This window comes from Clostridium sp. ZBS2, assembly GCF_023845855.1.
GTDB lineage: Bacteria > Bacillota > Clostridia > Clostridiales > Clostridiaceae > Clostridium > Clostridium aquiflavi.
Genome location: NZ_JAMQIF010000007.1, coordinates 93,932 through 139,278 on the forward strand (window position 1 = coordinate 93,932; position 45,347 = coordinate 139,278).

General features: G+C 27.8%; 43 protein-coding genes. 1 reads left to right on the forward strand and 42 read right to left on the reverse strand.

All coding sequences use genetic code 11. The features are described 5' to 3' along the window. Positions 1-87: 87 nt before the first annotated feature. From NG918_RS05020 to NG918_RS05050, 7 genes are all read right to left on the reverse strand, one after another. Entirely contained in the window at positions 88-1,431 is a 1,344-nt protein-coding gene (locus NG918_RS05020; RefSeq protein ID WP_252215164.1) for an MATE family efflux transporter, read from the reverse strand. A gap of 252 nt (positions 1,432-1,683) precedes the next feature. Then, complete coding sequence (locus tag NG918_RS05025; protein ID WP_252224992.1) at positions 1,684-2,358, reverse strand: Crp/Fnr family transcriptional regulator; 675 nt, start codon at positions 2,356-2,358, stop codon at positions 1,684-1,686. A gap of 90 nt (positions 2,359-2,448) precedes the next feature. Next, a complete protein-coding gene (glmS, locus tag NG918_RS05030) occupies positions 2,449-4,275 on the reverse strand; it encodes a glutamine--fructose-6-phosphate transaminase (isomerizing) (protein WP_252215158.1) in 1,827 nt (608 codons plus the stop codon). A 610-nt stretch (positions 4,276-4,885) separates the two neighbouring features. Further along, the gene (locus NG918_RS05035) at positions 4,886-5,932 is read right to left on the reverse strand and encodes a transglutaminase domain-containing protein (RefSeq protein ID WP_252215156.1); all 1,047 of its coding nucleotides are present in this window, start codon (positions 5,930-5,932) and stop codon (positions 4,886-4,888) included. A 348-nt stretch (positions 5,933-6,280) separates the two neighbouring features. Continuing rightward, positions 6,281-7,438: a TolC family protein gene (locus NG918_RS05040; RefSeq protein ID WP_252215154.1), complete on the reverse strand. Its 1,158-nt coding sequence runs from the start codon at positions 7,436-7,438 to the stop codon at positions 6,281-6,283. Between the two features lie 26 nt (positions 7,439-7,464). Continuing rightward, positions 7,465-10,671: an efflux RND transporter permease subunit gene (locus tag NG918_RS05045; RefSeq protein WP_252224995.1), complete on the reverse strand. Its 3,207-nt coding sequence runs from the start codon at positions 10,669-10,671 to the stop codon at positions 7,465-7,467. A 4-nt stretch (positions 10,672-10,675) separates the two neighbouring features. Then, entirely contained in the window at positions 10,676-11,902 is a 1,227-nt protein-coding gene (locus tag NG918_RS05050) for an efflux RND transporter periplasmic adaptor subunit (protein WP_252224998.1), read from the reverse strand. 344 nt (positions 11,903-12,246) lie between these two features. Between NG918_RS05050 and NG918_RS05055 the strand changes: the two genes are divergently transcribed. Then, positions 12,247-12,738 (forward strand): MarR family winged helix-turn-helix transcriptional regulator, encoded by a 492-nt coding sequence (locus tag NG918_RS05055; RefSeq protein ID WP_252215148.1) that lies wholly within the window; start codon positions 12,247-12,249, stop codon positions 12,736-12,738. A gap of 41 nt (positions 12,739-12,779) precedes the next feature. Here NG918_RS05055 and NG918_RS05060 read toward each other — a convergent pair whose 3' ends face one another. From NG918_RS05060 to NG918_RS05230, 35 genes are all read right to left on the reverse strand, one after another. After that, positions 12,780-13,568 (reverse strand): endonuclease/exonuclease/phosphatase family protein, encoded by a 789-nt coding sequence (locus NG918_RS05060; RefSeq protein ID WP_252225002.1) that lies wholly within the window; start codon positions 13,566-13,568, stop codon positions 12,780-12,782. A 4-nt stretch (positions 13,569-13,572) separates the two neighbouring features. Continuing rightward, complete coding sequence (locus NG918_RS05065; RefSeq protein ID WP_252225005.1) at positions 13,573-15,231, reverse strand: PTS transporter subunit IIBC; 1,659 nt, start codon at positions 15,229-15,231, stop codon at positions 13,573-13,575. A gap of 66 nt (positions 15,232-15,297) precedes the next feature. Then, positions 15,298-16,962: a glycoside hydrolase family 13 protein gene (locus NG918_RS05070; protein WP_252225008.1), complete on the reverse strand. Its 1,665-nt coding sequence runs from the start codon at positions 16,960-16,962 to the stop codon at positions 15,298-15,300. A 311-nt stretch (positions 16,963-17,273) separates the two neighbouring features. Continuing rightward, on the reverse strand, positions 17,274-18,275 hold the full coding sequence (locus NG918_RS05075; RefSeq protein ID WP_252215137.1) for a LacI family DNA-binding transcriptional regulator: 1,002 nt from the start codon (positions 18,273-18,275) through the stop codon (positions 17,274-17,276). Positions 18,276-18,308: 33 nt separating this feature from the next. Beyond that, positions 18,309-18,551, reverse strand: coding sequence for a GIY-YIG nuclease family protein (locus NG918_RS05080; protein WP_252215135.1), 243 nt, complete (start codon positions 18,549-18,551; stop codon positions 18,309-18,311). 317 nt (positions 18,552-18,868) lie between these two features. Beyond that, on the reverse strand, positions 18,869-19,885 hold the full coding sequence (gene ilvC, locus NG918_RS05085) for a ketol-acid reductoisomerase (RefSeq protein WP_252225015.1): 1,017 nt from the start codon (positions 19,883-19,885) through the stop codon (positions 18,869-18,871). Positions 19,886-19,905: 20 nt separating this feature from the next. Further along, on the reverse strand, positions 19,906-21,579 hold the full coding sequence (gene ilvB / locus NG918_RS05090) for a biosynthetic-type acetolactate synthase large subunit (RefSeq protein ID WP_252225018.1): 1,674 nt from the start codon (positions 21,577-21,579) through the stop codon (positions 19,906-19,908). A gap of 129 nt (positions 21,580-21,708) precedes the next feature. Next, a complete protein-coding gene (gene ilvD, locus NG918_RS05095) occupies positions 21,709-23,367 on the reverse strand; it encodes a dihydroxy-acid dehydratase (protein WP_252225021.1) in 1,659 nt (552 codons plus the stop codon). A gap of 6 nt (positions 23,368-23,373) precedes the next feature. Further along, positions 23,374-24,456: a 3-isopropylmalate dehydrogenase gene (gene leuB, locus NG918_RS05100; protein WP_252225024.1), complete on the reverse strand. Its 1,083-nt coding sequence runs from the start codon at positions 24,454-24,456 to the stop codon at positions 23,374-23,376. Between the two features lie 47 nt (positions 24,457-24,503). Beyond that, positions 24,504-24,989 (reverse strand): 3-isopropylmalate dehydratase small subunit, encoded by a 486-nt coding sequence (gene leuD / locus NG918_RS05105; RefSeq protein WP_252225027.1) that lies wholly within the window; start codon positions 24,987-24,989, stop codon positions 24,504-24,506. A 14-nt stretch (positions 24,990-25,003) separates the two neighbouring features. Continuing rightward, the gene (gene leuC / locus NG918_RS05110) at positions 25,004-26,263 is read right to left on the reverse strand and encodes a 3-isopropylmalate dehydratase large subunit (protein WP_252225030.1); all 1,260 of its coding nucleotides are present in this window, start codon (positions 26,261-26,263) and stop codon (positions 25,004-25,006) included. A gap of 44 nt (positions 26,264-26,307) precedes the next feature. Beyond that, positions 26,308-26,817, reverse strand: a complete 510-nt coding sequence (gene ilvN, locus NG918_RS05115; RefSeq protein WP_252225033.1) for an acetolactate synthase small subunit — start codon at positions 26,815-26,817, stop codon at positions 26,308-26,310. 366 nt (positions 26,818-27,183) lie between these two features. Further along, complete coding sequence (locus tag NG918_RS05120) at positions 27,184-27,597, reverse strand: hypothetical protein (RefSeq protein ID WP_252225038.1); 414 nt, start codon at positions 27,595-27,597, stop codon at positions 27,184-27,186. A gap of 304 nt (positions 27,598-27,901) precedes the next feature. After that, positions 27,902-29,263, reverse strand: coding sequence for an AAA family ATPase (locus NG918_RS05125; protein ID WP_252225042.1), 1,362 nt, complete (start codon positions 29,261-29,263; stop codon positions 27,902-27,904). 342 nt (positions 29,264-29,605) lie between these two features. Next, on the reverse strand, positions 29,606-29,794 hold the full coding sequence (locus NG918_RS05130) for a hypothetical protein (protein WP_252225045.1): 189 nt from the start codon (positions 29,792-29,794) through the stop codon (positions 29,606-29,608). Positions 29,795-29,844: 50 nt separating this feature from the next. After that, complete coding sequence (locus NG918_RS05135) at positions 29,845-30,906, reverse strand: leucine-rich repeat domain-containing protein (RefSeq protein WP_252225048.1); 1,062 nt, start codon at positions 30,904-30,906, stop codon at positions 29,845-29,847. A gap of 132 nt (positions 30,907-31,038) precedes the next feature. After that, positions 31,039-31,398 carry a hypothetical protein gene (locus tag NG918_RS05140; RefSeq protein WP_252225051.1) on the reverse strand — a complete coding sequence of 120 codons (360 nt, stop codon included), beginning with the start codon at positions 31,396-31,398 and terminating at the stop codon, positions 31,039-31,041. 265 nt (positions 31,399-31,663) lie between these two features. Continuing rightward, on the reverse strand, positions 31,664-31,993 hold the full coding sequence (locus NG918_RS05145; protein ID WP_252216790.1) for a hypothetical protein: 330 nt from the start codon (positions 31,991-31,993) through the stop codon (positions 31,664-31,666). Between the two features lie 254 nt (positions 31,994-32,247). Further along, positions 32,248-32,589, reverse strand: a complete 342-nt coding sequence (locus NG918_RS05150; RefSeq protein ID WP_252225054.1) for a hypothetical protein — start codon at positions 32,587-32,589, stop codon at positions 32,248-32,250. Between the two features lie 17 nt (positions 32,590-32,606). Next, positions 32,607-33,110 (reverse strand): hypothetical protein, encoded by a 504-nt coding sequence (locus NG918_RS05155; RefSeq protein ID WP_252225058.1) that lies wholly within the window; start codon positions 33,108-33,110, stop codon positions 32,607-32,609. A 9-nt stretch (positions 33,111-33,119) separates the two neighbouring features. Beyond that, on the reverse strand, positions 33,120-33,551 hold the full coding sequence (locus NG918_RS05160; RefSeq protein ID WP_252225061.1) for an SMI1/KNR4 family protein: 432 nt from the start codon (positions 33,549-33,551) through the stop codon (positions 33,120-33,122). Continuing rightward, entirely contained in the window at positions 33,548-33,946 is a 399-nt protein-coding gene (locus NG918_RS05165; protein ID WP_252225064.1) for a hypothetical protein, read from the reverse strand. Before NG918_RS05165 ends, NG918_RS05160 begins: the two co-directional genes overlap by 4 nt. 239 nt (positions 33,947-34,185) lie before the next feature. Beyond that, the gene (locus NG918_RS05170) at positions 34,186-34,737 is read right to left on the reverse strand and encodes a hypothetical protein (protein ID WP_252225067.1); all 552 of its coding nucleotides are present in this window, start codon (positions 34,735-34,737) and stop codon (positions 34,186-34,188) included. Positions 34,738-34,747: 10 nt separating this feature from the next. After that, a complete protein-coding gene (locus NG918_RS05175; RefSeq protein WP_252225070.1) occupies positions 34,748-35,113 on the reverse strand; it encodes a hypothetical protein in 366 nt (121 codons plus the stop codon). A gap of 563 nt (positions 35,114-35,676) precedes the next feature. Beyond that, the gene (locus NG918_RS05180) at positions 35,677-35,925 is read right to left on the reverse strand and encodes a hypothetical protein (RefSeq protein WP_252225074.1); all 249 of its coding nucleotides are present in this window, start codon (positions 35,923-35,925) and stop codon (positions 35,677-35,679) included. Between the two features lie 3 nt (positions 35,926-35,928). Further along, positions 35,929-36,726 carry a hypothetical protein gene (locus NG918_RS05185; RefSeq protein WP_252225078.1) on the reverse strand — a complete coding sequence of 266 codons (798 nt, stop codon included), beginning with the start codon at positions 36,724-36,726 and terminating at the stop codon, positions 35,929-35,931. A 44-nt stretch (positions 36,727-36,770) separates the two neighbouring features. Then, positions 36,771-37,721 carry a pentapeptide repeat-containing protein gene (locus NG918_RS05190; protein WP_252225082.1) on the reverse strand — a complete coding sequence of 317 codons (951 nt, stop codon included), beginning with the start codon at positions 37,719-37,721 and terminating at the stop codon, positions 36,771-36,773. A 4-nt stretch (positions 37,722-37,725) separates the two neighbouring features. Continuing rightward, positions 37,726-38,352: a hypothetical protein gene (locus tag NG918_RS05195; protein WP_252225087.1), complete on the reverse strand. Its 627-nt coding sequence runs from the start codon at positions 38,350-38,352 to the stop codon at positions 37,726-37,728. A 2-nt stretch (positions 38,353-38,354) separates the two neighbouring features. Next, positions 38,355-38,879 (reverse strand): hypothetical protein, encoded by a 525-nt coding sequence (locus NG918_RS05200; protein ID WP_252225090.1) that lies wholly within the window; start codon positions 38,877-38,879, stop codon positions 38,355-38,357. Between the two features lie 30 nt (positions 38,880-38,909). After that, positions 38,910-40,361 (reverse strand): hypothetical protein, encoded by a 1,452-nt coding sequence (locus NG918_RS05205; RefSeq protein WP_252225093.1) that lies wholly within the window; start codon positions 40,359-40,361, stop codon positions 38,910-38,912. 17 nt (positions 40,362-40,378) lie between these two features. Continuing rightward, the gene (locus NG918_RS05210; RefSeq protein WP_252225096.1) at positions 40,379-40,744 is read right to left on the reverse strand and encodes a DUF4280 domain-containing protein; all 366 of its coding nucleotides are present in this window, start codon (positions 40,742-40,744) and stop codon (positions 40,379-40,381) included. A 13-nt stretch (positions 40,745-40,757) separates the two neighbouring features. Beyond that, complete coding sequence (locus NG918_RS05215; protein ID WP_252225099.1) at positions 40,758-42,146, reverse strand: phage baseplate assembly protein V; 1,389 nt, start codon at positions 42,144-42,146, stop codon at positions 40,758-40,760. A 310-nt stretch (positions 42,147-42,456) separates the two neighbouring features. Continuing rightward, positions 42,457-43,800 (reverse strand): phosphoglucosamine mutase, encoded by a 1,344-nt coding sequence (gene glmM, locus NG918_RS05220; RefSeq protein ID WP_252225101.1) that lies wholly within the window; start codon positions 43,798-43,800, stop codon positions 42,457-42,459. A gap of 190 nt (positions 43,801-43,990) precedes the next feature. Then, on the reverse strand, positions 43,991-44,287 hold the full coding sequence (locus tag NG918_RS05225) for a YerC/YecD family TrpR-related protein (RefSeq protein ID WP_252215116.1): 297 nt from the start codon (positions 44,285-44,287) through the stop codon (positions 43,991-43,993). Between the two features lie 82 nt (positions 44,288-44,369). Further along, positions 44,370-45,203 (reverse strand): AIM24 family protein, encoded by an 834-nt coding sequence (locus tag NG918_RS05230; RefSeq protein ID WP_252225105.1) that lies wholly within the window; start codon positions 45,201-45,203, stop codon positions 44,370-44,372. Positions 45,204-45,347 lie beyond the last annotated feature (144 nt).

A 45,347-nucleotide genomic window follows, 5' to 3' on the forward strand; every position in this document is an offset into this window, starting at 1 on the left:
AATTACTCAGTCCATTTTACTTATGTATATATCAACACACTACTAAAACATAGCCAAATATTAAACAAAATTTTAAAATAAAAATTATTAACTTTCTATACTTAATGATAACTGATTGTGTTTATATTTTATAAATAAAGTAATTCCAATGAATAACGTACAAACTTCTGTAACTGGAACTGTCATCCATATTCCTACGCTTCCAAAAACATGTGAAAGAATAAATAACATGCTTAAAACAATAATTAATGCTCTTGATAAAGATATACTAACTGCGAATTTAGGTTTTTCAACTGAATAAAAGAATGCATCAAATAATAAATTTATTCCCATTATAAGATATGCTAGTCCATATATTTTAATTGCTGATGCAGTCACTTTTATAATTTTTGGATCAGTTACAAATAAAGAGCTTAATTGATAAGAGAAAAATATCGATGCAAAAGTAAATATTACTCCAACTCCCATAGCAAACGTAACTCCTAGTTTGAAAAAGTTAAAAGTTCTTTTATATTCATTAGCTCCATAGTTAATACTAACTAAAGGTTGCATTGCTTGAGCATTTCCCATAAAAATTGAGAAAAATATTAGATTTATATTAGCTATAATTCCATAAGCTGATACTCCAATTTCACCTATCTGGCTTAAAATTACTCTGTTAAAAGCAATAGTAACTACCCCTACTGACATTTCGCTAATAAAACTGCTTACTCCATTGGTTACTATTCTTAAAAAATCATTTAATCTTGGTATAAATCTTTTTAACTTAAGTCCTGATTTTTTACTTAATGAATAAGAAAATGTTATTGTAAAACTCACTACTGTTGAAATAGCTGTAGCTATTGCTGCTCCAAACATACCTAAGTGGAATCCAAAAACAAATAATACATCTAATACAATATTAAGTGAACAACAAGCAATAGTTGCTAACATTGATATATGAGGTGCTTTATCATTTCTTGCAAAAACATTCATAAAAATATCTAAAACAAAAAATGGAGCAAAACTCAAAATTGTTAACATATACTGTTTAGTCATTTTAATTGTATTGTCAGTTGCACCAAGGAAATATGCTATTTTATCAATAAATACAATACCTAAAATACAATAAATAATTCCCATAATTAATGCACTGATAAATCCAAAAGTATACATCTTCCTAGCATTTTCATCTTCGTTTTTACCCTTAAAAATAGAATATATAGTTGCAGAACCTGTTGCAAAAAGAAATCCTGTTGCATACATCAATGATATCGTTGGAGTACTTACATTCAAAGCAGCTAGTCCAATGCCACCTAATGCTCTACCAACACACAATGCATCTACAAATACATATCCTGATAGCATAATCATACCAAATATACTTGGTGCTAAGTACTTTAAGTATAATTTACTTTCGCTATCCTTTACTAAATTAAAACTTCTTGCCATTTTTACCATCCTAACTTTTTAATAATATTACTTAAGACCTCAAATATCTTTTTGAGTTTTATCCTTTAGCTAACTAACCATAAAACACCCTCTTAGATAATTTTCTTTATAAAAAAAGTACCTTGGTACAAACTAATGTATCCAACATACTATTTTTTAACATCATTTAATTTATACAGGATACTTAACTTTACGTCCTGTTGATGATAACACATTTAATATAAAAGTTATGTACTTTTAAATACACAAGAATTATATTTTATATAATTCATTGGAGCATTGCTTCAAAAGATTTTTTTCATCTAATATAGTTATATTATTTCTAGATGTTTTAATAATATTTTTTTCACGAAGAAGTTTTAAATATTTAGCTGTGTTAGTTCTATTCATACCAATAATTGCAGATAAATCCTTTTGAGATATTCTAATTACACCATCTTTAAATTCTGATGACATTAAACACGAATATAAAAAATTACATATCTTAACTAGTCCATCATTAAAAAGAATATTTGTAGTATCATACATTAATAAATTAACCATTTTTACAAAGCCTTCTAACATAGTTTCATATAGCTCAGGATTGTCTTTAATAATATTTGCAAAGTTATCTTTCTTGAAAGCTAAAACCTCTACATCACATATTGCTAAAAGTAATACTGAATGCTCAAGGCTACAATCAGATGGATAATAAAAAGGTTGTATGGTTCCCTTACCATGAAAAGAAAAATTCTTTTCATTACCACTTGGATGTAACATAGATAATTTCACTGTGCCAGATACAATATAAAATATTGTATTCATACTATCATCTATATCACATAGATATTCTCCCTTTTTGTAATATTTTACTTCATGTTCCTTGGTACGAAATAATTCTTCATATTTTTTAAAATTATTACTGAAATAATATCGTGGAGTATACATAAACTCATCCCCCTTTACATAAATATAAGACTAGTCATTTTAATTCTATTAAAATGACTAGCCTTATATAACTTTTATAAATTTTAATTATTATTCTACAGTAACAGATTTAGCTAAATTTCTTGGTTTATCTATATCGCAACCTTTAGCTTTAGCTACATAATATGATAATAATTGAAGTGCAGCAACACTCAATACCGGTGCAAACATATCCATAGTTCTTGGAATGTAAATTACTTCATCTAGAACTTCTTCTAATCCTTTAGTTCCTTGATAACAAACTCCAATGACTTTTGCTCCTCTTGCTTTAATTTCTACAATATTACTTACCATTTTTTCTTTTAAAGCTTCTTGAGTTAATAAAGCAATTACATTTGTTCCCTCTTCAATTAAAGCTATAGGACCATGTTTTAATTCTCCACCAGCATATGCTTCAGCATGAATATATGATATTTCTTTAAGTTTAAGTGATCCTTCTAATGCAACTGCATAATCAAGACCTCTACCTAAATAAAATACATCTTTTTCTTCATACATTTTTTCAGCTATTGCTTTTATTTTTTCTCTATCTTCTAAAACTAGTTCTACCTTTTCTGGTAAATCTAATAACTCTTCTTTTAATTTTTCTAATCTATCACTCTTTAATCTTCCTAATATTTTGGCAAATGTCATAGCCATCATATACATTCCGATTATTTGAGTTGTATAAGCCTTAGTAGATGCAACTGAAATTTCAGGTCCTGCTAATGTATATAATACATGATCAGCTTCTCTTGATACTGAACTTCCAACTACATTAGTTAATGCTATTATAGTAGCTCCAATATTTTTACTATTTCTTAAAGCTGCTAATGTATCTGCTGTTTCTCCAGATTGACTTATAACAATAACTAAAGATTTATCAGTTACTAATGGATTTCTATATCTGAATTCAGATGCTATATCAACTTCTACTGGGATTTTTGCAAATGATTCAATTAAGTTTTTACCTACAAGTCCAGCATGATATGCAGTACCACAAGCTACTATAAATACTCTATCTGTATTTTCTAAATCTTCTTTAGTTATTTTTAAATCATCTAAAAGCATACTCTTTTCCATTGAAATTCTTCCAGCCATAGTATCTCTTATAGCTCTTGGTTGTTCATGAATTTCTTTTAACATGAAATCTTCAAATCCACCTTTTTCAGCAGCATCTTCACTCCATGTAACATGGTAGATATCCTTTTGTATTTCTTTTCCATCTGTTGAATAAAGCTTAACTCCATCATTTGAAAGAACAGCTATTTCATGATCTTCTAAAAGATATACATCTCTTGTATAGCTTAATACAGCTGGAATATCTGATGCGATGAATGATTCATCTTTTCCTAATCCTACAATTAAAGGACATTCTTTTCTTACTGCTATTAATTTATCTGGCTCGTCTTTACAAACAACACCTAAAGCATAACTTCCTTCAAGTCTCTTAAGTGTTTTAATTATAGCTTCAAATAAATTTCCTTCATAATAATAATCAATTAAATTAGGAATTACTTCTGTATCTGTTTCTGATTTAAAAGTATATCCTTCTCCTTTAAGCCATGTTCTTAATGTTAAGTAATTTTCAATTATTCCATTTTGAACTACAGCAATTGTTTCTTTACTATTTAAATGTGGATGTGAATTAACATCTGATGGAGCTCCATGTGTTGCCCATCTTGTATGTCCTATTCCCATGTTTCCTTCAACAGGATTTTCCTTTATATTATCTGCTAAATTAGCTAATCTTCCTTTGAATTTTCTTACTTCAATTTCTCCATTATTAACAACAGCTACTCCTGCTGAGTCGTAACCTCTGTATTCTAACTTTGATAATCCATTAATTAAAAATGAAGTAGCTTTCCCACTTCCTAAATATCCAACTATTCCGCACATATTAATCTTCCTTTCTTAATTCATAATATTAAAATTACAACCTCTTTTAGATTCCTCTAATTATAAATTTAAAAATAGGCATAATAATACTCATAAATACAAAATCTAAATTAAGAAGGTTTTAACACCTAACTGGATTTGTACTATAAATTGCTTTATAGCTTTGCCAGTTGTTAACGGTAGTGCAAATACCGTGGGGCACCCGCCGAAGTTTCGATACTCCCCAACCTCGTCAACTTAAAATTAATTTCATTTTAGTTATTTGATATTTACTATTAATTATTCTTAATAATAAACAATAACAAAAAATTATTTTAAGTCCTGGCGCTTTAATCTATATTACTAACTAAATTATCCCTCCAATCAACTGATTTCATGCCTATGGATTTATTTTATCATATAATTTGAGTTTGTCTACAATATAATATATATCTTTTGGCATAAAATTCTACAAAATTTAATACTTTTATTCAAAAAAAACACTTATATTTTTTTCTTGCATAAAAATATAAGTGTTTTTTAAATGTATATTAAGTTTTTACTATATATTTAATTTTTTTATTGATAATTTAATACAAATTACACCAAATTAGACTCATTTTCTGAAATATCAATTTACTAAAGCTCCACTACCATCTAATTTATATTTTCCTATCATTGTATTATAAGCCATTTGTCCATTTGAATAACAATAATACCATGTTCCATTATCTAATATCCAACCAACTTTCATTTTTCCATCATTATCAAAGTAATACCAATTTCCATCGTTTTTAAGCCATCCTCTTGCATCTCTTCCACTAAATCTAAAATAGTGCCAATAGCCTTTTTCACTGTACCAATATCCACCATTATAATAACTCGATACATCCTTCTCATTATCATTATTGTAATCTGTAAAAGTCTTTGGAATATTATAATAGTTATAATATGCAGTTGGATACTTAGACTTATTCCAATAAAATCCATTGTTTATCAAAAAATCATCACTGACAAGTAAATATTTATCTCTAATTATATTATCATTATTAGTTATATCTAAATTGTACCAATTTCCATTGATATTAACTAAATTCCAAGCATGTCCTGTCCCATTCATAGTACCACTAACTATTCTAGATTCTATTCCTAATATCTTAAACATTTTATATGCTGTCATAGCATAACCTTGGCAAATAGTTTCTTTTGTTGTTAATGCAGAATATACATTATCAGACTTTATACTATAATCATATTTGTATATCTTAACCAAATAATTATTTATAGCTATAACTTTATCTATTGTGCTCATATTAGGATCTATTAAATTATTTACTATTCTTTTTAATTCGCTATCTATAAAATCTTCTTGAGATTTAGTTGTTCTATATTGTATTGTAAATTTATTTTTTGCTCCATTAATTTTAATATTATATGAAGACACTGATCTTTCTAAGTAATCCTCACTATCTATTGCACTATCTAATACAGATTGAATATTATCACCAAAATAATTAAGAGTAAATTCTGTTTCCCAATCTTTTAAATTATCATAAATTTCATTTTTTAATTTATTAGAATCATAAAACGTTTCTGATGCATAAACATTTATGTTTGTAGAAGCTATTATAATTATTCCTATTAATATTACTTTTAATGTGTTTTTTAATCGGTTCATTCTACTCCCCCTAAATATTTTACTTAATTAATATAAATTAATTAATTGTTATATTGTATTTTTAAATTCTTAAAATACACTCCTATATCCACGAATTTTTACTATAATATCAAAACATTATTAAAATAGAGTGTATTACTAAGATGTATTCATAATTTATTAGTAATTATACTATATATTTCAACTTAATGAAAATTCCAAATTATACATATCTATTTATCAATACAGGAGGTAATATGAAATTGAACTTATAAACACTAAAAGAGTATAGTATTTATAAGTTCAATTACTCTGTCCACTTTACTTATGCATATATAAATACAAAGCTAAAACATAGCTAAATTTATGTTACATTCCTGAAGAAAGTGTCCAAGGCTTATCTATTTTTTCTTTTAAATCATTGTAACTGTTAATTAAAGAATTATAACTAACTTCTAATTGTTCAGTAGTCAAAAGTTGCTTATAATAATCTTGCTTTGTAGCTAGTCCAAGATCATATTGAAGCTTAGTTATCTTAGTTTTGTTATACAATACATCAAGCTGTGATTTCATTGAAACTATATTACCTTCTAATGTCACAAGTTTTGTATAAGTAGTAAGCAATGTTTGTTTCATTGTTCTCTTTGCATCACTTACCGAATTCATTGCTGTATTTGCATTATATTCACTTTCTATATCTTTTAAAGAAGCCGATATCCAATTATAATAATTAGTTGACCAATTCTTTAACGCATCTTTATATTCAGGTTTAGTATTTCCCTCTTCATCCTTATAATCATTTTCATTTGGAGGTACTGGTTTAGAGCCTGCTGTACTTGAATAGTTATCTTCAACCCAATCAGCTAATTTTTTATTATATCTAAAATAAGTATCGATTCTCTCATCAAGGTAAGAATCTAAAGATTCATCTAATTTTAATTGTTTGAATTTAACATCGTCCTCTAAATCATAATCTTCAACATCTATATCTGTTATTATTTCAAAAACTTTTTTACTATTCTTTAGTTCCTGTTTTTTTGATTTTCTATCAGCTTTAAGTTTTTCTAATTCAGCTTTAGCATTTTGCATTTCAATTGTACTAACTAATCCTATTTTTTTCTTTAGCTCCATGTTTTCATATTCTTTAGTTTTAATGTCTATATCTATCCCTATGTTTTCTAATTCTTTTTCAAGTATTACTATTGAATTATATTTACTAGTTACATCTACAGATATCTGATCTTCTAAAAATTTTCTTTTTTGTTCATTTTGACTCATTTGTATATCATTATATCCATTATCATCCATATCAACATCTTCATAAAAATCATCTTTTTCCTCAAGCATATCCTGTTTTTCTTCATTCAATACTATCTGATAGCTATTATCTATTGCCGAATCTATAGCCTTCTCTAAACTTAATATTGGCTTAGAGGTATTTGCATTTACTGGCATTTGAATTAGCGAGGCTGAAGTTATTAAACCAGCAATAGTTAATGCAACTAATCTTTTTAAACTATTATTCATTATATAATCTCCTCTCTAAAAGCTTATTATTTATTTTCATCGTTATTATTTAGTATTTCTTCAGTTTTTTCTTCTATTTGTTTTAAATTTATATCATAGTTTGCCTCTTCATTATTAGTATCTATTTTTTCTTTATTTCTAAAAGATAAATTATTTACTTTTTTAGTTATTTTATCTTTTAATTTATTAAATTTATTAAAGAATTTCTTTTCTAATTTATCAAATATCATATAAATAGTAGGTATTAATATAAGTGTTACTAATGTAGATACTGAAAGTCCTCCTATTATTACTACTGCAAGAGGTTGCATTGTTTCTCCACCACTACCAAAAGATAATGCAGTTGGTATCATTCCTACAACAGTTGTCATTGTAGTCATAAGAACTGGTCTAAGTCTAGTTGCCGATCCAATAGCAACTACATCTGTTAAATTATCATTTGGTTTAGCCTTTCTAAGTTGTTCAATATAATCTATTAAAATTATACCATTATTAACAACTATACCGACTAATAATATAGAACCGAGCATTCCTACAACATTAAGATTTGCCCTTGTTATTACTAATGCAAAAACAACTCCAACAAATGCAAATGGTATACAAAACATTATAATAAATGGTTTGCTAAATGACTCAAATTGAGCAACCATTACCATATAAACAAGTATTATTGCTATAACCATAGCAAATATCAATCCACTCATTGATTCATTCATCATTTCTGTTGCTCCACCAAAAGAAATACTATAATCTCTTGGTAAATCTAATTCGTTTATAGCATTCATAGCTTGTTTTGATGCAGTACCTATATCTAAATCATCTACTGTTGCTGAAATAGTTATAGTATAATCTCCATCACTTTTAGAAATAGATTTCAAACTATCTTCCATAGTTATCTCTGCAAATACTCCAATTGGAACTTCTTGACCACTTTGAGATAAAATTTTAATTTGTTTTATATCATCTAAACTATCAATACTTGATTCTTGAAATTTTAAATTAACATCAACTTTATAATCATCTATTGTAGCTGTTGTCACAGAATCCCCATTTATTGCTGTACGTAACAAACCAGCTATTCCTGATGTATTTATACCGTATTGTTGAGCTTTATCCTTATCTATTTTAAATTGTGCTTCTTTTGTTGTATCAGCTAAAGACGTTGTTACATTTCTAAATCCATTTAATGAATTTAATTTTACTTCTGCTTGTTTTGCTATTTCTTCTAAAACATCTATATCTGGTCCTTTTAGTTCAAGTGAAACTCCATCTGAACCACCAACCATACTACTACTCATATTAACTTTTACTTCGCAATCAGGCACAGTGGCCATTCTTTCAACAATTTCTTTTTCTATATCCTCTGTAGATTTCTTTCTTTCCTTTTCAGGAACTAACTCTACAGCTATATTAGCACTTGTACCACTACTAGATTTTGATCCTGAAGACAAAGTTGTCATAGTAGTTTTTATTTCCTGAATATCTGCAATTTTATTTTCTGCCATAGATACATAATAGTCACTAGCATTTAATTCAAGACCTTCTGGCAAACTTATAGATATACTTAATTTTCCTTCATCTGTTGATGCCATAAAATCAACACCTATAAATGCTGCTCCAAATATAGACCCAATAAATAATAAAATACTTATAAATACAACTATCTTTTTATGATTTAAAGAGATTTTCAATATACTTCTATATCTTTTACTAATTTTATCAAAAATAGGTGATTGTTTTTCAACAAGTTTTTTAGCATTTTCACCTTTACTTAATTTGGCAAAAATACTAGGAACCAATGTTATTGCTACTATTAAAGATAATGACAATGCATATATAAGTGTCTTCGCTAAAGCACCAAACATTATCTTAGTAAATCCTTCAGTAAATAAAATTGGTAAAAATATAGCTACTGTTGTTAATGTTGATGCTACAATTGCATTTGTTACAGTTTGAGCACCTTTTATAGAACAATCATCAATATCCAATACAGTGTCTCTCCTATATTGAAATATATTTTCTATAATAACCGTTGCATTATCAACAACCATACCTACGGCTATTACAAGTGAACCTAGTGTTACCATATTAAGAGTTTCACCTGTAAAATAAAGTAATGCAATAGCACCTATTATTGATGTAGGAATTGCAATAGCAACAACTAATGATGCCCTCATATTTTTTAAGAAAAGAAAAATTACTAAAAACGCAATAACAGCACTTATAGCAAGATTTTGCATTACACTTTTAATTGAATCATTTATATATTCACTAGAGTCATTAACTACTTCAATTTTATATTCAGGATTTTCTGAATTAAGTTTTTCTACTGTTTTATGAACATCCTTCATAACTTGTACAGTATTTGCATCTTGCTGTTTCTGTATATCTATTACTAAACTATTTTGACCATTATACCTATATATAGCTTGTTTCTCAGCAAATCCATAATCAACATCACAGATCTTATCTAACCTAACAGTTTTTCCACCACTTACTGGTATTTGAACTTGTTTTACATCTTCTAACGAATTTAATTCATCAATACCTCTTAAGACTATTTTATCTTCACCTTGAATTATTGAACCATATGGAAAAGTTTTATTAGTAGCTGATAAAGTATTTTTTATAGTCTGCAAACTAACTCCATAATTTGATAAAATAGCAGGATCAGCAGTTATATTTACTTGTGATTTATCTCCACCATTAATTCCTGCTTCAGTAACTCCAGCTACTGATTCAATTTTAGATTGAATAGTATCTTCTGCATATTTCATTAATGCTTCCGAGCTGTGTCCACCAGAGATAACTAATTGAGATATTGCTTGCGCATTCATATCCATTTTAAGAACAGTAGACTTTGTAACATCATCAGGTAAAGTTGATTGCACAGAATCTACCTTTGATCTTACATCATTCAATATTTCATTTAAATCTGTTCCATATTCAAATTGTGCCACAACCATTGAAACACTTTCTTGAGACATAGAAACAGTCTTTTTAACATTAGATATTGCCGATAATTTTTCTTCAATTTTTTCACTTATTTGTTCATCTATATCTTCAGGACCCGCTCCTGCCCATTGCGTTGTTACCATTACTACTGGTATTTCTATATCCGGCATTAAGTTAGCTGGCATCTTCAAATAGCCTATATAACCAAACATAATAACAACCAAAAATACCATTATTATTGTAAGAGGACGTTTAACTGAAGTTTTAGTTAAATTCATAATCTTAGTCCTCCTTTTCTACAGGAAATACTTTACTTCCATCAGTTATAAGTGTTATTCCTCCAACAACTACTGTATCATCAGAATTAATTCCAGATTTAATTTCAACATCTATTGATGTCTCTATCCCTGTTTCTACTGCTGTTTTTATAGCTCTAGTTTCATCATTTACTATGTATAAATATTTCTTACCATCCTCTTCAAATAAAGCTTTTTTAGGAATAGTTATTATGTTTTCATTCTTTTCTAGACTCAAATTAACTTCTGCTGACATTCCTGCTTTTAAAGCATTTGATGAATTATCTATTAATATTTTTATTTGGTATAAAGAAGTCTGTGAATCCACAACTAAAGGCACATATTCAACTTTACCATTAATAGTTTGTCCATCTATTATAACTTCTACATCTTGCCCTGCTGAAAATTTATTTATATCAGCTTGAGCTACATTTATATTCACTTCTAAGGTATTTGGACTAGAAACAATAAATGCTGGTTGTTGTTGACTAATCATTTCATTTGAATCACAATTTTTAGCTGTAATTACACCATCAACTGGTGATACTAATGTAAGTTTATTTAAATTACTTGCTGCTACATCATATGATACTTTAGCTTGTTCTAATTGCTTCTCTGCTAATTCTTGTAACTCAGGAATATTTTTTTCAGTTGTTGTTGTATATGATTTTTCAGCTATATCTAATTGTTGTTTAGCTTGATTTAAGCTAAGCTCTATTTTTTTATATTGATCTTCACTTATTGCATCTCCTTGATACAATGCAGTATACATATCATAATTTCTTTTTGCTTCATCATATTGTAATTGAGCAAGTTTCACCGAATTTTCTAATTGATTTGTTTGGCTTTCTATACTTCCACTTGTAGTATTATTATAATTTGCTTGTGCTAAATCCAATGCTGCTTTTGCTTGACTAACACTATTATTAACATCATCACCTTTTAAAGTCAAAAGTATATCCCCCTTTTTAACTTCTTGTCCAAGTGACACATATGTTTTTTCTATTGTTCCAGCCATTTCTGTTGTAATAGAGGTTTCAGTTGCTACTTTAGTAGTACCTGTAAATACATTTTTATTTTCTATCTCGCTATTTTTTGATTTTTTAACCGATACCGCTATGGATTTTTCTTGTTCTTTTGGTACATCTTTGTTTCCACATCCAACTAGCCACATCATATTAAATATTAATAATAATGCTAAATATTTTTTCATACTTATTGCCTCCAACCCTTCTAATGTAATATTAAAATTAATCTATATTTTAAATTAATGTTGATATTATAGTCCAAAAGAAAAATGGCATTCTGTCCATAAACTTTGTACTAAAATATCAACATTGTTTTAACTATCTGTCATACTTAAAATATCATTCAGTTGTAAAAAACACCATTAATAGTCAAGTTTTATTAATATTAGTATTAATTGATAAAATATAATTAATTATAAATTTATAATTATTCTAAGTCAATAACTTTTCTATCTTGTATATAAATAGTTATTAGTTTATAATTTATTTTATACTATAACGTATGAACGCATATTAAGGAGTTAAATTAATGCATAAACAAGATTTAGATAAAATTTCCGATTCTTTATTAACTTTTTTATTTTTAGTTAAAAATAATATATTTAGTGAAAATGAGTTTATAAAAAATTTTCCTAAACCACCAAAAGAAGTTGAAGATTATATGAATGAATTTCCTATGCCACCATCTCATACAAAAGTAATTCTATATCTTCATAAATCAAATTCTTCACCAATATCTCAAATAGCTAGTAATTTAGGTATATCTAAATCTAATATGACGCCCATAATAGATAAGCTTATAGAATACGGTCTAGTTAATAGATATCCAGATTCTAAAGATAGAAGAATACTTAGAGTTGAATTAACTGCAAAGGCATTAGATATATTTGAAAAATTCAGAAATGCTGCAAAAGCTAAATTGGCAAGTAAAATTGAAATTTTAGATGATGATGATTTATACGCATTAAGTGATTGTGTATCAAAGCTATACGATATAATGCAAAAAATAGAAAAAAAATAAGACGGATGAAATCATTCGTCTTATTTTTCATTTATTTTAATTTATAAGTTTAGGCTAATTTCAACACCGTAATGATCAGATATTACATCTTTGTTTATTCCATTAAATATTACTTTAGATGTTATAACATCTAACTTTTTATTACTTAAAATCAGATCTAATCTTAATTTATCTTTATTTTCATCCCAACCATCTATTTTCCCTTTGACTGTAATTCCACTATCAGCTTCTTTTGATATATTAAATGTATCAATTAGACCTTTATTAAGTAAATAATCATATCCTTCATTTCTTATAAACGCATTATTATTAAAATCACCCATAAAGAATGTTATATTATTAGAAACATTTTCTTCTAATAATTTTTTCACTTGATGTTTAAATGGCTCTTCTTCATCTTCCCACCATCCTAGATGACAAGAATAAAGATCTATATTTTCATTATTATACTTAAATGTGACTTTTACAATTTTTCTAGTATTCCAATACTCTCTATCTGTTCCTTTACTTATAAAAAATGATTTTTCATTAATTATATTATGTTTAGTAAATATAGCTAAACCTTCTTCATATTTTTCATAACCTATATGGGAAAAATCCCAAAAAAAATTATAATTAGCATTATTTTTAGCTAATTCTTTTTGTAATAATACTGCAAAGTTATCCACTTTTAGATTACCATCAATACTTTTTGCATCAATAGATTGACTTACTTCTTGAAATGCCATTGCATCATAATCTTTTTCCCTTATTATTTTAGCTAAATACTTTATTTTATCTATTTGATTCTCTTCTTGCCAAGAATGACAATTTAAAGTTAATAACTTCACTTTACTACACTCCTAATATATCTTGAATATTTGACTTTAAAACATCAGCTTTTGGTCCATATATTGCTTGTATCCCTTTATCTTTTATTACTAAACCAAGAGCTCCATTTTTCTTCCAATCTTTTTCATCAGAAACTAAAGCTTTGTCTTTTACTGTTACCCTTAAACGAGTCATACAAGCATCAACATCTACAATATTTTCTCTTTCACCTAATAATGAAATTATTTTTACTGCTAATTCATCACCTGATGTATTTGAATTTGATGAGTTTTTTGAAGATTCATCTTCTTCTGAATCTATATAATTTCCTCTTCTTCCTGGAGTAGCAATCTTAAATTTCTTTATTAAGAAATTAAATGTAAAGTAATTTAAGAAGAAGAATGCAATCCCACTAATTACAAAGTTAACTAAATCCATTGATAAACCTGCTCTTACGAACATAGGTACACGAGTTAAAAATTCAACAAATCCGAAAGCTTGTATTCTTACGCTAATAATATCTGCTAAAGCAAATCCTATACCTGTTATAACTGCATATACTCCATAAAGAATTGGTGATACAAACATAAACATAAATTCTATTGGTTCTGTAACCCCTGTTAAAAATACTGCAAGTCCTGCTGATAAAAACATTGATTTATATTTATGCTTCTTATCTTCATCAACATTCTTATACATTGCAAGTGCAACCCCTATTAATGAAGCACTTGAAAGAACTACTTGACCATACTTAAATCTTGCTGGTGTAACTGTTGTTAATAAATTATTATATGAAGACATATCTCCTGCACCTTTTAAATTTATTAAATCTGATATCCATGCAAACCATAATGGATCTTGACCAGCTATAACATGTCCAGCATTAGCTCCAGTAAAAATAGTATAAACCCCACCTAATTCAGTATAGTTTACTGGTATTGTAAGCATATGATGTAATCCAAATGGTAATAGTAAACGTTCTAAACATCCATATACAAATGGTGATAATATTGGGGCTGTGTCTTTAGATGCTGCAAGCCATACACCAAAGGCATTCAATCCTGATTGAGCAAATGGCCATATAATTGAAAGTGCTATTGCCATAACTACTGATCCTACAATTACTACAAAAGGAACAAAACGTTTACCATTGAAGAATGATAATGCATTAGGTAATTTATTAAAGTTATAATACTTGTTATATAATGTGGCTCCTAAAAACCCTGAAATAATTCCAATGAAAACTCCCATATTTAGAGCTGGTGCTCCAAGTATAGATGTAAAATAATCTCCAACTATTAATTGTTTTCCAAAAAGTGATGTTACTGTTGCAGTTTTATCCGCTAACATTGCTGAACTAACTCCAAAAATAGCTCCTGTAATACGGTTAGTAAGTATAAATGCTATTAATGCTGCAAATGCTCCACCTGCACGTTCTTTTGCCCAAGATCCACCAATTGCAACTGCAAATAGAATATGTAAATTACCAATAATACCCCAACCTAAGTCTTCAACAACTCTTGCAATGGTTTGCATTAAAGCTAAATCTCCAGACATTCCTATTAATTTTCCAAGACAAATCATCAATCCTGCTGCTGGCATTACAGCAACAACTACCATAAGCGCTTTACCGAACTTTTGCCAAAATTCAAATGAAAATAGTTTTTCTCTCTTTCCTTCCATTACTCTTCACCTATCCTTATTATAATTATTTTTTCTCAATACCCTTATCCCATAATAGATTCATTACTACATTAATCTATATAATCTACATTCCCATGGTTTTAAATTTATACTACTAATTTCATCATGTTTATCTACTTCGTAATTTGATAAAATTAAGTTTTCAAATTTTAATGTTTCTTTTTCATATTTATATAAATTTTCATTATCTGATAAATTGCATATTATCATATATTTCTTATCACCCAAAATTCTAATATATGAATATATATTTTCATCTTCATCTAAGATAAGTTTATATTCACCATAGCTTAAAGTTTCGCTATTCTTTTTAGTATGTATCATTTTTTTATAGAAATTTAACACTGAATTAGAATCGCTTAACTGTGCTTCAACATTAATTTCTTTGTAATTTGAGTTAATATCTATCCAAGGTTTATTATTTGAAAATCCAGCATTTTCACTATTATCCCATTGCATTGGAGTACGTGAATTATCTCTTGATATTGCCCATATTTCTTTAAGTGCTTCTTCTTCTGAAATCCCTGATTCCACTCTCTCATTAAATATATTTACCGATTTAATATCATTATATTTATTTATGTTTTCAAATTTAACATTGGTCATACCAAGTTCTTGTCCTTGATAAATAAAAGGAGTTCCTTGCTGCATAAAATACATTAAACCTAATGCTTTAGCACATTCTCTTCTATAATTTTTATCGTTTCCCCAAGTTGAAACAACCCTTGGAATATCATGATTTTCTATAAATAATGCATTCCAGCCAACACCATTTAGATTATTTTGCCATTTTGTTAAAGCTTTCTTTAAACCTACAACTGATAATTTAGAATCTGAATCATAATCCCATAAATCAAGATGTTCAAATTGAAATACCATATTAAATTTTCCATCTTCTTCGCCAACCCAAAGTTCTGCTTCTTCAGAATCAACTCCATTAGCTTCACCAACAGTCATAATATCGTAATTTTCAAAAGTCTTATCTGCAAGTTCAGCTAAAAATCTATGTATACCTGGAAAATTCATGTGCTTTTCAAATGAAGATACATATCTTTCATTTCCTTGACTTTTAATGTCTTCGAAAGTTTGATCTTTTTTAATATGACTTATAGCATCAACTCTAAATCCATCAATTCCTTTGTCTAACCACCAATTTACCATTTTATATAGTTCGTTTCTAACATCAGGATTTTCCCAATTTAAATCAGGTTGTCTTTTTGAAAATAGATGTAAGAAATATTCTTCTGTATTTTCATCATATTCCCATGCAGAACCTTTAAATATACTTTCCCAATTGTTAGGTTCAGCACCATCTTTGCCTTCTTTCCAAACATACCAATCTCTTTTAGGACTATCTTTAGATGACTTAGATTCTATAAACCACTTATGTTCATCACTAGTATGATTGATAACTAAATCAATAATTAATTTCATACCTTTTTTATGAACTTCTGTTAATAATTCATCGAAATCACTCATTGTTCCAAAATCTTCCATTATATCTTGATAATCACTTATATCATATCCATTATCATCATTAGGAGACTTGTACATTGGACATATCCAGATTACATCTATTCCTAAGTCTTTTAAATAATCTAACTTAGATATTATTCCTCTTAAATCACCAATTCCATCCCCATTAGAATCTTTAAAGCTTCTAGGATAAATTTGATAACCTATTGCTTCTTTCCACCAATTTTTTTTCATTAATAAATACATTCCTTTCGCAATCGGTTGCATAAAATATAAAAATTAAATGACTCATTTTATATACTAACAAAGCCACTGTTTAATTACATTCTTAGTAACTTAAATTTATCATTTGTATTTAAATCTAGGTATTTTCTTCACTTTTGTATTTTGATTATATCAATTTTTATAACCGATTACAAAAGAATTTTTTTCTTTTTAAGATAAAAATTATATATAATTCTTTAGTTTTCATATTTTTTCTCATAATTACAAAGGATTTCTTCGCAATCGGTTGCAAATTGTTATATATGATTCAATAAAATTTATTATTTTATTGAATCTCTAATCACTAAGTTAGTATCAATTATATAATGATCTACCTCTTTATTATTACTTTCTAAAGAATCTATTAGTATTTTAGACGCATAATATCCTAGTTCATATGCATTTATATCAACAGATGCTAACGGTGGATTTTGAAATTCAGCTAATTGTGTGTTATTAAATCCTATGATAGAAATATCTTTTAAATTTTTTTCTTTAAAGACCTTTAATGCACCAAAAGCCATCATATCATCTTCTGCTACAATAGCATCAGGAATTCCATATTTCAATAGTTCTTTTGTAGCCTCAATTCCCTCTTGCTCAGTAAATTCTTCTTTAATTATTATATATTGTTCTTTTATATTAATTCCATTCATTTGGCATGATACTTTAAATCCGTTTACTCTATCTTTAGTTAAATTCCACTCTTTTCTAGCCCCTAAAAAAGCTATTTTTTTCTTTCCTCGCTTAGCTAAATTATTAACCAAATCATATGTCGCTTTAAAGTTATCATTATCTACCCATAAAATTCCATCAGTTTCTTCTGGTCTACCAATAACAACAAATGGAAAACCTGTTTCTTTTAAATATTTTATATTGCTATCATCAGATTTAGCTCTTAATAAACAAATTCCATCTACCAAATTACTACTTATAAAATCCTTTACATGGTGTGCTTCGTGTGCTTCATCTTTACTAAATGCATAAGTAATATAATAATTCTTACTTTGAGCATATACACTCATACCCTTCATTGCTTGAATGAAAAATGGATTTGTTAATAAATCTTGTGCTTCATTTGGAAGTATTACACCTATTATTCTTGTTTTATTATTTGCTAAGCTTCTAGCTATTGCATTAGGTTTATATTTTAACTTTTTAACAGCTTCTCTTACTTTACTTTTAGTTTCTTCACTAATCTGACTGCTATCTGATAATACTCTAGATACAGTTGAAGTTGAAACATTTGCTTCTTTAGCCACATCTTTTATAGTAACCTTCATAACATCCTCCAAATTCTCTATTCTTAAAATATGTTATTTTGTTTTTATTAATTCTTGCTTTTGTAATCTCGTTAACCTTTTTATTTTATATTCTCTTCTCATAGCCTCTTTTTTATCTTCAAAGATTTCATAATACAAAAGTTTAACTGGAGTTCTCCCCCTTGTATATTTTGCCCCTTTTCCTGAAGAATGCATTTTTATTCTCTTCTCTAAATCATTTGTCCATCCAGTATATAAAGTATTATCTGAACATTCTAAAATATAAACATAATTCATATATAAATTCCCCAAAATTTTCTTATATGTTATTAGTAACTATTATAACATAAAGTAGTCAATATTTTTATATGATAAATAAAAGCGCTTGCATAAAATAAGTTTCGTATAAATATATATTTATGAATCTAACTTTTGGAAAATTTTACACCCCAGGGGTAAAATAAAAATGTGGATTCAAATTTAATGAATCCACATTTTTTAAAGTTATCCACACTTTTTTAATAAATGAAATTGTTATCTACAAAAACTGTGCATAAAATTGTGATAAAAATTTATGTTCTTCTTCTAACCATATTGCATCTTAATATAATTTATTAGTTATTTATTAGTTTGTCTTCATTGTTCCAACAATAAAGTTTACGTATTTCACTACCAACTTCTTCTGATTGGTGTTCTGCTGCCAATTTTCTCATTGCTTTAAAGTGAGCTTGTCCTCCTGCTTCAGACATATCTAATAAGAAATCTTTTGCAAAAGTTCCATCTTGAATATCCTTAAGTACTTTCTTCATAGTCTTCTTAGTTTCTTCAGTGATTATCTTAGATCCTGTAATATAATCACCATATTCAGCTGTATTTGAAACTGAATATCTCATTCCAGCAAAACCTGATTGATAAATAAGATCTACTATTAATTTCATTTCATGGATACATTCAAAGTAAGCATTTCTTTCATCATATCCGGCCTCTACTAATGTTTCAAAACCCGCTTGCATAAGAGCACAAACACCACCACAAAGAACTGCTTGTTCCCCAAATAAATCAGTTTCTGTTTCTGTTCTAAATGTTGTTTCAAGCACACCAGCTCTTGCTCCACCAATTGCATTTGCATATGCAAGTGCAGTTTCTAAAGCCTTACCAGTTGCATCTTGATGCACTGCTACAAGACAAGGAACTCCTTTACCTAATTGATATTCACTTCTTACTGTATGTCCCGGTCCTTTTGGGGCAATCATTGTTACATCAACATCCTTAGGTGCTGTTATTTGATCAAAATGAATATTAAAACCATGAGCAAACATTAACATATTTCCTGCTTCAAGATTTGGTGCAATATCCTTTTTATACATTGCTGCTTGTAATTCATCATTTATAAGAATCATGATTATATCAGCTTTTTTTGCTGCCTCAGCTGTGCTAAACACTTCAAATCCTTGTGCTTCTGCTTTAGCCCATGATTTACTACCTTCATATAAACCTATAATTACATTACATCCTGATTCTTTAGCATTTAATGCATGAGCGTGCCCTTGACTACCATAGCCTATTACTGCAATAGTCTTTCCTTTTAATGAATTTAAATCTGTGTCTTTTTCATAATACATTTTTGTCATTTTAACGTCCCCCTAATTATTTAATTTATATCTTCTTCACTCATAAGTTGATTAATGGGTGCACCAGGTGCAACCATAGGAAAAACTTTTTTATCATTGCTTATTACATAATCTATTAAAACAGGTTCTTCTGAGGCAATTGCTTTCTTTAAAGTCTCTTCAAGATCTTCTCTTTTTTCAACCCTAAACCCCTTAGCACCAAAAGCTTCTGCAAGCTTAACATAATCTGTTTGCCTATCTAAAGTCGTCTCTGAATATCTTTTTTCATAAAATAATGTTTGCCATTGCCTTACCATTCCCAGTGCATTATTATTCATAACTATAACTACTAATGGTAATTTATTTTTAACTGCTGTAGCCATCTCATTGCAATTCATACCAAAGCTTCCATCTCCAGCAATATTAAATACTTTTTTATTAGGCTTACCTATTTGAGCACCTATAGCAGCTCCAAAGCCATACCCCATAGTTCCAAGTCCACCAGAACTTAAGAAACTTCTTCTATTAGTATAATTAAAATACTGAGAAGCCCACATTTGATGTTGTCCAACTTCAGTAGTAATTATAAAACTACCATCATTTAGTTTATTCAGCTTATCAAATAAAAACTTTGGTGTTAACTCCCCATTGTTGCTCTCATCTATGTGCTTTTCTCCTTTAAGAGAATCTATAAAATTAATCCATTCTTTATTTTCCTTTTTTTCTACTAACGGTATTAATTTATTTAATACATATTTCAAATCTCCAATTATTGATGAATCTACTTTTATATTTTTATTTATTTCTGCTGGATCTATATCTATATGAATTATTTTTGCATTTTTAATATGATTTTGATCACTTATAACTCTGTCACTAAATCTTGCTCCTAATACTATTAATAAATCACATTGAGTCGCACCTATATTTGATGCTTTTGTCCCATGCATTCCAATCATTCCTGTATATAAATTATGATCAAATGGGAATTCAGAAGTGCACATTAAAGAAGTAGATACAGGTGCTCCTATTTTTTCTGAAAACTTTATTAGCTCTTCTGTTGCCTCAGAAGAAACAATTCCGCCCCCAGCATATATAAATGGTTTTTTACAATTATTTATATAATTTATAGCCTCATGAAATGAATTTTCTTTTATCTTATCTATTCCCTTAGTTATTTTTTTAGGAATCAATTTTTTATATTCTGTTTTATTAGATGTTATATCTTTTGGTATATCTATTAAAACAGGACCTTTTCTACCTTCTTCAGCTATATAAAATGCCTCTCTTATTACCTCTTGAAGATCTTCTATATTTTTTACAATATAATTATGCTTTGTAATAGGCATTGTAATTCCAGCTATATCTACTTCTTGAAAACTATCTTTACCAAGAAGTGGTTTAGATACATTTCCTGTGATAGCTACCATAGGAATTGAATCCATATAAGCTGTTGCTATTCCTGTAACCAAGTTTGTAGCTCCTGGTCCTGATGTTGCTATACATACTCCAACTTTGCCAGTTGCCCTTGCATATCCATCTGCAGCATGTGCAGCTGCTTGTTCATGACAAGTTAAAACATGACGAATTTTCTCCTTATATTTATATAATTCATCATATATATTTAAAACAGCCCCTCCAGGGTATCCAAAAACTGTGTCTATACCCTCATCAACAAGAGACTTTATCAATATTTCAGCCCCCGTTAATAACATTTTATTCACCCCTTTGCTTTACTTATTGCTATTTGCGTATTAATTTAACTATGTTTTAAAAATATGCGTTGATACATACAATGCCACTTTGCTTATGTATGTATCAGCGCTTTATTAAAACATAGAACATTACTTTAATATTGCACCTTCACTGGCAGAACTTACAAGCTTTGCATATCTAGATAAGTACCCATCTTTTACTTTTGGTTCTAGTGGTTTAAATTTAAGTTTTCTTCTTTGAATTTCTTCGTCACTTAATTTAACTTCTAATTTTGCATTATTTATATCTATTGAAATAATATCCCCATCTTCTATTAATCCAATCATTCCACCAGATGCTGCTTCTGGAGAAACATGTCCTATAGATGCACCTCTAGTAGCTCCACTAAATCTTCCATCAGTTATAAGTGCAACAGAATCATCAAGTCCCATACCTGCAATTGCTGCTGTTGCCTGAAGCATCTCTCTCATTCCAGGTCCCCCTTTAGGTCCCTCATACCTTATTACAATTACATCACCTTGATTTATTTTCTTATCAAAAATTGCTGCATTTGCTTCCTCTTCTGAATTAAATACTCTAGCTGGTCCTTCATGAACTAACATATTCGGTAAAACTGCTGCTCTTTTTACAACTGCACCATCTGGAGCTAAATTTCCCCTAAGTATTGCTATTCCACCATTTTCGCTATACGGATTATCTATTGGTCTAATGACTTCATAATTCTTAACTGTTACCCCTTTAATATTTTCTTCTTGAGTTTTTCCTGTAACAGTAATACAATCTAAATCTAAAATATCTTTCTTAGAAAGCTCATTCATGATTGCAGTAATTCCACCTGCTGCATACAAATTCTCAATATGAATATTTGAAGCTGGTGCCAACTTACAAAGATCTGGTGTTTTTGATGATAAATCATTTATTATATCTAAATTCATATCAACCTTTGCTTCATTTGCTATTGCTGTTATATGAAGCACACTATTAGTTGAACATCCAAGTGCCATATCAGCTTTAAGTGCATTCATAATACTTCTTTCATTTATAATGTCTCTTGGTTTAATATCATTTTCTAACATCTTCATAACAGCCATTCCAGCTTTTTTAGCAAGTCTTATTCTTTCGGAAAAAACTGCTGGAATAGTTCCATTTCCAGGCAATGCTATACCTAATACTTCACATAAACAATTCATAGAATTAGCTGTGAACATTCCTGAACATGAACCACATGTTGGACATGCACACTCTTCCAAATCACATAATTCCTTTTCATCCATTGTTCCATTTTCATATGATCCAACAGCTTCAAACATTGTAGTTAAAGAAATATCTTTTCCTTTATGTTTTCCTGCAAGCATTGGCCCCCCACTTATAACAACTGATGGAACATTAACTCTTAAAGCACCCATAACCATACCCGGCACAATTTTATCGCAATTTGGAATTAAGACTAATGCATCAAAAGCATGGGCTTTAGCCATACACTCAATAGAATCTGCTATAAGTTCTCTTGTAACTAAAGAATATTTCATTCCTTCATGTCCCATTGCTATACCATCACACACCCCAATTGTAGGTATAACAAGTGGCGTACCACCAGACATTAAAATTCCTTTTCTAACAGCTTCAGTTATTTTATCAAGATTCATATGACCTGGAATAATCTCATTTTGTGATGAAACTATTCCTATAATAGGTCTTGAAATTTCTTCATTTGTTAATCCTAAAGCCTTAAGAAGTGATCTTTGAGCTGCTTTTCCATGACCTTTTTTTATAACATCACTCTTCATAAATCACTATTCCCCCTTATTTATTTTTTTACAAACTAAATCTCCCATTTCATTAGTTCCAACTTTAATTTTTCCTTCACTCATTATATCTCCAGTTCTATAACCATCTTCTAAAACTGATAACACTGAACTTTCAATTAGCTTTGCTTCACTTTCTAAATTAAAACTATATCTAAGCATCATGGCTGCAGATAATATTGTTGCTAATGGATTTGCAATTCCCTTACCTGCTATATCAGGTGCACTACCATGAATTGGTTCATACATTCCTAAAGTCCCATCACCTAATGATGCTGATGGTAACATTCCAATAGATCCTGTAATCATACTAGCCTCATCAGATAAAATATCCCCAAACATATTAGAAGTTACAATTACATCAAATTGAGTTGGATCTTTTACAAGTTGCATTGATGCATTATCTATATATAAATAATTAACATTAACTTCTGAATAATCTTTTGAGATTTCCCCGATTACTTTTCTCCAAAGTCTAGAAGTTTCAAGTATATTTGCCTTATCAACACATGTTAATTTTTTATTTCTCTTCATTGCTGTTTCAAATCCAATTCTAACTATTCTCTTTATTTCAACAGTGCTATATCTTTCTGTATCATAAGCTGATTCTACGCCTTCTAATTCTTCTCTTCCTCTTTCACCAAAATAAATACCGCCTGTTAGCTCTCTTACAATAGCAATATCTATTCCATTTTTAACTATTTCATCTTTAAGTGGTGATGCATTTTTAAGAGGTTCATATAATACTGCTGGTCTTAAGTTACAATAAAGATTCATTCCACTTCTTAATCCTAATAATGCTTGTTCAGGTCTAACCTTTGCATCAGGATTATCCCATCTTGGTCCCCCCACAGCACCCAACAAAACAGCATGACTTTTTTTACATATATCTAGAGTTTCCTTTGGAAGAGCTTCTCCAGTTTTATCAATAGAACATCCTCCAGCCATTACATATTCATATTCAAATACATGTCCAAACTTTTTCCCAACTACGTTCAATACTTTTATAGCTTCTGTTACTATATCAGGGCCTATCCCATCACCTGGTATTACAGCCACATTATATTTCATAAATAGTCCCCCATTATTTTTATTTATTCCTTATTGCTTACTAAAAATTATTTGTTTCTTATATATCCTATTAGCCCATCATTATCTATAATTTTTTGCATAAATTCAGGAAATGCTTCACCTTGATATTGTTCATTTTTACTTAGATTCTTAATTATCCCTGTTGAGAAATCAACTTCAAGTTCATCCCCAAAATTAATATTTTTCACTGCTTCATCACATTCTAATATTGGTAAACCTATATTTATTGAATTCCTATAAAAGATTCTTGCAAATGTTGATGCTATAACACAGCTAATCCCCGATGCTTTAATTGCTATAGGTGCATGCTCTCTTGAAGAGCCACAACCAAAATTTTTATTAGCAACTATTATATCGCCATCTTTTACATTATTAACAAAATCTTTATCTATATCTTCCATACAATGTGATGCAAGTTCTTTATGATTAGATGTATTTAAGTATCTTGCTGGAATTATTACATCAGTATCAACATTATCACCATATTTAAATACTCTACCTTTTACATTCATATAAAAATCCCCCTTTATACTAACTCTGGATCAGTTATTTTTCCTGTTAAAGCTGATGCTGCTGCTACTGCTGGACTAGCAAGATATACTTCTGATTCAACATGTCCCATTCTACCCACAAAATTTCTATTTGTTGTTGAAACACATCTTTCTCCTTTTGCTAATATTCCCATATGACCACCTAAGCATGGACCACAAGTTGGTGTTGAAACCACTGCTCCTGCTTCAATTAAATCTTTAATAATACCTTCTTCTAATGCTTGTAAATAAATCTTTTGAGTTCCTGGAATAACTATACATCTAACTCCTTTTTTAATTTTTTTCCACTTTAAAATTTCCCTTGCTATTCTTAAATCTGATATTCTTCCATTTGTACAAGATCCAATAACTACTTGATCAATATCTATATTTCCTACATTATCAATAGTTCTTGTATTATCAGGTAAATGAGGAAATGAAACTGTTGGTCTTAAAGTATTTAATTCTATCTCTATAACTTCATCATATTCTGCATCTTCATCAGCTTTATAAACTTTCCACTCTTTCTTAGTATGTTCTTTTAAATATTCAATGGTCTTATGATCTACTGGGAATATACCATTTTTTCCTCCTGCTTCAATTGCCATATTAGCCATTGTAAATCTGTCATCCATGGAAAGATAACTTAATCCATCTCCAACAAACTCCATTGATTTATATAAAGCTCCATCAACACCTATCATTCCAATTATGTGTAAAATTATATCTTTTCCACTTACCCATTTAGCTGGCTTATTTTTAAGAATAAATTTTATAGCTGATGGAACTTTGAACCAAGTTTGTCCAGTAGCCATTCCTGCTGCCATATCAGTTGAACCTATTCCAGTTGAAAATGCTCCAAGAGCACCGTATGTGCAAGTATGAGAATCAGCACCAATAACCACATCCCCTGCAACAACTAGTCCTTTTTCAGGAAGTAAACAATGCTCTATTCCCATTTCTCCTACTTCAAAGAAATTTTCTATCCCCATCTTATTAGAAAATTCTCTAACATACTTTGCCTGTTCAGCTGCTTTTATATCTTTATTTGGAGTAAAATGATCTGGCACAATTGCAATTTGACTTTTATTAAAGACTTTATCAACACCAAATTTTTTAAATTCATTTATAGCCACTGGTGTTGTAATATCATTTCCTAAAACTAAATCAAGATTTACTTCGATTAATTGACCTGCTTTTACACTTTCTAATCCTGCATGTTCCGCTAATATTTTTTGAGTCATTGTCATCCCCATTTTTATCATCCTCCTAAAAATATGTTTTTAACTCAGCAAATATTTTAATATTCCTCAACTGAATTTTTAATTGTTGAAATTCCCCTTTGAAGAGCAGTTATCCCTGTTCTAACCATCTCTTCTATTCCATACTCTTCCATGAGTTTTATTAGTGCTGATATTTTATTTTCATCACCTGTCAGCTCTATAGTTAAAGTATTTGGTGAAACATCAACTACTTTGCATCTAAATATCTTTGCTGTTTCATTAATTGCTGCTCTTTCATCTCCACTAGCTTTAACTTTTATAAGTACTAATTCTCTATAAACGGAATCATCAGAAGTAATATTTATTACTCTTATAACATCTTCAAGTTTATTTAATTGCTTCTTAACTTGTTCTAAAACATCATCATCTCCGCTTAAAGTAATCGTCATTCTAGATACTAAAGGATCTTCTGTTCTTCCTGCTGTTATGCTATCAATATTATATCCTCGTCTTGAAAATAACCCTGAAACCCTACTTAATACACCAGATGAATTCTTTACTAAAACGGATAATACATATTTCCTCATAAAATCATACCTCCGTAAAATTTATTTAAAGCAAAAACCACTTTTAATGATACAAACCATAAAAAGTGGTTAATCTCCGCTTATATAAAATATCACTAGGTTCTAACAAACCCTTGCATATAACGGTTGCACACCATTAACTTTTGCTTTTTTTAAAGTTTACTCTTATAAAATATCAAAGTCAACAACCGTAGATTATTTTTACAAAACTTATATATTAAGGAATATTTTTTGATGTATATTTTTCATTTAGTCAATGAAACAACTGTTTTATTGATAGTTTAAAACTATACTTCGTTTAATTTTATCATATTGATTTTATCGTACTTGTTCATTAAACATTATAATAATACATAATTTTTATCATTAATCTGGATCACCATAAGGTTCCATCATGTCTATAGTTTCAATATCTGGTAATATAGTATCTAGATTATAATCATAAACATTAAAGCTTATTTCCTTTGCTAATAATTTTGATATTATTTCTTCCCTTTCAGCATCAAAAACCACTTGATCTCTTACAATTTCTATGAAATTATCTATGCTATAAACTTCACATCGTCCTTCATCTACTCCTAATTGAGTACATATATTTCTTCTTGGTTCCTCTGCTCCAATTTCCGTTGCATCATTATAATCATCTTTATCAATTTTATGGTCTATAATCCTTTCATAATATATATTTATATAAGCTTTTGCTAATTCTAAATCATCGAACCCCTTAGTATCACCATTTGGCATAACTAATAAATATTCATTATACGGAACTATATTCATAAGCTTTTCCCTCCTTAGCATGTACTTTTGTATATCACCTTATTTATACCCTAGTTTCACAATTGCTATTCTCTAAACAAAAAACTCAATTTTTATTCTTATTGCATATTTTTAAACATGAATATTTAAAACATATTATAGTGTCTATATAACATTTTTTAATTGAAAGTAATGTAATAAAAATTTTTAAATTTAGACAATAAAAAAAGTTGAATCAAATTTATTTAAAAACATAAATTTGATTCAACACTATTTATTATTGCTATGTAGTAAATTTTTTTAATATTTTATTTACATAGCTTTTCTAGGATAAATATTCTCTTTTAAATCTAGGGAATAAATAAATAGGTATAGTTATTATTTTTCCTGTAGTATCTATACCACCATAAGTATTACCTTTACAATAAATTGCTTTATTTATTTTGCTATCATTAAGGGCTTTAGTTATCGTTTTTCCTTTATTCTTACCTGCTTTAACCTCTATTCCATATAACTCTTGTGTATTCTTATTATAATGTAAAAAATCAATTTCTCCATTCTTATATATACCAAAACTCGGATCACGTAGGAAATTATAATCTAAATTGTTAAATATAAAGTTTTCATGTAATATTCCCATTATTTCATTTTTATCTGAACCTAAGTTTTCCAAAATTACACGTAATAATCCTATATCTGAAAAATAACAACGCTGACGTACTTTAAAGTCGACATATTTTAATTCTAACACTTTATCACAAAATCTTATTAATTTGGCATTAACTAACCATTCAATTGCATTTCTAATATTAGTTTTAGTTATGTTGCTTGAAAATCTATTAAACAATACTTCTTTTAACTCTTCACTAAATGAATCTTCTTTAAATCCTTCTTTCTCAGTTGTAAGTAGAAATGCTACACCACTTAAACTATTTCTTAATACTGCGATATTACCAATATTCTCTGAAATATATTGAAAAGACTCTTCACAAAATCTAATCAATATATTTTCTTTTATTATATCTAAATCAGAATTTTTATCTTTTATATATTCCATAACAACTTGAGGATAACCACCAACTAATAAATACTCTTGGAACTTAGATGAAATTAAATCATAATCTTCCTTAGCTGATTTTCCATAGAAATCTAACGAATTGTATAACTCTCTTAAATTATATATTGCTAGGAATTCTTCAAATGATATTGGATTTACTGTTAATGCTATATAATCCCCATTGGAAATCCAAAATGATTTATCATTAATAATTCTACCAAGATAACTACCTGAAACTATAAAATTAGTTTTAAATTCTCTTGCAAAGCTTCTTATCATACTAAATATCTTTGCACTCTCCTGTATCTCATCTATTATAATTATACAATCTTCACTATCTTCAAAGTCAGACGAAAATCTTCTAAATAATTCATGTAGAGAATTAACTTTACTTCTATCTAATTTACCAGATAATCTTTCCTGTGCTATCTGTTTATCTATTTCTAGTAAGTCTGAACCATCTTCTGTTGTTAAATCTATATAAATTACTTTTGAATAATTCTCTGATGCAAATTTACGAATTATATAAGTCTTCCCTACTTGTCTAGCACCCTCAACATATAACACTTTATCTGAATTATTATTTTTCCATTCTAAAATATTCTTATAAATATCTCTTTTAATATCCATTACTATCTCCCTTATTATATATATTGTGAATGTTTAATATTAATAAGTTACTCCCATTATAATATAACACTTTACACATTATATTATAATTTTATTCTATATTATTTGTTATACTTCTATATAAATTCCTCTAATGCTAAACTAATTAACTTCTGTACTTTGAATTGTTTATACTCTGTAATAAATATTCCCATTGTTTTAATATATCTGCATCAACCTTATACTATTTCTAAGCTTAACATATTAACATCTTTTATATAAAATTAATCCTTATATATAAGTTATATATAAGGATTAAATATCCTTTAAACTATTTCAAAATAAATTTAATCATTCTCTAATTTACGTATCTAATATAGTAATTGATGGCACTTCTGTTACTGGTATATCAGTAATAATTATTCCTTCATCATTATGTGCTGGAAATACTTCTATACTCGGTCCACTTACTTCTGGAGCCCAACACTTATCTACTGCTGAACTTATTATATCATTTTGTGTTGTATTAATTATCTCAACATAATTAAACATAAATAGAGCCAATGTCTCTTGAATTAGAAACACCAGCTCATATTGTAAGTTTAATATATTACTTCTAAATCATTTCTTTTCTCTTGAAGTTTTCTTAACATTTCTATATCATTAATTTCATTGTATTCTAAATTAATTTCTTTTAATTTATATAATTTTTCAATTCCATTTATATTAGTTAATAAATTATCTTCTAAATTTAAAATTTCTAAATTTTTTAGTTTTTTTAATGGTGAAGTATCATTTACTCGACATCCACTTAAATTTAATTTTTTTAATTGAAAAAGATTTTTTAATGGAGTTATATCTTTAATCAGATTTTGTTCTGCTATAAAATACTCTAAATTTATTAATGATTCTATACATGAAATATCTGAGATTTTATTTATACCTACATTAATACTAATTAATTCTTTTAAATTATGAATTGGAGAAATATCCTCTAAATTGTTAGCAAATAAATCCAACTTCTTTAATTTTTTTAAATTAGATAATGGAGTTAAATCACTTACTTTGCTATTATTTATAGATAAACTTTCTACATTATGCAAGTTTTTAAACTCTTTTATAACTTCTAATGTTTTTAAGCAACTTGGTAAAGTTATCTCTTTTAAATTCTTATATCTATTTAAAAATTCTAAATCAAAACAATTTTGTGGCAAACCAAATGATATTATTTTATCTGGATTGCTTAAATTAGGAACTTCACAATCTGTTCTTTCTAAATTAATACGCTCCAAACTTCTTATATCATTAATATAATCTATATTTTTTATTGGATTTCCACTTAAATTTAAATACTTTAAAGTCTTTATATTACATATAAAACTAATATCTTTTATATTATTATCACTTAAATCTAAATACTCTAGTTTCTTAATATTCTTTATTAATGAAATATTATTTAAATAAGTTCCCATTAATTCAAGCTTTCTTAAATTCTCACAATATTGAATCCCTTCTAAGCTAGCTATTTGGGGTTCATCACTATAGTGTATAATTTTTAATTCAATAATACTTTTTAAATCTTCTACTTCAATATGTCCACTTAATTTTCTAATCTTTTTTCTTATTTCATGTTCAAATTGTTTATCTAAAAATAATATTTTCATAATTATTGCTCCAAATTATCTCTGTTTAGATTTTATGCAGTTACTTGCTATTCTAACATTTTGTATTGTTGCTCTAAAACTCTATTTATCGTATTCTTAGAGAATCCTGCATTTATAAAATCATCTATTATATTATTCTTTATTGTATTCAATCATTACTTTAATAGCTTCTGTTAACCAATTCCAAAAACAATTATATTCTTTTCTTTGCTCATATCCTACAGATGCAAAATCATGTATTATCTGAACTCTTTCACCCTTATTTACTTCGAAACATGCTATATCATCATTATCATCTCTTCTTGCAAAAGGTATAAGTTTTCTACTTGGATACCTTTCTCTAAGTCCTTTTAATCTATTTATTACTCTCTCTTCATCCATTATATACCATAGGTCAAAGTCTACTAAATTTAATTTTATTACTTTTAAAAATGGCTCTGGATATTGAAATTTATAACTTGTCAATTTATCTTCTAAAAATTCTATATTCACAGTTACTTACCTATCCTTTTTACAATATATTAGAAATACTTCTATACTTGGTCCACTTACTTCTGAAGCCCAACATTTATCTACTGCTGAACTTATTATATCATTTTGTGTTGTATTTATTATCTCAGTATAATTTAAATATAAATAAAGCTAACATCTCTTCCATCAGAAACATTAGCTCTTAAATAATCTTATTGATATTTAATCATCCTATACATCTATTTAATTTGTTTAAATGTATTATAATGATCTGTGGTTTCATATATTAACTATTTCTATAATCCATATATTCTTCATATGCTTCATCAATCTTTTTCCTACATATTTTATGCCACTTATCTATTAATTCTTTTGTTTTATTATCGTCATTTCCATTCATATCACCACCAAAACCTACAAAATCTAATTCATCTTCAACCACACCATGTTCATTTGCATATGCTATTTCATTCGGTGATTCAGTATATGATAAATACTTACATGTATGTTCAAGGCAATACACTCCCATTTTATTATTATATTTATAACAAGGTAATTCTTCATTTCTGTTTTTACATTCACAATAACATTCTAATAATATGTGCTTCATTTCCATTAACTTTCCCTCCTAATAATCATGTTTAGTAAGTATTTCTATAATTTTTATACTTCCATCACTGATTTTTTCATAAATAATTCTACCAGCACCTCTACCTCTTCCCATTCCTTTAATATCTATAGCCCACTGTCCACTTCTATTACCACTTAAAGGATGTTCATTTAATCCTCTCGTATCACCATTTTCTAATGCTTTTATTGCTTTATCGTATCCTTTTTTAGCTTCGGGACTTAATTTTTTAGCAGATCGTTCTACTGATTTAGGTAATTCAATGCGATTACTTCCACCCTCAATAAAAATAATATTATCCTTCTCGTTCTGCTTCTCTGCTCTGGAAATACTATTATATTATTAGGTTGCTCTACCATTGCTGGCGTATCTAATATAGTAATTGATGGCACTTCTGTTACTGGTATATCCGTAATAATTATTCCTTCATCATTATGTGCTGGAAATACTTCTATACTCGGTCCACTTACTTCTGGAGCCCAACATTTATCTACTGCTGAACTTATCATATCATTTTGTGTTGCATTTATTATTTCAGTATAATTAAATATAAATAGAGCTAATGTCTCTTTAATTAGAAACATTAGCTTTATTAACTATATTATAACTTTTTTATTATTTTTAATGTATCAAAATCCGATGCTTCATTTAATCCAGAAGCGTATAGTAAAGGACTTTCATCTCTATGCATTTCGTAAATTTCTCCATGCTTTAACTTAATAAACTTTCTTAATTCAGATAAAGTACTATCTACATCTAACTTTGAATATAATTTTTTATTCATAATAATACTTAAATATTTATTATTTCTAGTAAAAAGTATATTATAATCAAATGAAGCAGTAATAAAATCATTTGGTAATGAATAAACTGATAACCATTTAATATTAGTATCATTATTAATAGATTTTATTACCTTTCTTTCATTTTTATCCAAACTTAATACCTTATTTGATTTAATAGAATCACTCTCGATTGAAATATAATTAGGCTTATGTCCTAATCTCTCAATAACCCTTTTGCAATATTCATACCAATCAATACAATTATTTTTACATTCAACTTCTCCATATAATGTTATTGATACTACTATTTCTTTATCCATATACTATTCTCATATTTTTTTAATTACATCTATTCCAACATTATTTATTAGTAACTCACTTAATGAATTTGCTACATATTGTAATTCGTCAACATCTAAATCATTAAATGCTATCACATATAAACCAAAACCTTTTTCACCAGTTGTATATATTAAAGCATTTCCTCCTTCATCATCAGCTATTGCCAATGAATTTGGAATATTTTCTTGTATACTATACGCCTCATTCATCTCTATACAACCATCAGCTCCCCATATCCTAATATATTTTTTTTCATCAATATTAATTTCTATCTCTGTTAATTCTCTTATTACTTCTAAAAAATCCTCTGCAATATTTATATTTGAGAATTCAATCAACTCTTTTATTTCTTCCTCATTTGAAGCTGGTTTACTAGCATCTATTCTATATTTATTACTTAAATCATTTAATATACTCATCTAACTTCAATCCTTTCATGTGGAACTTTTAATTTATTTAGCATTTTGTATTGTTGTTCTAAAACTCTATTTATCGTATTTTTAGAGAATCCTGCATTTATAAAATCATCTACTATATACTGTAATTCATCTTGTAAGCTTGAACTCCATTTTCCATTTCCACTTTCAACCCTAGCATTTCTTCTTGCATTTTGAGCATTAGTAATGCTAGTATGTGGCATACCTTTTCCTGTTTCTATTGTTACAGTTGGTGCTAAATCTGGGGCGTAACCATATTGAGAAAGATTTTCTTTTGCCCACTGTTGTTGTAATCCATGATGTGATTGTAATCTTCCATCATTTGGTCCAGTTCCCTTAGGTACTGGTGCAGAACCTGCATGAGTTTTATTAAACAATGCATAATTTTGTTCTACAGGATTACCTCCCCCATCAATAAAAATAGCATTTCCCTTCTCACTCTGCTTCTCTGCTGGAAAATCTGTAATTGTTGGTGTTTTAACCTTATGCTCTGAATACTATTATATTATTTGGTTCCTCTACAATTGCTGGCGTATCTAATATATCTAATTATAAAAATGGCTAACATTTCTTATTTAAAATATTAGCCATTATAATTTTTATTATCTATTTAATTTCAACTTACTACATTATTAATATTTAAATATAAAAATTTTCTCAGATTTTTTATGCTTTCTGATTCAATCAATTTAGAATTTATCTCAGATATCTCATTTATTAATAATTGACTATCTTGTACAACTCTTTTAATAAATTCATTTTTACCGACAGTTATGCCCTCCCATTTATATTTCTCGAATTCTTCCATAGGCTTATCTACTAATGATTTATTAATATTTTTTAATTTTAACTTTATCTTTCTTACATGAATTAAGTCATCATTAACTTTTAATTCAAGCCATATATTATCAGTATCTAAAATATAAAATGCTACATAATTATTTTGATTTAATGTATAAATGGCTTGATTTAGTTTTGTTAACCACCAGACTAATAACTCCTCTGAAAAAGGGATTTCATCATTTATATATCCTATCGTTTTATTATTAAAAGTAATTTTAATTTGTCCTTCTATATCTCCATCAAATTCATTTACAAACTCGTTTAAACTCATTTTTTTTATTTCTTCTAATGTTTCATTTAAAATCTTATGTTCAATTGTAAACATCTTATCCTCCCTATAATCCAAAATCATCTAAAGTATAATGGTGCGATCCATACGCAGTACCAAATTTACCATTATCAATATAAACATTAATTTCTTCATCATATACTTCTACAGTATGCTTTCCATTGATTTCACCTTGTTCTATGATTGTATCATATGCCTGTTGCGCTGCTTCAACAACTTTTTCTTCTGACCAAGATGGATTAAAGAAACTTCTTTCTGATATATCCATCTCTAAATCTTCTCTTGGCATAGTCTTTATTTTATATTGTAAATTATTTTTCACTCTCTCAAATGTATGCCTATTCAATATATGTTTTACTTTTCCTTTTGTTATAGTATTACTTATTCCATCAATAAAAATAATATTATCCATTTCATCAGATTCATCCATTGGAAATGTTTCTATATTAGGTATATCTGCTATATTATCTAATGGAAATACTTCTATATTAGGTATGTCTATTTCATCATATGCTGGAAATACCTCAATTGTAGGTTCATTTATACCTTTTGGAGCTCAACACTTATCTATTGCTGAACTTATTATATCATTTCTTCAATTTCTTTTAGCACTATTTATTCTAATTGAAATAGATTTTTATGTTTCATATTTTCAATTCTTTTTATTCTTAAGTGGATTTATTTATCCTCTACATATTAATTGTTGTTTTTGCTCCTCGATTTCAAGTAAAATTGTTAAGTATAGGATTTCCTTTACTTAGTAGTTTACTGTATTTTTAATCCTAGTTATCTTGACTTTTAAAAGTATTGGTATTATTTCAGTAGCATTTTCTACATCACCTACTATGAATCTAACTTAAAGTAAAAAAATATCGACACTATTTAAGTATCGATATTTCAGTTACAACAATATTTTCTTTTACTCTGATTAATTATTATGCATTGAAAATTTATATTAATTACTATTCTAGAATATTAATCAATATTATCAGTGTTAAAATTTGTAACTACTATTATATCCGTTGAATCTTTCTTCCACTCCTCTTTCCAATCACGTAAATGTGAATGGCACAATTCTGTTTCTAATCTAACCTTGCTATGCTCTTCTTTTACATATTGGAAAAACTTAATTATTTCATCTATTTCTTCTATATCACATTCAAATGAAACCTCTTCTAATTCCAATAACTCATCACTATTTTTTTGATATCCATACGCTTTCATAATTTAATCATTCACTCTCCATCCATGATTTTCTAACCATTTTCTTACCTTATTACTTACATTAGGATTCCCCCTATGCTTATCATGTATTGTACCATCATTATTTAATGAAGTTTTATCTTTAAGGTGAACATGTGGTTTTTGTCCTTTAACATGTGGTTTATCTACTCTATCTACATCTTTAGGTGCTCTTCCCCTTTCAACTTCTTTTTGTAAACTTGAAGGACTATCCGGTATATCAGCTTCAACTGCCCCATCAATAAAAATAACATTTCCCGTCTCATTCTGCTTCTCTGTTGGGAAATCTATAATTATTGGTATATCAACTCTCTGCTCTGGAAATACTTCTACATTATTTGGTGTCTCTACTATTATTGGCGTATCTAATATAGTAATTGATGGTACTTCTGTTACTGGTATATCTGTAATAATTATTCCTTCATCATTATGTGCTGGAAATACTTCTATACTCGGTCCACTTACTTCTGGAGCCCAACACTTATCTACTGCTGAACTTCTCATATCATTTTGTGTTATATTAATTATATCACAAAGTCTACCTGCCGCATTACCTACTGCTGAATTTGCTACAGCATTTGTCATTTCCTGAATATCACAATTAACATCTTCTTTACTCCCAGATATACAAGATTCAATTAACGCTTTTCCTTGTACTAGTGTCTCAGCAGTCTCTTTTGCAACCTCATCTAATGCCAATGTTAAATCCTGACAAAATTTAAAGCTAGCACACATTCCAAAAAAAGCCATCACTGCTAATCCTATTGAAATTCCTATTTCCATTAATAATCTCCCCCTCTCTTAAAAACTAGATTATTAACTTTTAATCATTTTTTATTTTCAAGCCTTACAGCTTTTCCATTATTTATAGCATATACATTGATTAACTTAGCATTTTTAAATTTTGTATTTCTTAAAATACAATCCTCAAAAACTACATCTTCTAAAATGCTAGAACTAAAATCTGTTGTTCCTAAATCACTAGATATAAAGCGACATTTCTTTAATTTAGCTTCTTTTAAATTTAATCCAACTGCTTTACATGATTTTAAGATAAAGTTTTGTAAATCTGATCTTTTTAAATTCATACATGTTATATCTTGATTTTCAATTTCAAAATTCTCTGCTTTTAAGCCTGTCCAATGACTAAACACCAATTTTTCTATCTTATTATCTTTTAGCTCTTCTTTAAAAATATCTTCATTTTTCTCAAAATTATCATAATAATATACTATTTGAGAATAATCCTTATAATCTCCATAGCTAATCCTCAATGTTTCGTATTTATTCATTTCATTAAAGCTAATTTCTTCATCATATTGCTTAAGATATTTAATAAAAAAATATGTTAAGTATTCATTGTAATTAGCAACTTGTCTTAAAATATATTGATCTACACTACAAGGTTTTATTTTTCCTACATACTTCTTTATTTTTTGGTGTAAATCGTTTCTAATTTCTTCTAATCCCTGAAAAATATAATCTATATTAAACACTTCATATATCATATCTCCTGCATACCATTCTTTACCATAAGCGATTACTGTTATATCATAAGTTTTATTTAAAATACCGATTTTAAGTATTGAAAAATCTATATATTTTATTTTAAATTCTTCATCTTTCTTTGATTTATCAGCTATTTTCATTAAAGCTTCCAATATTTGATTCTTTAGTTTATCTTCATTTTCTAATATATTTAAAAGTACTTTTTCTTTATATTTCTCTAAAATTGGTTTAGCTTCTTCCTTTAAAAATTTCTCTTCAATTTCCTTCATGAATCTATTTATCTCCCTCATTAATTTTAATAAGCTCTGATATTCCTATCATGATTTTTTCCCACTTATTCTTATCTTTTTCTAAACATGAAAAAACTAATATTATGCATTGATCTCCTAAATCTATCATTTCAATGTATTGATACATATAATCATAAGCTGTTGGCATCCTAAGCTTTATTATGTTTCTTGGATAATTCATATATAAATCTTCTGTAATACTTGAACATTCTACATAAAGTTTATTTTTCTTTAATAACTGTTCAAGTACTATATTAAAATCAATCTTCTGTCTATCTTTATCATCAACATTTATTTTGCTTAATAAAATATTTAAATTCTTTTCTTTATTCCATAAATATTTTGATTCATCTTCTAAATAATCCTCAAAAAAATTTTTAATTATAGGAAAAGTAATCATTCCGTCAAAGCAATCTTTATTTTCAAATTCAAATTCAACGCCATTATAATCTAATTTTCCATTTTCTATAGCTAAAGTAACTTCTTCTTGAGATATTTCAGGCAATATTTCTGCTTCTATATTTTTTTGCTGAGATTTTAAAATTTCTCTCTTTTTAGCTACCTTTTTAATTTTTTGCAATTTAGCAATCTTCTCATCTAAAAAAGACATTTCTATTCCTCCACCTGAATTTCTTCAAAAATCATTCCCCAAAGTTCTCTTCTAATGGTACTTTCAACAATATCTAAATGAACAAAAATATGCTTTGGTGAAAACTGTGTAGTCTCCATTTCTTTTAATCTAAATACAGGAGAGTCCTTAACTTTTTCATGCTTTATTATTTTTTTATTTACTGAATAATCTTTATGATAAGTTGAATTATCACTTAAACCTTCTATTAATGGAGATTCTACATCGTAATATTCTTTTTGAATTTTATTTTCTATATTATTAAACATAACTAGATTAAACTTTAAATCTTCACTATACATTGCCATAACCTTCTTTAACTCTGCAGAAACAAAAAAATGTTTTTTATAAGCTATAAAATCTGGTAATGATTCTTCTTTTCCCTTAAAAGAAACTATACCTACTATTTCTTTTTCTTCCTCATCTGTATCTAATTTTTCCCACTCTAAATTTTCAATTTTGTAATCATAACTTATTCTGTTATCTTGTATCATTTCAAAATACTTCATAAATAACTATTCTCCTAATAAAAATTTATTTTATCTTCCTAGTTTTACGATACCTTTTATATTATTTTCTTCTTTAAGTTGTATAACCTCACTTGGATTTACACTACTTCCTACACTTCTAGTTATAGTTACACAATTTTTTGCTGATATGCTTATACTTTTGGGCTTTACTGGATTTTTCTTAGCATTGAAAGGTGCTTTACTTCCAACCTCAGCTTTCTTACTAGCAGATAAATTTATATTACTTCCTGATATACTTACACTTCCATTACTACTTAATGTAACCTGAATACTTTTTCCATCATCTTGAGCTATTTGAATCATATCTGGTGACATTAAAAGTTCTTGTCCATTTTCTGTAGAATAAGATTTATTGCTTGGATTTGATATTTTGTTATAATATTTAGCATTACTTTCAGCGCTTCTTATGGCATTAGTTACATTAACTTTTCTTTCATCACCAGTAAAAAAAGTAATGTGAACTTTGCTCCCTACCATAGGCATAACATAAAAGTTGCTTATTTCTCTGCAATAATCAAACCACTTATTACTTGCATCATCTTTATAATTATCATTTATACAAAAATAAATTTGCATTTCATTGTTTTTTACATTCTTAACAATGCCTTCTAAGCTGGCTCCTTTAAGCTTATGATTGATCTTGTATTCTGTAATTATTCCTTTTAGAAATTTTAATTCATATGTATAAATGATTTCACCTTTTTTAATTTTCATCTCTACTTTATATACACAAACCTTTTGACCATAATAAGTAAACTCAGTTCCTAATGGAAAATATTCTTTATTATCTAACTTCCATCCTATAAAATCCTGCTCATATAAGCAGTCCTTTGTTACACTCTGCATAGTATTAAAAAAATCAAATTTCTTCTCTATTTCATTAAATGAATTTTCTAAAACATACTTATTGCTTACATTTTCTACTCCAAAATGAAATCTAATTACATCACTGCCACTATCTACTACAAGTACACTTTTAAAATGTGATGCTAGACGTTTTAAAAATTCAAAGTCTGTTTCTTCATACTGAACAATTAAATTATCAATACTTTTTCCTTCTGTTATATTGTCTTTAAAGATATAATTTTTATATTTACTCAATGTTTCATTAATTACATTCTCATATGTAGATTTTAAATTTATAAAAGCATGGTTATTTCTTTTTATATCTAAATTATAAGAATAAGATATTGATTTTATATTTAAGTATGATAAATGATTAATACAGCTTATTTTAAGCTCTATTATTTTTCCAACATAAATTGTACTGTTGTTTATAATAATCTTAATTTGTTTATTTTCTGTATCTTCATTTAAGTACTTATCCACATTATTTTCATCTATAAGTGCTTTAATATTAAAAGTATGATGTTCATTAATTTCTGCTTTAAAGTTTAAATCTTCAATTTGTAAAATTTCATATGGTAGTTCTACCTGTATATTTTCATAATTCATAATCATTTAAACTACCTCCTTTATTACTTTCTTTGACCATCATCAGATATTTTTATTAATCCACCATATAAACAAGTCAATTCACATCCACTATTTAATGCCAATTCTCCATTCAAATACACATCTTTTTCGCCTTTCATCCACTTATTACATATGGATGGCTTACATGGTACTGGCTTCATCCCATTTTTAATAACTTCAGGATTTTTTTTGCTTTCGCATAGTGGAAATGGTGTAATATTTATATCTGGTTTATTATCTGCAATTGTAAGCATTGCTTTTCCATGAAGTTCTAAGTTTTCATTATCTGGTGATTTATTTAGTACACTTTCTCCAATTGCCTTAGAGCACTTTATCTTAGCTTTATCCACGACATATGATATTCCCATTGATTACACCCCCTTAATTAATTTTCACCTTTGTTCCATTAAGTACTACATTTCCTCCATTATCTAAAGCGACTTTTCCACCTTTATCACAACTAAGCTCTACATTATCTTTACCTGATACAACAACACTGTCTTCTGCTCTAATAGAAATATTTTCACTTGCATTTAAACTTATACTTCCTCCTGATATACTTATTCCCCCTCCGCTGCTTAAAGTAATTGTTGCACTGTCATTAGCTGAAATTGTAATACTATCTTCACTAAAAATTATCTTCTTTCCATTTATAGTTGTTATATACTTAACAGATGGATCTGCATTTATCTTATGTATACAGCTTATTGCAAATGCTTCATTTTCATCATGGGTTGGGAAATATACTCTTGCTCTATCATTAATTTCAGGCATAAAGTACCATCCACTTCCATCAGGTGATGCAGCTATTGTTGAATATTTAAACCAACAATAATCACTATTTTCACCTTTTCCGTCTATATCCAGTTTTACTTTTATTTCATCACTTGAAACATCGGTGACAGTTCCTTCTAATGATATTCCTTGTAATTTTTCATTGTATATTCTGCATTGATTTTGTCCTTGGCTAGTTTGTAAATCATAAGTAGTTTCTAATATTCCATCTTCTATTTCATAAGTTAATTTAGAAATAGAAAAAAAGTGCCCCTTAAAATTAACGCAAGCACCTAATTCCAAAATATCATGACTTTTTACGTTATAATTTATATACTGATTTTCATAAGAATCTGGTAAATCATTTTCTTTAATTTTTTCATATTTCTTTATTAATTTAGTAACAGTATATTCATAAGCTTCTATACTTTTAGGGTATTCATCTGGTGTGCCTAAATAATAATGAACTCCTTCTAAAGTGCTATGTGGAAAAAGACCAACATTATAATAAGATGCAACCCTTTTTACAAATTCCCAATCTGTTTCGTTATATTGAAGCCATAATCTATTTGTTGTTTGATAAGGTATATTTATATTGCATGATCCGTAAATGTATTTATTGGTAATGTTTTGTATAAAATCATATATACTTAAATCTTTATTTTGAAAAGAACGTGTTCTTCTTGTAATATCCATTAAATAAGTGTAGCTTTCAGCTTTTACATGCAATTCAAAATATTCTGCAACCCTCTTAATTTTTATTTCTGTGATTATTCCAAAATATAAAGGTTTCTTTTCTTCTCCTTCAAATGTATAAACTTCAATTGGAGTATTACACTTTGTATTAATATCCTTATCTTCTTTCTCTTGTGGTAATATCCCAACTAAATTTAATGTACTATGTTCATTAATCCCAGCATTTATTTTTAAGTCCTTAATATAAAGTAACTCAAAAGTAGATATCTTTAATTCCTTATAAGTTATAGCATCATTCATATTTAATCTCCTATATTTCTTTAATTCATAACTAATATTTTTATTGAATTTTTTCTTATTTTATCTATATATTTACATTTTCGGTTATTTATATAATATTCTTTAACTTTTTCAATAAATTCCTTTATAGTTTTTTTATAAAAGTTAAATTTAACTGTACTTTTTTAGTATTTTCGCTTTCAACCATTTACTGGGAATTGATCATTTATACCATAAAAATAAAAAAGAACCATCATAAAATGATTCTTAATCACCTTATGATGGTTCTTTACAAATTTATTAGTCTCAAATTTACTTATATATAATAATTTTATATTTTAGATAAAATTAAGTTAGCTAGACCATGAGCCATTTCATCTATTTCTGCTTGGTTTTCACCTTCTAGCATAACTCTAACTAATGGTTCAGTTCCTGATGGTCTTATTAAGACTCTTCCTACACCATTTAGTTTTGCTTCGATTTCTTTAATAGCTTCCACTATTTCTGTATCTTCTAAGTATATGTTCTTTTTATCATTAGGAACAGTTGCATTAACTAAAACTTGTGGTAATTCTTTCATTACAGAACATAATTCTGATAATGTTTTTTCTTTCTTTTTAACTATTGATGCAATTTGAAGAGCTGTAACAAGCCCGTCTCCAGTTGTATTATAGTCTAAGAATATAACATGACCTGATTGTTCTCCGCCTAACACATAGTTGTCCTTAGTCATTTCTTCAAGAACATATCTATCTCCAACTTTTGTTTTTTCAAGCTTTATTCCTAAGCCTCTACATGCAATATCTAAACCTAAATTACTCATAACAGTTACAACTAAAGTATCTTCCTTTAGTTTACCTATTTCTTTTAGATAATTTGCACATAACATTAATATGAAATCACCATTTATTAATTTACCATTCTCATCAACTGCTAAACATCTATCAGCATCTCCATCAAATGCAAATCCTAAATCGCAGCTTTTTTTAACAACATAATCCATAAGTTCTTCTGGGTGTGTTGAACCACAATTTTTATTTATATTAGTTCCATCTGGATTATCATTAATTACAAAAACATCAGCACCTAAATCTCTAAATGCTTTTACAGCAGATTTATAAGATGCACCATTAGCGCAATCTAGTGCTATTTTCATTCCTTTTAAATTATAAGGAATTGTTTGTTTTGCAAATTCTGTATAATCTTCTAATGCCGCAACTTCGATTCTTTCTCTTCCTAAGTCTATGCCAATAGGACTTGGTACTCCTTCAAAATCACTTTCAATTACTCTTTGAATTTCATCTTCTAATTCATCAGAAAGTTTATATCCTTTATTATTAAAGAACTTTATTCCATTGTATTCTACTGGATTATGAGAAGCTGATATCATTACACCTGCATCTGCATCATATTTTCTTGTTAAATATGCAACTGCTGGTGTTGGAACTACTCCTAATATTACTGCTTCTGCTCCAACTGATAATATACCTGCAACTAAAGCAGACTCTAGCATGTCCCCTGATATTCTTGTATCCTTAGCTACTAATATTTTTGGCTTATGTGCACCTTCTGTTAAAACGTATGCACCAGCTCTACCTAAGTTATAAGCCATTTGAGCTGTTAACTCAGTATTAGCAATTCCTCTAACTCCATCAGTTCCAAACATTCTATCCATATTTTTACCTCGCTTTTTTATTATCTCATATATCTGATTACTATATTATTATGAAATAATAGTAAATTTGATAATTATCTATTTAAGTTGATAATTTTTTTAATTTTATATATAACAGTATAATGTTTTTCATCAATATTGACAATGTTTTAAGTATCTTTTAACTATTTATAGCAAAAGTTTAATAAATTTATTTTTCTAATTTTTCTAAAATTGTTTTATAACCATTGCTACCATAATTTAAACACCTATTCACTCTACTTATAGTTGCTGTACTTGCCCCTGTTGCTTCTGCAATCTCAGTATAAGTTTTTTTACTATTTAAAAGCATAGCAACATAAAATCTTTGAGCTAATGATTTTATTTCATTGATTGTAGCTACATCTTCAAAAAAGTTATAACATTCATCTATATTTTCAAGTTCTAAAATTCCTTTAAAAAATAAGTCTAATTCTTCGCTTTTAATTTTCGAATCTGACGAACTCATTATCTCTCACCTCTTTAATTATTTCATCTTTAAATATTATAACTTTAACTTCTTTTCTTTACAACTTTAATATATCAAAGCATTAATTTTCCGTATTTCTTTCTTTGCTTGGCTTAGTCATTTCTTTAAAGCTTTTAGTTCTCATATCGTCATATATAGCTTTAGTTGGAATAAGCCATACTTCTCCCGTACCTCTATATACATTAACAAAACCTTCACCACTTGTTATAGCACCTGTAATAGATTTAGATGATTTTTCTACAGAAAATTCAATATTTCCAGTCCTTAAAATCGCAAAATTTCCATCTACTTTTAATGTATCGTCTATTAATATACATTTAAATATTTCAGTCTCTGGAACAGGTATTTCTAATGCAACTATTCCATTACCGCTTATTTTAGTTTGACATAATCCTTCATTTCCTAAAAATGCTGAAGATAAATTTCTCTGTATTGATGCTCCTACCTCAATTCCATCTTCACAAGCACAAAACAGTCCGTCATCTACAATTATTTCGTCATCTTCTAATTCAATTAAAGCAAAATGTCCAAAGGATGGTTCTAAGAATATTTCTCCTGAACCTTTATAAATTGGCTTAAACATAGTTTCACCAGTTAATTTACTGGTAATAAACTTTTTACCTAAACCAAATACCCCACCTATATCACTTTTAATATCTATATTACCTTTCATGTAGCTCAAAAGACCTGATTCTAGTTTTACTGAGCTGTCATCAAGTATTATTCTTATTTGTTTTAATTTTATATTACTTTCATTAATTACATTTAATCCAAAAGCTGTTTCTAAATCAGTAGCTCCATTTAAATCACTATATTCTAAAATTTGAAATTTTGAATCATTCTCCATTTCAGTTAACATAGTTAATTTGTTGGTTATATTTAAAGAACTTCTCAAAGCAGTTCCCCCTTTAATATTATAATAATTATTTATTAACCTTGACTTTATTATCGTTTATTATTCATTTATACTATAGCTTTGATCAATAACATTCCAAATTCAGCATCAACTTATTTAAATCTAAGGCTATGTTTTAGCAGA

Coding starts and splice junctions, on each gene's coding strand:
- ilvD (WP_252225021.1), bottom strand. CDS start 23,367: ATGAAGAGTGATGTTATAAAAAAAGGTCATGGAAAAGCAGCTCAAAGA.
- NG918_RS05150 (WP_252225054.1), bottom strand. CDS start 32,589: ATGTTTCTAATTAAAGAGACATTAGCTCTATTTATATTTAATTATACT.
- NG918_RS05125 (WP_252225042.1), bottom strand. CDS start 29,263: ATGGATATTAAAAGAGATATTTATAAGAATATTTTAGAATGGAAAAAT.
- NG918_RS05070 (WP_252225008.1), bottom strand. CDS start 16,962: ATGAAAAAAAATTGGTGGAAAGAAGCAATAGGTTATCAAATTTATCCT.
- NG918_RS05210 (WP_252225096.1), bottom strand. CDS start 40,744: ATGGGAATATCATATGTCGTGGATAAAGCTAAGATAAAGTGCTCTAAG.
- NG918_RS05200 (WP_252225090.1), bottom strand. CDS start 38,879: ATGAAGTATTTTGAAATGATACAAGATAACAGAATAAGTTATGATTAC.
- NG918_RS05175 (WP_252225070.1), bottom strand. CDS start 35,113: ATGGATAATATTATTTTTATTGATGGAATAAGTAATACTATAACAAAA.
- ilvB (WP_252225018.1), bottom strand. CDS start 21,579: ATGTTATTAACGGGGGCTGAAATATTGATAAAGTCTCTTGTTGATGAG.
- NG918_RS05050 (WP_252224998.1), bottom strand. CDS start 11,902: ATGAAAAAATATTTAGCATTATTATTAATATTTAATATGATGTGGCTA.
- NG918_RS05180 (WP_252225074.1), bottom strand. CDS start 35,925: ATGAAAGCGTATGGATATCAAAAAAATAGTGATGAGTTATTGGAATTA.
- NG918_RS05130 (WP_252225045.1), bottom strand. CDS start 29,794: ATGTTTAATTATGTTGAGATAATTAATACAACACAAAATGATATAATA.
- NG918_RS05065 (WP_252225005.1), bottom strand. CDS start 15,231: ATGGAAGGAAAGAGAGAAAAACTATTTTCATTTGAATTTTGGCAAAAG.
- NG918_RS05225 (WP_252215116.1), bottom strand. CDS start 44,287: ATGAGTTCGTCAGATTCGAAAATTAAAAGCGAAGAATTAGACTTATTT.
- NG918_RS05190 (WP_252225082.1), bottom strand. CDS start 37,721: ATGAAGGAAATTGAAGAGAAATTTTTAAAGGAAGAAGCTAAACCAATT.
- NG918_RS05135 (WP_252225048.1), bottom strand. CDS start 30,906: ATGAAAATATTATTTTTAGATAAACAATTTGAACATGAAATAAGAAAA.
- NG918_RS05170 (WP_252225067.1), bottom strand. CDS start 34,737: ATGTTTACAATTGAACATAAGATTTTAAATGAAACATTAGAAGAAATA.
- NG918_RS05145 (WP_252216790.1), bottom strand. CDS start 31,993: ATGGAAATGAAGCACATATTATTAGAATGTTATTGTGAATGTAAAAAC.
- NG918_RS05080 (WP_252215135.1), bottom strand. CDS start 18,551: ATGAATTATGTTTATATTTTAGAATGTTCAGATAATACTTTATATACT.
- glmM (WP_252225101.1), bottom strand. CDS start 43,800: ATGGATAGAATGTTTGGAACTGATGGAGTTAGAGGAATTGCTAATACT.
- NG918_RS05040 (WP_252215154.1), bottom strand. CDS start 7,438: ATGAATAATAGTTTAAAAAGATTAGTTGCATTAACTATTGCTGGTTTA.
- NG918_RS05120 (WP_252225038.1), bottom strand. CDS start 27,597: ATGAATATAGTTCCGTATAATGAATATTTATTAGTTATGCCAAATGGT.
- NG918_RS05205 (WP_252225093.1), bottom strand. CDS start 40,361: ATGATTATGAATTATGAAAATATACAGGTAGAACTACCATATGAAATT.
- leuB (WP_252225024.1), bottom strand. CDS start 24,456: ATGAAATATAATGTGGCTGTAATACCAGGTGATGGGATAGGCCCTGAT.
- NG918_RS05160 (WP_252225061.1), bottom strand. CDS start 33,551: ATGAGTATATTAAATGATTTAAGTAATAAATATAGAATAGATGCTAGT.
- leuD (WP_252225027.1), bottom strand. CDS start 24,989: ATGAATGTAAAAGGTAGAGTATTTAAATATGGTGATAATGTTGATACT.
- leuC (WP_252225030.1), bottom strand. CDS start 26,263: ATGGGGATGACAATGACTCAAAAAATATTAGCGGAACATGCAGGATTA.
- NG918_RS05155 (WP_252225058.1), bottom strand. CDS start 33,110: ATGGATAAAGAAATAGTAGTATCAATAACATTATATGGAGAAGTTGAA.
- ilvC (WP_252225015.1), bottom strand. CDS start 19,885: ATGACAAAAATGTATTATGAAAAAGACACAGATTTAAATTCATTAAAA.
- NG918_RS05055 (WP_252215148.1), top strand. CDS start 12,247: ATGCATAAACAAGATTTAGATAAAATTTCCGATTCTTTATTAACTTTT.
- NG918_RS05025 (WP_252224992.1), bottom strand. CDS start 2,358: ATGTATACTCCACGATATTATTTCAGTAATAATTTTAAAAAATATGAA.
- NG918_RS05075 (WP_252215137.1), bottom strand. CDS start 18,275: ATGAAGGTTACTATAAAAGATGTGGCTAAAGAAGCAAATGTTTCAACT.
- NG918_RS05185 (WP_252225078.1), bottom strand. CDS start 36,726: ATGGAAATAGGAATTTCAATAGGATTAGCAGTGATGGCTTTTTTTGGA.
- ilvN (WP_252225033.1), bottom strand. CDS start 26,817: ATGAGGAAATATGTATTATCCGTTTTAGTAAAGAATTCATCTGGTGTA.
- NG918_RS05035 (WP_252215156.1), bottom strand. CDS start 5,932: ATGAACCGATTAAAAAACACATTAAAAGTAATATTAATAGGAATAATT.
- NG918_RS05215 (WP_252225099.1), bottom strand. CDS start 42,146: ATGAATGATGCTATAACTTATAAGGAATTAAAGATATCTACTTTTGAG.
- NG918_RS05020 (WP_252215164.1), bottom strand. CDS start 1,431: ATGGCAAGAAGTTTTAATTTAGTAAAGGATAGCGAAAGTAAATTATAC.
- glmS (WP_252215158.1), bottom strand. CDS start 4,275: ATGTGCGGAATAGTTGGATATTTAGGAAGTGGGAAAGCTACTTCATTT.
- NG918_RS05195 (WP_252225087.1), bottom strand. CDS start 38,352: ATGTCTTTTTTAGATGAGAAGATTGCTAAATTGCAAAAAATTAAAAAG.
- NG918_RS05045 (WP_252224995.1), bottom strand. CDS start 10,671: ATGAATTTAACTAAAACTTCAGTTAAACGTCCTCTTACAATAATAATG.